46 protein-coding genes (1 of these 46 cut by a window edge) are annotated in these 57671 nt (G+C 34.9%); 20 read left to right on the top strand and 26 right to left on the bottom strand.

Features of this window, described 5'->3' with window-relative positions:
* Positions 1-321, bottom strand: partial view of a T9SS type B sorting domain-containing protein gene (locus tag ACN0QX_RS03090; protein ID WP_417195493.1) — the beginning only. 7665 nt of this gene lie to the left of the window's left edge; only the first 321 of its 7986 coding nucleotides appear in the window; its start codon is at positions 319-321; the stop codon falls past the left edge of the window.
* Positions 322-523: 202 nt separating this feature from the next.
* On the opposite strand from ACN0QX_RS03090, the gene folE reads away from it, so the two are divergent.
* From folE to ACN0QX_RS03055, 7 genes are all read left to right on the top strand, one after another.
* Entirely contained in the window at positions 524-1201 is a 678-nt protein-coding gene (gene folE / locus ACN0QX_RS03085; RefSeq protein ID WP_376861488.1) for a GTP cyclohydrolase I FolE, read from the top strand.
* A 133-nt stretch (positions 1202-1334) separates the two neighbouring features.
* Positions 1335-1697, top strand: a complete 363-nt coding sequence (locus tag ACN0QX_RS03080) for a four helix bundle protein (RefSeq protein WP_417195491.1) — start codon at positions 1335-1337, stop codon at positions 1695-1697.
* Between the two features lie 66 nt (positions 1698-1763).
* The gene (gene cysS / locus ACN0QX_RS03075; RefSeq protein ID WP_417195490.1) at positions 1764-3242 is read left to right on the top strand and encodes a cysteine--tRNA ligase; all 1479 of its coding nucleotides are present in this window, start codon (positions 1764-1766) and stop codon (positions 3240-3242) included.
* 43 nt (positions 3243-3285) lie between these two features.
* A complete protein-coding gene (gene yidD, locus ACN0QX_RS03070; protein ID WP_248398266.1) occupies positions 3286-3522 on the top strand; it encodes a membrane protein insertion efficiency factor YidD in 237 nt (78 codons plus the stop codon).
* On the top strand, positions 3419-3715 hold the full coding sequence (locus ACN0QX_RS03065) for a hypothetical protein (RefSeq protein WP_417195580.1): 297 nt from the start codon (positions 3419-3421) through the stop codon (positions 3713-3715). Before yidD ends, ACN0QX_RS03065 begins: the two co-directional genes overlap by 104 nt.
* 3 nt (positions 3716-3718) lie before the next feature.
* The gene (gene lgt, locus ACN0QX_RS03060) at positions 3719-4645 is read left to right on the top strand and encodes a prolipoprotein diacylglyceryl transferase (protein ID WP_248398263.1); all 927 of its coding nucleotides are present in this window, start codon (positions 3719-3721) and stop codon (positions 4643-4645) included.
* Positions 4646-4650: 5 nt separating this feature from the next.
* A complete protein-coding gene (locus ACN0QX_RS03055) occupies positions 4651-5148 on the top strand; it encodes a DUF192 domain-containing protein (protein ID WP_248398261.1) in 498 nt (165 codons plus the stop codon).
* A 343-nt stretch (positions 5149-5491) separates the two neighbouring features.
* Here the strand turns inward: ACN0QX_RS03055 and secDF are convergent, their stop codons facing one another.
* The 9 genes from secDF to asnB form a co-directional block, all read right to left on the bottom strand.
* A complete protein-coding gene (gene secDF, locus ACN0QX_RS03050) occupies positions 5492-8455 on the bottom strand; it encodes a protein translocase subunit SecDF (RefSeq protein WP_417195487.1) in 2964 nt (987 codons plus the stop codon).
* 161 nt (positions 8456-8616) lie between these two features.
* On the bottom strand, positions 8617-9279 hold the full coding sequence (locus tag ACN0QX_RS03045) for a hypothetical protein (RefSeq protein WP_248398257.1): 663 nt from the start codon (positions 9277-9279) through the stop codon (positions 8617-8619).
* 76 nt (positions 9280-9355) lie between these two features.
* Positions 9356-10282, bottom strand: a complete 927-nt coding sequence (gene mdh, locus ACN0QX_RS03040; protein WP_248398255.1) for a malate dehydrogenase — start codon at positions 10280-10282, stop codon at positions 9356-9358.
* Positions 10283-10512: 230 nt separating this feature from the next.
* Positions 10513-11502 carry a hypothetical protein gene (locus tag ACN0QX_RS03035; RefSeq protein WP_417195484.1) on the bottom strand — a complete coding sequence of 330 codons (990 nt, stop codon included), beginning with the start codon at positions 11500-11502 and terminating at the stop codon, positions 10513-10515.
* Between the two features lie 335 nt (positions 11503-11837).
* A complete protein-coding gene (locus tag ACN0QX_RS03030) occupies positions 11838-12848 on the bottom strand; it encodes a DUF6588 family protein (RefSeq protein ID WP_417195483.1) in 1011 nt (336 codons plus the stop codon).
* Positions 12849-12943: 95 nt separating this feature from the next.
* Positions 12944-14893, bottom strand: coding sequence for a DNA topoisomerase (ATP-hydrolyzing) subunit B (gene gyrB, locus ACN0QX_RS03025; RefSeq protein WP_248398248.1), 1950 nt, complete (start codon positions 14891-14893; stop codon positions 12944-12946).
* Between the two features lie 519 nt (positions 14894-15412).
* Entirely contained in the window at positions 15413-15655 is a 243-nt protein-coding gene (locus ACN0QX_RS03020) for a hypothetical protein (RefSeq protein ID WP_417195480.1), read from the bottom strand.
* Positions 15656-15901: 246 nt separating this feature from the next.
* Positions 15902-16126 (bottom strand): DUF6090 family protein, encoded by a 225-nt coding sequence (locus ACN0QX_RS03015; protein WP_371922402.1) that lies wholly within the window; start codon positions 16124-16126, stop codon positions 15902-15904.
* 219 nt (positions 16127-16345) lie between these two features.
* Positions 16346-18007 (bottom strand): asparagine synthase B, encoded by a 1662-nt coding sequence (gene asnB, locus ACN0QX_RS03010; protein WP_417195478.1) that lies wholly within the window; start codon positions 18005-18007, stop codon positions 16346-16348.
* A gap of 229 nt (positions 18008-18236) precedes the next feature.
* On the opposite strand from asnB, the gene ACN0QX_RS03005 reads away from it, so the two are divergent.
* Positions 18237-18776, top strand: a complete 540-nt coding sequence (locus ACN0QX_RS03005; protein WP_417195476.1) for a DUF2911 domain-containing protein — start codon at positions 18237-18239, stop codon at positions 18774-18776.
* Positions 18777-18828: 52 nt separating this feature from the next.
* Here the strand turns inward: ACN0QX_RS03005 and ACN0QX_RS03000 are convergent, their stop codons facing one another.
* The gene (locus ACN0QX_RS03000) at positions 18829-19461 is read right to left on the bottom strand and encodes a 7-carboxy-7-deazaguanine synthase QueE (RefSeq protein WP_248398238.1); all 633 of its coding nucleotides are present in this window, start codon (positions 19459-19461) and stop codon (positions 18829-18831) included.
* Between the two features lie 192 nt (positions 19462-19653).
* Here ACN0QX_RS03000 and ACN0QX_RS02995 point away from each other — a divergent pair, with 192 nt between their 5' ends.
* The 6 genes from ACN0QX_RS02995 to ACN0QX_RS02970 all read left to right on the top strand — a co-directional run bounded on the left by ACN0QX_RS02995 (position 19654) and on the right by ACN0QX_RS02970 (position 24243).
* A complete protein-coding gene (locus tag ACN0QX_RS02995) occupies positions 19654-21198 on the top strand; it encodes a helicase HerA-like domain-containing protein (protein WP_417195474.1) in 1545 nt (514 codons plus the stop codon).
* A gap of 32 nt (positions 21199-21230) precedes the next feature.
* Complete coding sequence (locus ACN0QX_RS02990; RefSeq protein WP_417195472.1) at positions 21231-21785, top strand: hypothetical protein; 555 nt, start codon at positions 21231-21233, stop codon at positions 21783-21785.
* A 61-nt stretch (positions 21786-21846) separates the two neighbouring features.
* Positions 21847-22212 carry a cupin domain-containing protein gene (locus ACN0QX_RS02985; RefSeq protein WP_248398230.1) on the top strand — a complete coding sequence of 122 codons (366 nt, stop codon included), beginning with the start codon at positions 21847-21849 and terminating at the stop codon, positions 22210-22212.
* Positions 22209-23033 (top strand): alpha/beta fold hydrolase, encoded by an 825-nt coding sequence (locus tag ACN0QX_RS02980; RefSeq protein WP_417195470.1) that lies wholly within the window; start codon positions 22209-22211, stop codon positions 23031-23033. Before ACN0QX_RS02985 ends, ACN0QX_RS02980 begins: the two co-directional genes overlap by 4 nt.
* Positions 23034-23050: 17 nt before the next feature.
* A complete protein-coding gene (locus tag ACN0QX_RS02975; protein WP_248400597.1) occupies positions 23051-23815 on the top strand; it encodes a pseudouridine synthase in 765 nt (254 codons plus the stop codon).
* A gap of 5 nt (positions 23816-23820) precedes the next feature.
* Positions 23821-24243 carry a VOC family protein gene (locus ACN0QX_RS02970; protein ID WP_248398224.1) on the top strand — a complete coding sequence of 141 codons (423 nt, stop codon included), beginning with the start codon at positions 23821-23823 and terminating at the stop codon, positions 24241-24243.
* A 31-nt stretch (positions 24244-24274) separates the two neighbouring features.
* Here the strand turns inward: ACN0QX_RS02970 and ACN0QX_RS02965 are convergent, their stop codons facing one another.
* From ACN0QX_RS02965 to ACN0QX_RS02945, 5 genes are all read right to left on the bottom strand, one after another.
* Positions 24275-24973 carry a TIGR02206 family membrane protein gene (locus ACN0QX_RS02965; protein WP_417195467.1) on the bottom strand — a complete coding sequence of 233 codons (699 nt, stop codon included), beginning with the start codon at positions 24971-24973 and terminating at the stop codon, positions 24275-24277.
* A gap of 50 nt (positions 24974-25023) precedes the next feature.
* On the bottom strand, positions 25024-25902 hold the full coding sequence (locus ACN0QX_RS02960) for a bifunctional 5,10-methylenetetrahydrofolate dehydrogenase/5,10-methenyltetrahydrofolate cyclohydrolase (protein ID WP_248398218.1): 879 nt from the start codon (positions 25900-25902) through the stop codon (positions 25024-25026).
* A 59-nt stretch (positions 25903-25961) separates the two neighbouring features.
* Positions 25962-26348, bottom strand: coding sequence for a four helix bundle protein (locus ACN0QX_RS02955; protein ID WP_417195465.1), 387 nt, complete (start codon positions 26346-26348; stop codon positions 25962-25964).
* Positions 26349-26420: 72 nt separating this feature from the next.
* Entirely contained in the window at positions 26421-27749 is a 1329-nt protein-coding gene (ffh, locus tag ACN0QX_RS02950; protein WP_376861529.1) for a signal recognition particle protein, read from the bottom strand.
* 147 nt (positions 27750-27896) lie between these two features.
* Entirely contained in the window at positions 27897-29942 is a 2046-nt protein-coding gene (locus ACN0QX_RS02945) for a hypothetical protein (RefSeq protein ID WP_417195463.1), read from the bottom strand.
* A 103-nt stretch (positions 29943-30045) separates the two neighbouring features.
* On the opposite strand from ACN0QX_RS02945, the gene ACN0QX_RS02940 reads away from it, so the two are divergent.
* From ACN0QX_RS02940 to ACN0QX_RS02930, 3 genes are all read left to right on the top strand, one after another.
* Positions 30046-30561: an RNA polymerase sigma factor gene (locus ACN0QX_RS02940; RefSeq protein WP_417195461.1), complete on the top strand. Its 516-nt coding sequence runs from the start codon at positions 30046-30048 to the stop codon at positions 30559-30561.
* A 66-nt stretch (positions 30562-30627) separates the two neighbouring features.
* Positions 30628-31524, top strand: a complete 897-nt coding sequence (locus tag ACN0QX_RS02935) for a FecR family protein (RefSeq protein WP_417195459.1) — start codon at positions 30628-30630, stop codon at positions 31522-31524.
* Positions 31514-33817 (top strand): TonB-dependent receptor plug domain-containing protein, encoded by a 2304-nt coding sequence (locus ACN0QX_RS02930; protein WP_417195457.1) that lies wholly within the window; start codon positions 31514-31516, stop codon positions 33815-33817. The genes ACN0QX_RS02935 and ACN0QX_RS02930 overlap by 11 nt, the downstream gene beginning before the upstream one ends.
* 71 nt (positions 33818-33888) lie before the next feature.
* Here the strand turns inward: ACN0QX_RS02930 and argS are convergent, their stop codons facing one another.
* The gene (gene argS, locus ACN0QX_RS02925; protein WP_417195455.1) at positions 33889-35667 is read right to left on the bottom strand and encodes an arginine--tRNA ligase; all 1779 of its coding nucleotides are present in this window, start codon (positions 35665-35667) and stop codon (positions 33889-33891) included.
* Between the two features lie 482 nt (positions 35668-36149).
* Between argS and ACN0QX_RS02920 the strand changes: the two genes are divergently transcribed.
* The gene (locus ACN0QX_RS02920; RefSeq protein ID WP_417195453.1) at positions 36150-38216 is read left to right on the top strand and encodes an ATP-binding protein; all 2067 of its coding nucleotides are present in this window, start codon (positions 36150-36152) and stop codon (positions 38214-38216) included.
* A 5-nt stretch (positions 38217-38221) separates the two neighbouring features.
* Here the strand turns inward: ACN0QX_RS02920 and ctlX are convergent, their stop codons facing one another.
* The 9 genes from ctlX to porU all read right to left on the bottom strand — a co-directional run bounded on the left by ctlX (position 38222) and on the right by porU (position 53971).
* The gene (gene ctlX / locus ACN0QX_RS02915; RefSeq protein ID WP_417195577.1) at positions 38222-39154 is read right to left on the bottom strand and encodes a citrulline utilization hydrolase CtlX; all 933 of its coding nucleotides are present in this window, start codon (positions 39152-39154) and stop codon (positions 38222-38224) included.
* A 147-nt stretch (positions 39155-39301) separates the two neighbouring features.
* The gene (locus tag ACN0QX_RS02910) at positions 39302-43372 is read right to left on the bottom strand and encodes an FG-GAP-like repeat-containing protein (protein WP_417195452.1); all 4071 of its coding nucleotides are present in this window, start codon (positions 43370-43372) and stop codon (positions 39302-39304) included.
* Positions 43373-43526: 154 nt separating this feature from the next.
* Complete coding sequence (locus ACN0QX_RS02905) at positions 43527-44210, bottom strand: SDR family NAD(P)-dependent oxidoreductase (RefSeq protein WP_417195450.1); 684 nt, start codon at positions 44208-44210, stop codon at positions 43527-43529.
* Positions 44203-45168, bottom strand: a complete 966-nt coding sequence (locus tag ACN0QX_RS02900) for a M28 family peptidase (protein WP_417195449.1) — start codon at positions 45166-45168, stop codon at positions 44203-44205. The genes ACN0QX_RS02905 and ACN0QX_RS02900 overlap by 8 nt, the downstream gene beginning before the upstream one ends.
* Before the next feature lie 245 nt (positions 45169-45413).
* Positions 45414-47120, bottom strand: a complete 1707-nt coding sequence (locus tag ACN0QX_RS02895) for a pyruvate dehydrogenase complex dihydrolipoamide acetyltransferase (RefSeq protein WP_417195447.1) — start codon at positions 47118-47120, stop codon at positions 45414-45416.
* Positions 47121-47123: 3 nt separating this feature from the next.
* A complete protein-coding gene (gene pdhA, locus ACN0QX_RS02890; protein WP_417195445.1) occupies positions 47124-48122 on the bottom strand; it encodes a pyruvate dehydrogenase (acetyl-transferring) E1 component subunit alpha in 999 nt (332 codons plus the stop codon).
* Positions 48123-48233: 111 nt separating this feature from the next.
* The gene (cdd, locus tag ACN0QX_RS02885) at positions 48234-48716 is read right to left on the bottom strand and encodes a cytidine deaminase (protein ID WP_248398176.1); all 483 of its coding nucleotides are present in this window, start codon (positions 48714-48716) and stop codon (positions 48234-48236) included.
* A gap of 92 nt (positions 48717-48808) precedes the next feature.
* A complete protein-coding gene (porV, locus tag ACN0QX_RS02880; protein ID WP_417195443.1) occupies positions 48809-50068 on the bottom strand; it encodes a type IX secretion system outer membrane channel protein PorV in 1260 nt (419 codons plus the stop codon).
* A 33-nt stretch (positions 50069-50101) separates the two neighbouring features.
* Complete coding sequence (gene porU, locus ACN0QX_RS02875; RefSeq protein WP_417195441.1) at positions 50102-53971, bottom strand: type IX secretion system sortase PorU; 3870 nt, start codon at positions 53969-53971, stop codon at positions 50102-50104.
* A gap of 264 nt (positions 53972-54235) precedes the next feature.
* Between porU and gldJ the strand changes: the two genes are divergently transcribed.
* Both gldJ and ACN0QX_RS02865 read left to right on the top strand, forming a co-directional pair.
* Complete coding sequence (gldJ, locus tag ACN0QX_RS02870; RefSeq protein WP_376861560.1) at positions 54236-55921, top strand: gliding motility lipoprotein GldJ; 1686 nt, start codon at positions 54236-54238, stop codon at positions 55919-55921.
* Positions 55922-55988: 67 nt separating this feature from the next.
* Positions 55989-57275 carry a UDP-N-acetylmuramoyl-tripeptide--D-alanyl-D-alanine ligase gene (locus ACN0QX_RS02865; protein WP_417195439.1) on the top strand — a complete coding sequence of 429 codons (1287 nt, stop codon included), beginning with the start codon at positions 55989-55991 and terminating at the stop codon, positions 57273-57275.
* Positions 57276-57671 lie beyond the last annotated feature (396 nt).

Here is a 57671-nt window from a genome sequence, read left to right as displayed (position 1 = left end):
ATTGGCATTTTCACAAATCTGGTAGGTAATATAATAAATACCTTGCGGTGTGTTTGGTGCAATTTGAACGAATTGTTGGGCACCATCAAACGTCGTGAAACCCGTAGGATCTGGTGTAACTTCTGTAAAAGTAAAGTTATTACGCGTTCCAAAATTCAGGGCTACACCATTAAAGTAATCGTTTAAAAACATACGATTACCCGTGGCTGTAGCCAAAGTAGGGTTGTCAGACCGGCCTGTTACTACATCATCAATAGCAATAAGTTGCGCATAAGCTGTACCAATAAACAGAAAACAAACTAAAGTAATTATCTTTTTCATGAGATTTTAACTAAATCCTTGACCATAGAGGGGAGATCTAAAAGATTAGGATTATTATACATTTAAATTTTGTGGTGTAAATTAAGAAAAATTTAAGGAAACATTACCAATTTTTGTATGAAATTAATTGTTTGTTAATTCAGTTATCAAAAAAATGGAATTCCTTATCTTTGCAGATTAAAAACCTATTTATTTCGAAATAATGAAAATTAATGATAATACAGCTGATTTTGATGCCATTGGAGATGACCATGTAGGAACATCGGCTGACACACCATTACGAAGCGATGCTTTTGTTTTAAATTCAGAAGAAAAAATAAAAATTATTAAAGAAGATGTGCGCCATATTATGGAAACACTCGGTCTTGATTTAACAGACGACAGCCTTCAAGGCACGCCAAACCGCGTAGCCAAAATGTTTGTTAATGAAATTTTTGGCGGTTTAAATCCGAATAAAAAACCAAGTGCTTCAACCTTTGATAATAAATATAAGTATGGTGAAATGCTTGTTGAAAAAAACATTACGGTATACTCAACCTGCGAACATCATTTGTTACCAATAGTAGGTAAAGCCCATGTAGCATATATTTCTAACGGAACCGTTGTTGGGTTATCTAAAATGAACCGAATTGTTGATTATTTTGCAAAACGGCCACAAGTACAAGAACGCTTAACCATTCAGGTTGTTAAGGAACTACAAAACGTATTAAATACGGATGATGTTGCTTGCGTTATAGATGCGAAGCATTTATGTGTCAATTCACGAGGGATTCGCGATACGGAAAGTAGTACTGTTACTGCCGAATTTGGTGGAAAATTTAAAGAAGCAGGAACGCGACGTGAGTTTTTAGATTATATTAAATTGGATACTGCCTTTTAATGTTAGTTGTAAAGTTGTTTGTTGTGGAGTTGCCTGTTCAATGATATAAAAGTTAGTTAAAAAACCTCTAATTATCATTTTTTTTTCTCGAAGCGCTAAACAAGAAAATAACTAAACGAAATACTTAAAAATCATGTATATATATTTTTTTAAAAAATTAGATGTTTGGAAAGAAGCGATTCAATTAGCGGTTAAAACTTATAAAATAACAGACTTATATCCTTCCGAAGAAAAATTTGGACTTATCTCCCAAATGGGACGCTGTTCTGTTTCGGTGCTATTGAATATTGCCGAAGGTACAACCAGATTAACTAATAAATATAAAGCATGTTTTACGACGATTGCTTATAGTTCTTCGCTTGAATTATTGAACCAAACTATAATTTCAAAAGAATTAGATTTCATTTCAGAAGACAATTATAATAATATGAGATTAGACTTAGAATCAATGACCCATAAAATTAATGCATTAAGAAATCATTTTTTGAATTCTTAAAATATACTTTTCTAGCCGAAAATAAAGTAACTTAACAACTCTACGACAAACACCAAACACCAAAACATGCAATTATACAACCAACAAACCATTAAAATTTACAACACATTAAGTGGTGAAAAAGAAACGTTTAAATCCATCACCGATGGCTATGTTGGCATGTACGTTTGTGGCCCAACGGTTTATAGCAATGTCCATTTAGGAAATGTACGAACGTTTATGTCTTTCGATATGATTTTTCGATATTTCCAACATTTGGGCTATAAAGTGCGTTATGTTCGTAATATTACGGATGCTGGTCATTTAGAAAATGATGCCGATGTTGGTGAGGATAAAATCACTAAAAAAGCGCGATTAGAAGCTATTGAACCTATGGAAATTGTACAGCGGTACACGGTTGATTTTCATAATGTATTAAATAGGTTTAACTTTTTACCGCCTAGTATTGAACCAACTGCAACGGGTCATATTATTGAGCAGATAGAGCTCATTCAGACCATTATAGATAATGGGTTTGCTTATGTGGTAAATGGTTCGGTATATTTTGATGTTCATAAATACAATGAATCCAATGAATACGGGATTTTAAGCAAACGAAAATTAGAAGATTTAATTCATAATACACGAGCGCTTGATGGCCAAAGTGATAAGAAAAATCCGCAAGATTTTGCGCTTTGGAAAAAAGCAGAGCCTGCTCATATTATGCGTTGGCCATCACCTTGGAGCGATGGTTTTCCAGGATGGCATTTAGAGTGTACAGCTATGAGCACCAAATACTTGGGTGATTATTTTGATATTCATGGTGGCGGAATGGATTTAAAGTTCCCGCATCACGAATGTGAAATTGCACAAAATCAAGCGGCTAAAGGTCAGACGCCCGTAAAATATTGGATGCATGCTAATATGCTTGAATTGAATGGTGCAAGAATGAGCAAATCAACGGGTAACTATATCAATCCAGCTGAATTGCTTTCTGGTGATAATGATATTATGTCCAAAGCCTACAGCCCTAGTGTTATTCGATTTTTTATGATGCAAGCATCTTATAGAAGTGTTTTAGATTTAACGGATGCCGGGCTTGATTCCAGTGAAAAAGGGTTTAAGCGATTGATGGATGCCGTTAATTTAGTGGAATTGCTAAAAACGTCCAGCACATCTACTCATAATATTTCCAAATGGAAACAGTCGTGTTATGATGCTATGAATGACGATTTTAACACACCAATTCTTATTGCTCATTTATTTGAAGCGGTGAAATTTATTAACCAAATTCATGATGGTTCGGCAACGATTACTGCTACGGATTTAGACATGCTTAAAACAACCATGTACGCTTTTATTTTTGATATTTTAGGATTAGAAAACACGAAGCAAACTGATAATTCATCTGATAAATTATCAGGTGCTGTGGAATTACTCATTAAGTTACGCCAAGAAGCACGTGCGAATAAGGATTTTGCATTATCAGATCAAATTCGTGATGAGCTAGCTGAAGCTGGAATTCAATTGAATGATAGTCGTGAAGGAACCACCTTTTCATATTAAGCCTCTCCTAAATCCTCTCCAAAGGACCGGACTTTTATGCTTTATGAAAAAAATACTCACATATCCATTTCTTTTAATAATTAAGATTTATCAAATCTTCATTTCCCCGTTGACACCTGCTACATGCCGGTTTCAACCTACCTGCTCCCATTATGCAAAAGAGGCATTGGAAAAACATGGTTTTTTTAAAGGTGGAAAATTGGCGGTTATTAGGATTTTTAGTTGTCATCCATGGGGAAGAAGCGGTTATGATCCGGTTCCGGAAAAGGATGATCTATAAGATTGAAGTTGAAAAGGAAATTGTCATTCAGAACGCCATGATGAACCTTCATAAATTATACGCAGTTAGGAAAGGAGATTCTTCAGTCATCTCTCCTTCTGAACGACAAACTAAATTAAAAATAACATTTCATTATAAGTTGTTGCTTTCGTATCCATTTCCAATTGCATATATTTACGCACACAAACGATGACATATGTTTATACTACAATTTGATTGGAATCCAATTACGGGATTAGATCTTTTCGGAATTTTCGAATTACACTTTTATAGTGTTATGTGGATTGTTGCCTTCCTTTTAGGTTTTCAAATCATGAAACGAATTTTTCTAAAAGAAAACGTAAATCTAGATTATTTAGACCCTCTATTTATTTATACCGTTTTGGCTACTATGCTTGGTGCCAGATTGGGTCATGTACTTTTTTACCAATCCGAATTGATTTCAGAAGATTTCTTTAGCATCTTTTTACCATTTAGTTTTAAAGGTGGCTTTCAATTTACCGGCTTCCAAGGATTAGCTAGTCATGGTGCAGCCATTGGAATTATAATAGGCATGTATTTATATCGAAGAAAATACAAATATAAATCACTAATGTGGATTTTAGATCGCGTGGTGATATCCGTTGCTTCTGGTGCTGTTTTTATCAGAATTGGTAACTTTATTAATTCTGAAATTATAGGAAAAATAACCGATTCACCTTTAGGTGTTCGTTTTGTTCAAGATTATTACAGTAAAAGACAGATTGTAGCTGAAACAGGTATTGAAAACTATAAAGAAGCCTATGCGGCTGTGACTAACAATCCGCAGTTTCAACATTTATTAGATGCGGTTCCTGTTCGTCATCCTGCACAATTATATGAATCGTTTTGTTATATATTCGTTTTTCTTATCCTTTGGTTTATTTATCAGAAAACCAATAAAGGACAACAAAGCGGCTACTTATTTGGACTATTTTTAGTGTTATTATGGACCATTCGTTTCTTTGTAGAGTTTGTAAAAGAACCACAAGGCGATGAATACATTACGTTTCTTGGTTTAAATACAGGTCAAATGTTAAGTGTGCCATTTATAATAATTGGACTCTATTTTATGTTTCTGTATAAACCCAAAACCAGTAGCTAGTTTCTATGATACGTTCGTATTTTAAAATTGTTTGTTTATCTGCAACCTTATTTGTTTTGGCCTTCACATCGTGCAAAGATGAACCGAAAAAACCGAAGCAAGCTCAAGTCACTTTTAAGAAAGAAGGCACCTTACAACTTATAAAAACAGCCAACGATTCGGTTGTTTCTACATTAGATATTGAAATTGCTGATAACGAGTTTGAAACCCAAACGGGACTAATGTATCGGGAATCCATGAAGGCGAATCGTGGGATGTTATTTATTTTTCCAAACGAACAACCGCGTTCATTCTACATGAAAAATACGCGTTTTGCTTTGGATATTATTTATTTAGATACCAATAAAACCATCGTTAGCTTTCAGGAAAATGCACAACCATTTAATGAAGGCTCCTTACCTTCCAATGCAGCAGCAAAATATGTATTAGAGGTTAATGCTGGCTTGGTTAAAACATGGAATTTAGAGGTTGGAGATAAGATGACGTTTTCCAAAACGAACTAATATTAATATTTAATATAACTTCAAATTATACTTTTTGTTGAGCCACTATTTTAATGCTTTTTATATAGACTTAACCCTATTGTAAATTAAAAATAGCTATATGGTTTAGTCTGTTTTAAGGGTTGCTATTTAATGACTTCTATTAGACCTAACAGGTTTTAAAAACCTGTTAGGTCTTTTTATATATAAAATCTTTGGGTTACTCTCATATTACCCATTCTTGTTGCCATGAATCAATAAACTAGTGTTTCCAGTACCCACTAGAACACAAGCATACGAACCATAAAAAAAAGCCTTTTTAAACTGAATCAAAAAGGCTTTTTAATATATTTAAATTTATAGATTAAGCAATTTCCGCTTCTTCTACTTTCTCTTTTTCTTTTAATGCATTGGCAGCATCGCTTTTTTTAACAGCATCATACATTAAAGGTGTTGCAATAAATAAGGACGAGTAAGTACCTACTATAACACCAACAATTAATGCAAACATAAAGCCTCTAATAGAATCACCACCAAAAATGAAGATGGATAATAATACCACTAATGTTGTTAAAGAGGTATTTAATGTTCTACTTAATGTACTACTTAATGACACATTAATTACTTTATTAAATGGCCAGCTTGTGTGTTCATTAAAGAATTCACGAATTCTATCAAATACAACTACCGTATCATTTAATGAGTAACCAATAACCGTAAGGATAGCTGCAATAAATGCTTGATCTATTTCCATACTAAATGGCATATACTTATACGTTAAAGAGAAAACACCTAATAAAATTAATACATCATGGAATACAGCCGCAACCGCACCCAATGAGAATTGCCATCTTTTAAATCGGATTAAGATATATAAGAATACGACTACTAATGATCCGAAAATTGCCCATATAGATGATTTTTTAATATCATCAGCAATGGTTGGACTCACTTTGTAATATTTCATTAAACCAACTGTTTTACCTTGGTCATCACTAATAAACTCGTCATAAGTAAGACCTGGCATATAAGGCTGCAACTCTGTGTATAATGTATTTCTGATTTCCTCATCAATAGCATTATCTGTTTCGTTCACCTTATATTTCGTGGTAATTTTAAGCTGATTAGCATTACCAAAGGTTTTCGCTTCAGCACTACCAAAGGCATCTGCTAAAGTTTCAGAAATTTCGTTAGCACTAACAGGTTCTGCAAAACGCACTTGGTAGGTTCTACCACCAACAAAATCTACACCTTGATCCAGACCGTTTGTAAACAAAGACCCTAAACTTACAAGAATAGCAACCGTTGAAATGATATAAGCAACTTTACGTTTCTTTAAGAAATTGATGTTGATATTTCTGAAAAGATTTTTAGTAATTGCTGTTGAGAAATCTAAATTTCCGTTTTTATTAGCATACCAGTCCACAAATAATCTTGTAATAAAGATTGCCGTGAATAACGAGGTTGCTATACCAATTAATAAAGTTGTAGCAAATCCTTTAATAGGACCTGTACCAAATATGAATAAAATTAAAGCTGTTAAACCTGTTGTAATGTTGGCATCTAAAATAGAAGACAATGCATTGCTAAAACCATCATTGATAGATTCTTTCAAGCCTTTACCTTTAGCAATTTCTTCTCGAATACGCTCAAAGATAAGTACGTTAGCATCCACAGACATACCAATAGTTAATACAATACCAGCAATACCAGGTAATGTTAATACGGCTCCTAATCCAGATAATACACCAAAGATTAATACAATATTAAATATCATGGCAATATCAGCAAATAAACCTGCTTTACCGTAGTAAAGGAACATCCAAACTAACACTAAAGCTAATGCAATAAGGAATGAATTTTGACCACTTTCAATAGCTTCTTGACCTAAGGATGGACCAACAACTTCACCTTGAATAATATCGGCTGAAGCTGGTAATTTACCAGCACGTAAAACGTTAGCTAAATCCGTTGCTTCATTTAGCGTAAAGTTACCAGAAATGGATGAATTACCTCCAGAAATGGCACCTGTAGAAACGCCAGGTGCAGAATACACCACGTTATCTAAAACAATAGCAATGTTTGAACCTTCTGTAAATGCTTTACCAGTCATTTCTTCCCAGATTTTAGCACCTTTAGAGTTCATAACCATTGAAACCGTTGGTTTACCCATTGGATCGTATTCTTGACGTGCATCTGTAACAACGGCACCACTTAATTGAGGTACGTTGTCTCGGTTGCCATCTAAAGCATATAATTCAACAACTTCACTATCTTTTGCAGGCTTCCCAAAGGCAAACTTTGTAAAACGTTGTTCGCCTGGTAATAATGATCTTACTTGAGGCATGTTTAAATAGCCTAATACTTTTTCTCTATCCCTAAGGTTTACCATAGCAATGGTAGCTGGGTTTTGAGATTGGAATAATAAATCACGTAATGGATTAATTTCTGTAGCCGTAGAATCTGGATCTGCTCCTAATAAATCTTCAATAGCCGTATCTTCAGAATCTTGAGACTCTGTTTCAGCAACTTCTTCTGTTTTTGGCGCTTCTAATTCTTTAAGAAGGTTGTTAGCATCAAATAAGAATTGTCCAAACAAATCACGTTTAGATACTTCCCAGAACTCTAATTGGGCTGTACTTTGTAATAATTTAAGAGCACGCTCTTTGTCTTTAACTCCTGGAAGTTCTACTAAAATACGACCTGTATTACCCAAACGCTGAATACTTGGTGATGTTACACCAAACTCATCAATACGTTTACGCAATACTTCGAAAGCAGAAACGATAGATTCGTCAATTTTACGTTCTATAATTGGTTTTACTTCAGAATCTGTCATGCTACCTTCTATTTCGCCATCAAGTGCGCGAGTATAGAAAATATCTGGTGAGGCTAATTTAGTATCGCCTTTAATTTTATCAAATTCTAGGAAAAAGTCTTCAACAAATGTATTCTGACTGTTCTTTTGTACTTCGGCTGCATTTTCTAAAGCTTGATTAAAAACTGGATCTTTACTGTAGTTTGCCAATCCTTTTAAAATATCTTTTACCGATATTTGAAGAATAACACTAACACCACCTTTTAAATCCAAACCAAGGTTCATGGCGTTTTCTTTAACCTCTGAATAGTTATAGCTAGCTACACCCAAGTTATAAACCTCCTCATTATCAAGAGAATCCAGATATTTGCGCTCTTTTACCTCATCGCCATTTGCATACGCCGCAGCTTGGTCGTCAATACTATTTGCCTTAAAAGTGAAAGACAACTGGTAAATACTTACCAGTCCAAACAAAATTGCAAACAGTTTTACTAATCCTTTATTTTGCATTATGTGTTAAATTATAATTTATTGTTGATATTTTTAAAAACGAGCAAATATATATCTTCTATAATGATTTAACAAAAGGTTTGCATAGTTTCTGTTCGATTTTAAACAAAAAAAAAACAGCTTATTCAGCTGTTTTTTCATTATTATAAATTAAATAAAAATTACATTCCCATTAATTTATCTGTTTCTTTGTAACCTTCTGGCGGTGTCATATCAAATTTATCAGCAGAAACCGTTTCTTTATTAATTTCTGTAACTTCACTTGTAATAGTTAATGCCATTCCCATTTGACTTACATCCATTTTCATATATAATGGAAATCCATCAATTTGAGCACCCATTTGTGCCACTTGCGGATTCATAGCTTGAATTTTATCAGTTACATAGATATCCATTGCTATATTTGCTCCTTCTTTTTCAAGGGTTACATTGTATTCTTGACACACGTAACCTAAGATAGTTTTGGTTTCATCACCCTTTACAACTTTCATACCTGCCGTATCTTCTTCACTTGGCTTCATGTCCGAAATTGTATAACTTTTTCCAGTCATTTGGTTGTCCATATACGTTAACATTTTGTTGGTTTCACCATTCAAAATAGTTGTTGTGTTTCCAGACATTAAGTTAAATGTTTCAGAACGTGTTTTATCGGATTTAAAATAGGTGGTTGTAAGAATATCTCCTACCATAGCTAATTGCGCTTGCATTTGCTCATTATCACTAGACATGGTTTGTTTAGATTTTACAACACCTTCAGTCATTGCTTCTTGCGCAAAACCTGTCAGGCTCATTGCGAATACTAAAACAAAAATTAGTTTTTTCATTTGATTTTTTTTTTAAATTATTTATTGATTAATAGTTGCTTTAGTCATCTAGAACAACGGATTTCAGTTTATACAATTATAATGCCAAAAGGCCATTTGTTTTTCTTACACCTTCGGCACTTTCTTGCATATGTGCTTTTTCAGCATCCGATAAATTGATTTCAACAATTTTTTCAATACCGTTACGACCTAAAATTACTGGTGCTCCAATACAAATATCATTTAAACCATATTCACCTTCCAATAATACAGAGCATGGAAACATTTTTTTCTGATTGCATGCAATAGCCTGAACCAAACCACTTACTGCAGCTCCTGGTGCATACCAAGCCGATGTTCCTAATAATTTTGTTAAGGTTGCGCCTCCAACTTTAGTATCTTCTAAAACTTGGTTTAAACGATCTTCTGATAAAAATTCAGAAACCAACACCGAGTTACGGGTTGCTAAACGCGTTAATGGCACCATTCCTGTATCACTATGACCTCCAATTACCATTCCGTCCACATCACTAATAGGTGCTCCTAAAGCTTCTGCTAAGCGGTATTTAAAACGTGCCGAATCTAATGCGCCACCCATTCCAATAATACGGTGTTTTGGCAAACCTGTTGTTTTATGTACTAAATACGCCATGGTATCCATTGGGTTACTTACCACAATGATAATCGTTTCTGGAGAATGCTCTATTAAACTAGAAGAAACCGACTTTACAATACCAGCGTTAATTCCGATTAATTCCTCACGTGTCATACCTGGTTTTCTAGGAATACCAGAAGTAATTACACAAATATCACTATTGGCAGTTGCCGAATAATCATTAGTAATACCAGTTATTTTTGTATCGAATCCATTTAATGAGGCTGTTTGCATTAAATCCATAGCTTTACCTTCAGCAAAACCTTCTTTAATATCCAACAGAACAACTTCCGATGCGAAATTTTTAATGGCTATGTATTCTGCACAACTGGCTCCTACTGCTCCAGCTCCTACTACTGTTACTTTCATGTATATATGATTTTTTTATTTGTGAAACATTAATTTTTACAAATTTAATATTTTTATACCATATATGTTTGAAGATTTCATAAAATCTATTCTACTAAAGTCTTAATGAGAAATCAGAAAGAACATATAGACGCTTTTATATTTTGAAATGACGTATTAAAAGTAAAAGCGCAAGGTTAACACTTGCGCTTTTAAAACTTACTATATCCAATTTAATTAGAGTTATTTTACTAACTACCAATATTTATATCAATTGGACCAACCCATTCCGTTCTTGAACCATCTAAACATACTGCTCGTACATAAAAGTCATAATTGGTATTTTGAGCTAAATTATAAAAAGGCCATCCCGCATTATCCGAAACATTAACAGAGCCAGAACTTGCAGGCTGATTATTTCCTACTACAACATGTTCAAAATTACGCTCTCCATTGTATGACCATCTAAAAACAGCTCCAACTGCCTGACCTGAACCGTTACGTTCTATTTCAGTGGTAATATTGGATGGTGGATTGCATAAATTCTGATCATATTCCGCGAAATAGCTTAAAGGACCTACCCAATTACTAAAACCCAAATTAATATTGCAATAGGAACGAACATAAAAATCGTAGGTGTTTCCTGAAACTAATGACGCATCGGAAAAACTTTCGCTATTTGTTGTTGCTAATTCACCACTTCCTATTTGAAACCCTTGATTTCCATATTCTATTTGAAAGTAAGATGCGTCTGTATCATTGTAATAGGTGTTCCAATAGGCTGTTCCGGATTGCACTGCAAAATCATACGGCTCTTGGCAATATTCTTCGATGCTCAAAACTATAGGACCTTGCCATTTTGTTAAATTACCATTGCTACATTGTGCTCTAATGAAAAAGCTTAAAGTTTGATTATTTTCTGCATAAAAGTACAAACTCTCGTCTATTATTGTTGCTTGAGATACATTGGTTGTAGTAAAACCCTCATTCAAAAAGAAAAAATCGCTGTTTACGTCCTGATTACTAATATTCGTCGTTTGGTCGTAACCTATTTCAAAATAGTTAAAAGAGTTTTGTGTTTGGTAATTAAAAACTAACTCATTTCCATTTTGAACAACACTCGACAAACTTACAACGCCACATTCATTAGCACTTCCATCATCATTAGACTCGTCTGAATCCTTGGAACAGCCTTGTGTCAAAATAAAAACACAACTTAATAAGAATAATCCTTTTTTCATTTTTTATAATTATTGGTAAAATTTTTGGTAAAATATTATTAAACGCGCGAAAATAACAATATTTTGATATTTAAATCACAAATTAAGTACAAAAAGAGTCATTTTAATGTAAATACACATCTCCTATTTACAGAACACCTGTGGACTAAAAATATTATTATAGCTTCTAAAATGTTATTTTGAAAGCTATTAAGTCGCGAAATTTTTAATGGCTATGTATTCTGCACTACTGGCTCCTACTGCTGTTACTTTCATGTATATATGATTCTTTTATTTGTGAAACATTAGTTTTTACAAATTTAATAGTTTTTATATGTTTGAAGATTTCATAAAATCTAAAAGGACAGCTGTAATCCTAATGTGGCACTATTAAATTCCGCAAAGGTATAATCCGCATTTATAGCAAAAACACCTAGTTTTAAATGAGCACCTAAAGTTGTTCGCATACCTGTTACTTTTTCTTCTATGGAAAAGGGATTTGTAATAGATTCTGAAAACAATATCCCATCGGAAACTACATAGGTTCCTAATAAATCGGTTTCAGATTTCCCACTAACATAGCCCAAAGCTCCGTAAACATTTAACACTTTGAATTTAGTAGACGCAATTAACTCATACAACATGGTATTAACTTTGGTCTGAATTTGTTGGTTTTGTCCTTGTACAATTCCTTCGTCGGTAAAATCATAACTACCATCTAAATGCGTAAAAGCTATTAAACCTGAGATAGCTACAGGAAATAACTCTGCTTTTGGCAACCAGGTTGTAAATTCCTGTTGCAATCCAATTCCATACAAGCCTGTCTTTACATCGTCCACCTCTATTTTAGGAAAATAACGTGCTTTTAATTGTGTTCCTTTAAAAGGCGAGAAACCAACTTGCAAAAAAGCAGTTGGGATTATATTAATATCCGACGATCCCAAACCTGTTGGCAAGGTAATTTCTGTTTCTTGATTTCCAAAAATAGGATCGTCATAGGTTAAAATAACAACCATATCTGGATCGTTATTTCCTAAAGCAGTGGCAACTATTTTAGAGGGACTATTGTCAGGAAACCGAATATTTTCATAATCGCTTACGCGCATTTCAAACGATTTTTTTTCTGAATTAATAAAGGAGGTATTGGCAACCAACCCTATTTCGAAACCAAATTGCTTTTGGCCTTTTCCATGATTAAACCATCCGTTATTAATGCCATAAACCAAACCTTCTGTGGCTGGCGCCAAGTAGTCTTTACTAAACCGCTTGGCGTCATTTACACCAGCTGCTAATAAGTCGTCTATATTTTGTTGCGCGTAGAGTCCAGATGACGTAAACAGCAACAGTAATACAAAAATATGTTTCATAATTATTTGAATTTTAAGAGCTTCTTTACAATATAAACGAAAAAACGCGCTTATTGGTTTATAGGCGCGTTAATTTTTATAATTTAAAGTTCTATTTAAGCATCAATATTTGCATAAATAGCATTCTTTTCAATAAAATCTCTTCGTGGTGGAACTTCGTCTCCCATTAACATTGAAAAGATTCTATCCGCTTCCAATCCGTTGTCTATTTGCACTTGTCTTAAGGTTCTAAATTCTGGATTCATGGTTGTATCCCATAATTGCTCCGCATTCATTTCCCCAAGACCTTTATAACGTTGAATTTTGGCATTTTCACCAAAATCTGCCATAATTCTAGATCGTTCTTCATCAGACCAAGCATATTGTTTTTTAGCACCTTTTTTAACTAAATATAAAGGCGGTGTTGCAATATAAATATGACCGTTTTCAATTAATTCTTTCATATATCTAAAGAAGAATGTCAGAATTAAAGTTTCAATGTGACTACCATCAATATCGGCATCACACATTATCACCACTTTATGATAACGCAGTTTAGAAAGGTTTAAAGCTTTACTATCCTCTTCAGTACCAATAGTTACACCAAGTGCAGTAAAGATATTCTTGATTTCCTCATTTTCAAAAACCTTGTGAGTCATGGCTTTTTCCACATTTAAAATCTTACCACGTAATGGCAAAATAGCCTGAAAAGCACGATCACGACCTTGTTTGGCCGTTCCACCTGCCGAATCTCCCTCAACTAAAAACACTTCACATTTAGCTGGATCTTGTTCTGAACAGTCGGATAATTTTCCTGGCAAACCACCAATACTCATTACCGTTTTACGTTGAACCATTTCACGCGCTTTTTGAGCCGCATGACGTGCTTGAGCCGCTAAAATTACTTTTTGAACAATAACTTTAGCATCCTCTGGATGTTCCTCTAAATAGTCGGTTAACATTTCAGAAACCGCCTGACTTACCGAAGCAGACACCTCACGGTTTCCTAATTTGGTTTTAGTTTGTCCTTCAAATTGTGGCTCTTGAACTTTTACAGAAATAATAGCTGTTAATCCTTCACGGAAATCATCACCAGCAATATCAAATTTTAATTTATCAAGCATACCAGATTCATCGGCATACTTTTTAAGGGTATGTGTTAATCCACGACGGAAACCAGATAAATGGGTTCCACCTTCATGTGTATTAATGTTGTTTACGTAGGAGTGTAAATTTTCAGCGTATGATGTATTATAAATCATAGCAACCTCTACTGGAACACCATTTTTTTCACCTTCAAAAGCAATAACTTCTTTGGTTAATGGCTCACGGTTTCCATCTAAAAACTTAATAAATTCTTTTAAACCTTCTTTAGAATGAAATGTTTCGCCTTCAAATTCACCATTATCTTTTTTATGACGCTTGTCAATTAAGTGAATCGTGATACCTTTATTTAAATATGCCAATTCACGCAAACGACTTGCCAAAGTATCGTAACTATACTCTAAAGTTTGTGTAAAAATTGTTGGATCTGGTTTAAAGGTAACAATAGTTCCACGCTTATCAGTTTCACCTACCTTTTTAACAGGATACATGGCTTTACCTTTTTCGTATTCTTGCTCCCAGATTTCACCTTTTCTGTAAACGGTTGCTTTTAAATGGTCTGATAATGCGTTCACACAACTCACACCTACACCATGCAAACCACCAGAAACCTTATAGGAATCTTTATCAAACTTACCACCTGCACCAATTTTAGTCATAACCACTTGTAATGCGGAAACGCCTTCTTTTTTGTGCATATCTACAGGAATACCACGACCGTCATCTTCGGTTGTTATGGAGTTATCCTCATTTATGGTAACACTAATATTATCACAATGACCAGCTAAAGCTTCATCAATAGAGTTATCCACCACCTCATACACTAAATGGTGCAAACCACGCGTACCCGTATCTCCAATATACATGGAAGGTCGCATGCGCACGTGCTCCATGCCTTCTAATGCCTGAATACTATCTGCTGAATAGTTATCTTTGTTAAATTCTTCTCTTTTTTCGCTCATGTTTTAAATAATTTTAAGCCTTTCCTGACGCCTTTCTAAAAAGAAAGAACACTGTTATGGCTTACTGTTAGGTTTTATATTCTTAAAAATGAATGTTATTAGCACAAAAAAAGACGCCTTGAAAGCATCCTTTTGAATACAACCAAAGATACAACTTTTTGATGCCTTTTAAAAGCTTTTTATGGATTGAAGTTGAAAATTATCAACATTTGTTAATTACTTAAAAGTGTCTTAAATCGACTAAAAAGCACCTTAAAACGAATTTTTGATGTATTATCATTATCCGGGAAATTAGATTTTCTCGAAATGGCTTTAAAACTAAAATTTGCGATTTTTATTTTGTTTCAATTAGATTAAAAATGACATGAATTCTGCTTATTTCTGATTTATAAACGCCACTTGTTTTTAGCTCTTAACGGATTCTATTTATACCTGGATTTCATATTCCAATTGCTATAAGTCCTTGCTTATTTTTTCTTTTACTAGCATAATGGCAGCGTGTTTTTAAGGAGATTATAATCATGGCAATTGTTTTAACAACTGATGGACGTCTACTTCGGTTTCATTTAATAATTTATTGTACCCATGTAATTGAATATAATGAAAGTGGAAGTCATCTAACATATCACTATAAACAGCATTATTAACTCTATTAAACGAAGACGTTCTTCGGCTATAAATATATTTTTCACCTAAATTACTACATCTTGCATCAACAATTTTCCCATTATCAATTAGTCTATCATAGTTGGAGCCATACAACTATATAATACTTTGGATGACCTTTTTATGGGTATACGTATTAATTTCATTTCCCGCTATGGATGATTTAAAAGCTCCCGAAACAGGATAAAAAGTACGTTGCCCAGCAAAAAGATAAACAGCCATTAAAGAGTCTATTGTAGTTTTGTGGCTATCATAATTTTCCGAATATTTATTTCTTAATAGGTTATAGGCAGAAATTTTTGGTTTGGAATAGGATTGACCATAATTTATAAAATCTAGATCTTATTTTAGATCATTTTTTATACTCTTAAAAAACTCTTGTTCGGTACTGGCATGTTTTCGGTTTTCGTTCCAATTATTAATTGAAAGTGCAATAAGAATTCCAATAACCATCAAAATAATTTCGCTAATGGCGTATTTAAAATATCTAGCGGTTTTCCCTCCCTGTCCGGAGAACGAGCCTTTGCTAAAAAGGTCTTGACGAACAGGTCTGAATAACTTTATCATGGGCTTACTTTTAGTCTGTAAGCAGGAATTATACTGTAGAGATGGTTTGTTTCTGTTTTTAAATGTAGTGAAACATTAGACATAAAACCATAAAAAAGCCAGCATTAAACTGGCTTTTAATCTTGTATTAGATTTGTTTTATTGCATATGGCTTAAAGGCAGGATTACGTTAGTTTTATGAATTTTCTGTAGCCAACCTCCTAAACCTTCTAAACCTCATTAATACGCATCGGCATGCACATGAGCAACGGCTCTTCCGCTTGGGTCGTTCATGTTTTTAAAACTCTCATCCCATTCCAAGGCAATTTTGGTGCTACAAGCTACGCTAGCTTCTTGCGGTACACATAAAGCGGCAGCATCACTTGGAAAGTGTTCAGCAAAAATAGACCGGTAATAAAACTCCTCTTTACTAGTTGGTGTTTGCAATGGAAATTTATACTTCGCGTTTGCTAGTTGCTCATCACTTACTGCTGTAGCAACAACCTCTTTTAAGGAATCTATCCAACTATAACCCACGCCATCACTAAACTGTTCTTTTTGGCGCCAAGCTACAGATTCAGGAATTATATCTTCAAAGGCTTTTCTAACAACCCATTTTTCCATACGCTCGCCATTAATCATTTTATCTTGTGGATTGATACGCATAGCCACATCCATAAATTCTTTATCTAAAAATGGCACACGGCCTTCAATTCCCCAAGCCGCCAGACTTTTGTTAGCTCGTAAACAGTCGTACTGATGTAATTTGCTCAATTTTCGAACGGTTTCTTCATGAAATTCTTGCGCATTTGGCGCTTTATGAAAATATAAATAGCCACCAAATAATTCATCAGCTCCTTCACCAGATAATACCATTTTTACACCCATAGACTTTATAACGCGCGCCATTAAATACATTGGTGTACTAGCTCGAATAGTTGTTACATCATAGGTTTCTAACTGGTAAATAACATCTTTTAGCGCATCTAACCCTTCTTGAATTGTAAATTTTATTTCATGATGAACCGTTCCAATATGGTCCGCAACCTTTCTGGCTGCTGCTAAATCTGGCGAACCTTCTAATCCCACTGAAAAACTATGCAGTTGCGGATACCAGGCATCTGTTGTATCATCGCTTTCAATGCGTTTTTGTGCGTATTTTTTAGCGATGGCTGACGTTACAGACGAATCTAATCCACCTGACAATAAAACACCGTAAGGCACATCGCTCATAAGCTGTCTATGAACAGCTGCTTCCAAGGCGTCTTTAATTTCCGCAATATGGGTTTCGTTTTCCTTTACAGCATCATATTCCATCCAATCGCGTTTGTAACATTGCACAAATTCACCATCTTTGCTAGACAAATAATGTCCGGGAGGAAATAATTCAATTTTGGTGCAATAACCTTCTAACGCTTTTAATTCTGAAGCTACATAAAAGGTTCCATGTTCATCCCAGCCTATATATAACGGAATGATTCCCATGTGGTCCCGCGCTACGAAATATTCATCTTTCTCGACATCATAAATTGCAAACCCAAAAATACCATTCATCTCATCTATAAAATGAACACCCTTTTCTTGATACAGTGCTAAAATGACTTCGCAATCACTTTCTGTTTGAAACTTGTAATCGGGAAACTGCTTCCGCAACTCTCGGTGGTTATAGATTTCCCCATTGGCGGCTAACACTAATTTTTTATCAGCACTAATTAGCGGCTGCTTTCCTGAAGCTGGATCCACAATAGCCAAACGTTCATGCGCCATAATAGCCTTTTCATTATCATAAACCCCACTCCAATCTGGGCCACGATGCCTGATTTTTTTCGCCATTTCTAATACTTGAGGTCTTAATTCCGTTGCTTTCTGTTTCAATTCGAATGCACATACAATTCCACACATAATTTTTTGTATAATTTATTTATTGAAGCAAATATGGATACAATAACAGTATTTAAAAACAATAAATTATGTTTTGGTTATAATATGAAACAATAAATACTTAATTTACATAAATATGAAACAAATTGAATTTGATTTTATTGTATTCCTAATAATTTGTAAAGTTTCAAGAAAATTTGCGACTGTTTAAAAATTATTAAATATTTTTAACGAAACAAAAATTATAAATATGAAGAAATCAACATTTATTACATCCGTAGCGTTTGCTTTGGTTATGGTATTCACAACAAGCTTATCTGCTCAAGAGTTTTCTAATTTAGATAAAAGCCCAATGGATGCCGCCGCGTTTCCTTCAGATTACAAGGATGCCAACAAATCTATAAAAGTCGTTTACAGCAGACCACAACTTAACAATCGTTCATTAGATAAATTAGCACCTAATGATAAGGTTTGGCGTACTGGAGCAAATGAAGCTGTTGAAATTACATTTTATAAAGACACCAATTTTGGTGGCAAAATGATAAAAAAAGGAACCTATTCCTTATTCACCATTCCTGGAGACAAAGCGTGGACAATTATTATTAATAAAGATTTGAATACTTGGGGGTCATATTTCTACAAAGAAGAAAATGATGTTGCTCGAGTTACGGCTCCTGTAAACATAGCGGATGAATCTTTAGAAGCATTTTCTATAAGTTTTGATGTTGATGCTAACATGCACATGGGATGGGGAAAGGTTAGAGTATCGGTACCTACCTCTTCAAAATAAAAAACATTTCGATTATAATAAAAAACGCCTTGACTATTCAAGGCGTTTTTTTTTAGGGTATATTTAAGTATTTGTGGGTTTGTAATGACACTTTCCATTTCGGGTTTGCCATAACGTAATCTACAATGTCGGGCACCATTTTATCGCGTTTACTCCATTCAGGCTGTAAATACAAAATACAATCTTTATTTACTTTAGCCGCTTGTTCCTCCGCAAATTTAAAGTCGTCTTTATTATAAACAATCACCTTTAATTCATTTGCATTATCATAAACCCGTTGGGTTGGTAATTTTAATTTTTTAGGCGAAAGGCAAATCCAATCCCAAGTACCTGTTAACTCATAAGCACCAGAGGTTTCAATATGGGTTTGCATACCTTTTGCTTTTAATTGGTTGGTTAAAACCGTCATATCCCACATTAAAGGTTCACCACCGGTTACCACTATAGTCTTGCTGTACTTTTCAGCATTGGCAACAATTTTTGCTGTTTCAGTTGGTGGATGTAGTTCGGCCAACCAGCTTTCCTTCACATCACACCAATGACAACCTACATCACAACCACCAATTCGTATAAAATAGGCAGCCGTTCCTTTATGGAAACCCTCACCTTGTATGGTATAAAACTCCTCCATTAAGGGCAATAAAAGCCCTTTATCTAACAACTCTTGTCTTTCACTTCTTGTCATAGCGTGCAAAGATATAAAACAGGATTTAGTAAGTGCTATGATGTCTCCGATATTTCATAACGCAACCTTACTAAAAAGTTTGTTTTATATATTTAAACACATGGTTACCGCGCCATTTCAATCACCTGATATTGTTTGAAAAAAATTCCGATGATTAATTTAAGAATTGTACTTTTATGCAAATTATTATTCATGGATAGAAACGAGACGTTTTTCAAGCATATATTAGAAGGAAACACTAATAAAGGTGAGTTTATAACCTTGGGTTCCGCCATGCTTGATGGAAAAACTGTTACCAATGCTTTCGTAAATGTACCTTTAAAAACCATGAACAGACATGGCTTAATTGCGGGTGCAACAGGAACAGGTAAAACAAAGACACTTCAGGTATTAGCTGAAAATTTAAGCGAAAAAGGTATTCCGGTATTATTAATGGACATCAAAGGCGATTTAAGTGGATTGGCACAACCCAGTCCTGGTCATGCAAAAATTGATGAACGCCATGCGCAAATTGGACTTCCTTTTAACCCAAAGGCCTTTCCTGTTGAAATTTTAACCCTTTCGGAACAACATGGTGTGCGACTTCGGGCAACGATTAGTGAATTTGGACCCGTTTTAATTTCACGAATATTAGATGTTACGGAAACACAAGCCGGAATTATATCGGTAATATTTAAATATTGCGATGATAACAAACTACCACTTTTAGATTTAAAAGATTTCAAAAAAATTCTACAATATGCCACAGATGAAGGTCGCGAGGAATTTGAAGATGCTTATGGCCGGATTTCCACCGCTTCCACTGGTGCTATTTTACGTAAGATAGTTGAGATTGAACAACAAGGAGGTGATTTATTTTTTGGTGAAAAATCATTTGAAGTTGATGATTTATTGCGTGTTGATGAAAATGGTCGCGGTTATATAAATATTATTCGTTTAACAGATATTCAGGATAAGCCCAAATTGTTTTCAACCTTTATGTTGAGTTTATTGGCTGAAATTTACGCCACCTTTCCTGAACAAGGCGATTCTGGGCGACCAGAATTAATTTTGTTTATAGATGAAGCACATTTAATCTTCAATGAAGCTTCCAAAGCCTTATTAAATCAAATAGAAAGTATTGTAAAACTCATAAGAAGCAAAGGTGTTGGGTTATATTTTGTAACCCAAAACCCAACTGATGTTCCGGAAGCGGTTTTAAGTCAACTCGGTTTAAAAGTACAGCATGCCTTACGTGCATTTACTGCTAAAGATAGAAAAGCCATAAAGTTGGCAGCACAAAACTACCCAGATACTGAATATTATGATACGGCTAGTATATTAACATCGTTAGGAACTGGAGAAGCTTTAGTGTCAGCTTTAGATGAAAAGGGACGACCTACGCCACTGGCAGCCACCATGATGCGCGCACCAATGAGTCGCATGGATATTTTAACAGACAATGAACTTGAAGCACTTTTATCGGATTCTAAATTAGTGAAGAAATACAATGATGAAATTGATAGGGAAAGTGCCTATGAATTGCTCAATAAAAAAATTGAAGAAGCGGAAGCTGATGAATTAAAAGAAAAAGCTCAAAAAGAAAAGGAAGCCCTAAAAAAAGCGGAATCTAAAAAAAGCACGCGTCGTTCAAGTTCCCGAATGAACCCGATAGTAAAAGTCCTGACAAGCGCCACTTTTATTAGAAGCGTTTTTGGGATCTTAAGCAAAGCGATGAGCAGTTCTAAAAAATCATAAACTAAAAACACAATTAAAAAAATAACACCCAAATGAAAAAAATCATTTTAAGCCTAATTATAGTAACAGCTTTATTCACTAGCTGCACGAAAGAACAAGATCCATTTTTAATTGGCAACCAAAATATTGGCATGCTAACAGACTCCACCAAAGTAGCGGATTTGGAAATGATCTTCCCGAACGATTCTATCGTGAAATTATCGAATACCGAAGCTTATATGAAAGACTATTCGGACATACAAATTTATGATGAAGCTGGAAACACCTTACTAGTATTAAGTCCTGTAACAACTACAGATCCGAAAGCCACTATTAGCACTGTTAAAGTGATAGATCCGCGTTACAAAACAGAAAAAGGCATTACAACAAAAAGTACATTTGGTGATATTCAAAAGCAGTATAAAATTTCAAGCATTCAAAATACCATTAAAAATGTGGTTGTTTTCGTGAATGAAATCAATGCCTTTTTTACCATCGATAAGAAAGAGTTACCCGCAAGTTTACAGTTTGATTCTAACGCTAAAATTGAAGCTATTCAAATTCCTGAAACCGCTAAAATTAAATACTTCATGATTGGCTGGGATTAATTTCCTAGACGTATTTGATCGTTAAGTACTAAAAAAACGCAAAACCTTTAAAATAACACGTATGAAAACATACCAAGTTCAAGATAATCCATTCGTATTCCCAACAACAGATGGTAAACTAATTAAAGAACATTTCGGATTGGCAACCGATGGCAATCCTGACATTAGCATTGCTCACATGGTTGCACCTGCGGGCTGGAGTGAACCATTTCAAACACCTAAATTTGACGAATACACCTTTATCATTAAAGGAAAAAAACAATTTATAATTGATGGCGAAGAAATTGTTTTAGAAGCCGGACAATCCATCAAAATAACTAAAAATACGCGTGTACAGTATTCCAATCCGTTTACGGAACCTTGCGTTTATTTGGCTATCTGTAAACCTGCATTTTCTATGGATTTAGTTAATCGCGAAACCCCATGAAGATCCTTCAAAAATTCATTGGTTTCCTTATAAATGTTATTGGATTATTTTCTAAAAAATCTGCAGCACGTTTGGCATTGTATTTATTTACAACACCAAGACGTGGTAGACTAACAGAAAAACAATATGATTTTTTAGGCACCTCCTTCCGAGAAGAACTCACGGTGAATTCCATCCCTGTTATGACTTACAGATGGCTAGGGAAAGGAAAAACTATTCTATTAGCACATGGCTGGGAAAGTAATGCGGCGAGGTGGCAGTATTTAATTGAGCCTTTGCGAAAATTAGATTACAACATAATTGCATTAGATGCACCAGCTCATGGTAAATCTGGAAGCAAACGATTTAACGCCGTGTTATATGCCGATTTTATAAAAGCGGTTTCAAAAAAGTTTAAACCCGATTTTATTATTGGTCATTCCGTTGGTGGTATGGCTTCCGTTTTTTCGCAAACAAACAGCGATTATAAGGCGTTAAAAAAGATGATTTTATTAGGCACACCTTCTGAATTCACGGATGTTTTAAATCGGTATTACACAATGATGGGCTTCAGTAAACGTACAATAAGTGCTATTAACCAACTAGCAAAGGATAGATTTAATGAAGCGCCTGAGAGTTTTTCAACCGCTAAATATTTAGAAACATTAAGTTTAGAAGGGCTCATTATTCACGATGAAAAAGACACCATCATTCCGTATCAAGATGCACTATCCATTAATAATAGTCTAAAAAACAGCAAACTAATAACCACAACAGGATTTGGACATTCGTTAATAGACGACAGTATATCCAATTACATTTATGAGTTTTTAAAAAGCTAAATTAATATCTTTGCATGATGGAAGAAAAATTAACAAGACTCAATAAATATTTAAGCGAAGTTGGTTATTGCTCACGTCGAGCTGCCGACAAACTTATTGATGCTGGACGTGTAACCATTAATGGTGTGGTTCCAGAAATGGGAACCAAAGTATCAGAATCCGATGTGGTGGAAGTAGATGGCAAAGAAATTAAAGGCAACGATAACCCATTTGTTTATTTGGCCTTTAACAAGCCTGTTGGCATTGTTTGTACAACAGATACACGTGTGGAAAAAGATAATATTATTGATTATATAAAATATCCGAAACGTATTTTTCCTATTGGTCGTTTAGACAAACCTAGTGAGGGTTTAATTTTCTTGACAGATGATGGTGATATTGTAAATAAAATATTACGTGCGAGTAATAATCATGATAAAGAATATATTGTAACTGTTGACAAACCCATCTCACAAACGTTTATTCAACACATGTCTCGTGGAATTTATTTAGAAGAATTAGATAAAACTACAAAAAAATGTGAGGTTGAAAAACTAGGTACGCACGAGTTTAGAATTATATTAACCCAAGGCTTAAACAGGCAAATTCGTCGTATGTGTGAGTATCTAACCTATGAGGTTGTCACACTAAAACGTATTCGGATAATGAATATTAAACTAGATATTCCTGTTGGAACGTATAGAGAATTTACCAAATCAGAATTCGCAGAATTAAATCGTTTGTTAGCAGATTCAGATAAAACGTTTACCAATAAAAGCATCGCGAAACAATCTAGAAGATAAATTATATGTCCACTATTTCACCTTTTCATATAGCTATTCCAGTTCACAATTTGGAGGCTTGTCGTGTTTTTTATCGCGATGTATTAAACTGTGAGGAAGGCCGAAGCAGTGACCATTGGGTCGATTTTAATTTTTTCGGCCACCAACTAGTTATTCACTATAAACCAAAATCTGACGCCGTATTACACACCAATTCAGTGGATGGGAAATCGGTTCCAGTTCCTCACTATGGCGTGGTTTTACCTTGGGCTGATTTTCAAGAATTTTCGGAACATTTACAGGCGGCAGATATCAAATTTGTTATTGAACCTTATATTCGATTTGAAGGACAAGTGGGCGAACAAGCTACCATGTTTTTTTACGATCCCGCCGGAAATGCTTTGGAGTTTAAAGCGTTTAAAGATAGGAGTCAATTGTTTGCGAAATAAGTTTGAGGCAAATTTTATAAACGCACCGTTACTATTTGGATGTCCGTTTCTTTTTATTACCGATTAAATAAAACGGTAAATAAATTAATAAGAAAAACGGGATTAATATTAATTCTACAACAAGTAAATAATACGGATAATCACCTAAATAATCCAGTGCCGAAGCAGATTCTGGCTTTCTATTTAAATAGAAATAATTAGAATTTAATACATAATTAACAGCCATTATGGTTGCCACATAAACTTGCAATGCTAAAAAGGACTTGATTACACTTTTAAATTTTGGTCGCATATGTAACACGAAGGTGGCATAAAAAATAATGGTAAGTAAACCCAGATGCACAATCCAATACCTGAAATAGTCTAAACTAGGAAAGCCTACAGCAATATCTGGTGTTATAACACCTTGCAAGGTTCCGGCAATTATCCAAAACAATAAAATTTCATACATCCAATATTTTCTAGAAGTAGTAAATATGGGAATAATTAAGGCTAAAAAACTACATAGAAATAAAGGTAAATCTTTAGAAATAGTATAAGCGCCTAAACTAATTTTGTGTACATGAAACAATACAATAGTCAGCGAAACACAAATACCAAGCCACTTAAAAACTAAATATTTTTGGTTAACATGTAATTTTTTACGCGCAAAATGAATAAGACCAATACAAAATAGAATGGCTAGACCAATTGGTAGTATATGCTCTATACTACCAAATTGTACTCTCATAGACTGAATAATTAGGGTTTGTAAAAAATTCACGTTGCAATATAAGGTCTTTATTGCATGTGTCGTTCTCTAGCCAATAAGGTATTTTTAAGCAGCATGGCAATTGTCATCGGACCAACTCCTCCTGGAACAGGTGTAATATAACTTGCTTTCTTGCTTACATTTTCAAAATCTACATCGCCTGTAATAATATAGCCTTTTGGCGAATTATCATCTGGTACACGTGTAATTCCAACATCAATAATGACAGCATCATCTTTAACCATTTCCGCCTTTAGGTAATTTGGATGACCTAAAGCTGTGATAATAATATCGGCTTGACTGGTTATTTGGGTTATATTTTTTGTGTGACTATGCGTTAATGTTACCGTAGAGTTTCCTGGAAATCCTTTTCTTCCCATTAAAATACTCATTGGACGACCAACAATATGACTACGTCCAATAACAACGGTATGTTTTCCTTTGGTCTCCACATTATACCTATCTAATAGTTCCAAAATCCCAAAAGGTGTTGCAGGAATAAACGTTGACATATCCAAGGCCATTTTACCAAAATTCATGGGGTGGAAACCATCCACATCTTTATCTGGATTTACAGCCATTAAAACTTTTTGCGTATTAATTTGAGGCGGAAGTGGTAATTGAATAATGAAACCATCAATATCTGGGTTTTCATTTAAATCTTGAATTTTATCCAGCAATTCAATCTCACTAGTTGTATTGGATAAACGTACCATGGTGGATTCAAAACCAACACGCTCGCAAGCTCGTACTTTACTTGCAACGTAGGTTAAACTAGCGCCATCGTTTCCGACAATAATAGCCGCCAAATGAGGAACCTTCTCCCCTTTTGCCTTCATTTTTTTAACCTCATCAGCAATTTCATTTTTAATGTCGTTGCTTACTTTTTTTCCGTCTAGTATGACCATATATAATAGTTTTCAGTCGCAGTCGCAATTTCCAGTTCTTACTCTTGCGGTTTTAGTTTTCAATTCACTAAATAATCATTCTGGATTGACTCCGAATTTCCAGGATTATTAATCATATAATTTATTAATTTACCAACTTCAATTCCTTCATTTGATAAATCTATGTGCTGCTCTTTTGAAATATAATTACAAGCTAAAGCAAAATCTAACCATGTATTTGTTTCTGAATTCTCTGCATCAGCATCAGTTAGCTTGCTATTGTAATGTTTTGGGTAAACTCTCTTTCTATAAGCTTCTGCCAAATTAGCATTCACAGAACGTGAACTTCTTCTAATTTGATCTGTCAATGTGTATGTTTCTTCTTTTGGAAAATTTTTCGAGATTTCAAAAATATCCATAGCTAAATCAAATGCTTTTTGATATGCGAAAAGTTTTTTGAAATCCATTTTATTACTATTTAATAAGATATTATTGAAATTCCCGACTGCAAACTGGTACTGCAAACTGGTAACTGAACATTACCTCATCCCTTTCATGGCTTGCATCATGGCTTTTCCTTTTCCACCTTGCATCATTTTCATCATTTTACCCATTTGGTCAAACTGCTTTAAAAGCTGATTCACCTCCTGAACAGATGTTCCCGAACCTTTTCCAATGCGCTTTTTTCTACTGGCATTTATAACTGATGGGTTTGTTCTTTCTAAAGGTGTCATGGAATGAATCATAGCCTCAATACCTTTAAACGCATCATCATCTATATCAATATCTTTCATCATTTTTCCTGCACCAGGAATCATGCCGATAAGATCTTTCATATTACCCATTTTCTTGATTTGCTGAATCTGTTTTAAGAAATCATCAAAACCAAATTGGTTTTTGGCAATTTTTTTCTGAAGCTTTCTAGCTTCAACTTCATCATATTGTTCTTGGGCTCTTTCAACAAGAGACACCACATCTCCCATTCCTAAAATACGATCGGCCATACGCGATGGATAGAAAACATCAATCGCTTCCATTTTTTCGCCAGTACCAATAAACTTAATAGGTTTATTTACAACCGACTTAATAGAAATAGCAGCACCACCACGTGTATCACCATCTAATTTAGTTAGGATAACACCATCAAAATTTAAGACATCATTAAAGGCTTTTGCTGTATTCACCGCATCTTGACCTGTCATAGAATCCACAACAAATAAGGTTTCTTGTGGTTGGATGGCTTTATGAATGTTGGAGATTTCGGTCATCATGGCTTCATCAACTGCCAAACGACCAGCTGTATCAATAATAACCACATTAAAACCATTGGCTTTGGCATGTGCAATACCTGCTTGAGCAATGGCAACTGGATCTGTATTACCTTTATCACTATAAACCTCAACACCAATTTGATCACCTACAACGTGCAATTGATCTACGGCAGCCGGACGATACACATCACAAGCTACTAATAACGGCTTCTTGGTTTTTTTAGTTTTTAGAAAATTGGCCAGTTTACCAGAAAAGGTTGTTTTACCAGAACCTTGCAAACCAGACATTAAAATAATACTTGGTGTTCCTGATAAATTAAGACCTTCTGCATCGCCACCCATTAATTCGGTTAATTCATCTTTAACGATTTTTACCATTAATTGGCCTGGCTGAAGTGTTGTTAATACATTTTGCCCAAGTGCTTTTTCCTTTACACGAACGGTAAAATCTTTAGCAATTTTAAAGTTAACATCGGCATCTAAAAGGGCTCTACGTACTTCTTTTAAGGTCTCGGCAACGTTTACTTCCGTAATACTACCATGACCTTTTAATACGTGTAACGCTTTATCTAACTTTTCACTTAAATTATTAAACATAGTCTTTCTTCAATTTTAGGAGGCACAAAAATAGCAATTTCAAGCGTATTTACGAATTTTCGAATACAATAAATTACAGAAAAAAGGCTGCAGTATTTTGCAGCCTTTTAAAGGTAATTAAACTATCAACTAACTAAAAATTAAACTTTAATTACAATCTTTATCTAAAACCAATTCGTTGTTACTGTTCGTTATATCATGGAGAATTAATTGTTCACTAGTACATTCAACAACCGTATAGGTACCATTAATAATTTGCACATTACCACCAGAAACATTGGATATAACAACCTCTACACCATTATTTCCTTGAGATACCGTCCAATTAGCTGTATAAACTTCGGTTCCATTTGGCATAAATATAACGGCTTCGTTATTAGCATTGAAATTAATGTTAAACATACTGAAATCACTTCCTGCATAGCTGGTAACCGTCCATTCACAATCCAAGAGCATACCTTCCACATCTCCTGGTGTACACATGCCTGCATTGTTACAATCACGCTCCATAACCATGGTGTTGTTATTATTTAGGGCCTCAAACTGTAAACGATCTTCTTGGCAATCTACTATTAACCATTCTCCTGAAATAGCTTGAATATTTGCTGCTGACACATTTATAAACTCCACTATAACACCATTTGCTGATTGTGACGTGCTATATGAAGCTGTTATGGTAACACCATTTCCTGAAATAATCACTTCACTAGTAGAAACGAAATCCAAAGTGTACATGATTAAATGGTCATCACCATTAAAATTAACCACATTCCAAATACATTCCTGTAAAAAGGCATCCACATCTGTCTCTGAACATTCTGAAGGATTACAGTTTTCCACAAACAAATCTATCGTGAACACATCAAAATTTGAAGTGTTGCTTATAAGCTCTACTCTTACATAAATCATTTCTGCCGGAACAGATGCGTTTAAATAAGCTCCTGGATTTGCAATAGCATTTACATTGGCCTGCGCATTCGTTTCACTTATGTGATAGCTTACATTAAATTGATTTGGGCTCTCGCAATTGTTATAAACTGTTGTTAAATCAAACAATCCTACACCATTATTCGGGATATTGTCTGTGCTATCGCAAACAGTTAATATAATGTTGGCATTAATCTCCTGAACTTCTTCAAAACAGGCAAATGGATTTGGATTTACAGAACAATCTTGTTCTAGAACCATTTCCACGGTTTGATTTCCAGCCTCTTGAATTAGCACATAACGATCATCATCGCAATCTTCAACTATCCAATCACCTTCTAATTCTGTAAAGTCGGTTAAAGCACTAATTGTTACTACAACACTTCCATTTACAACAGAAGTAAACCATTCTCCTCCAACAGTCACAGGACCTGTACCAAATATAATTTGCAATAAATTATTTTCGTTAAAATATAGATGATAACCAAGATAATCGTTATTTGCATTATAGGCAGCAATTACCCAATGACATTCCTGTAAATTTTCTGAAACATCCTCTAATTCGCAATCATCTTCACAATTATCCACAGCAGCATTAATAGCTTCCTCTAAAGCTTGATTATTAGCAACTTCAACCGTGGTACCATTTGTATATTGAATAGACACCGGAAAATTTAAACTTGTTAAAACTGCTCCATTATTACCATCTTCCAGTCCTTCTAAAAATATATATAATTCGTAATCATTATCTATAACCACGGTATCAATAATTTGAAAACTGGTGTTATAAATTGAAAAGGAAATTGGGTATACAAAATCTGCACATTCTATAAGGTCTTCATCTGCTATACAGGAGTCAATAAACGCTTCTAACGTGTCCACGGAATCGATATTAACTTCGGTATAATCGTTTAAAATTATAGATATTGGGAATAGGAAATCTAAATCATCCTCATCGGTATTGCTGGCATCAAAAATAGCTTCCAACAGACTTAAATCAGTTAGCGTTTCAATGGTTAAGGTAATACCATTTGCGACAATGGTTACCGGCAAATTAACTGTAAAGCAATCCGATCCATCTAGAATATCATCCACATTACCATTGTTGGCAGACGTGTTTCGCATTAAGTTGGCTAGATTGGAATCTGATTGAATAATTTCTTGGTCGTTTGGAGGTGTTTCTTCAATAACCTCATCTTGACATGAGGTAACTGTAAAAAACAGAATCCCGACAAGTAAGAAGATACATTTGATTGGTTGTTTCATGATATGTGTTTTAATTAGACTCATTTCTTATAAAACAGTTTAAATTTAAAAACTCCTACCATGCCATGACTTTTTTTATACATTTACAGACAGAATTTAAAAAATGTCTAAAGATTTAAATGATCATATTTGTAATGAACAGCTGTTTTCCAAGCTGTTTAAAACGCATGCCAAAAACTTGCACAACTTTTTATACTACAAATTTGGAAGCCATTTAAACCCACAAGATCAGGTTCAAGAGGCTTTTATAAAGTTATGGAAAAACTGTAAAGACATCAAACCATCTAAAGCAAAATCGTATTTATTTACGGTTGCCAATAATTTGATGTTAAATGGCGTGGCGCATCAAAAAGTGGTGTTAAAATTTCAAGAAATAAAACCCAAGTCATCCACAAACGAAACGCCAGAATTCCTTTTAGAAGAACGTGAATACATGGAAAAACTCCAAAAAGCGATTTCTAATTTAACCGAAGCACAACGTGTGGCCTTTTTATTGAATCGGGTTGAAGGGAAAAAGCACAAAGAAATTGCCGACCTGCTAAACATTTCAACCAAAGCTGTAGAAAAACGTATTTATGGAGCTCTAAAACACTTACGAAAAGATATTGAAGGTATTTAAATAAATAATTTAAACCGAGGTAGGAAAAACAATAGCGAACTTGTTATATACTTGAGTAGGTACATTATGAATCGAGAAGAACTGATACAAAAATGGTTGCAAGACGACTTGAATCCGCAAGAACTAGCCGCATTTAAGGCACTTGATGATTATGAGCCGCTTATGAAATTATCAGAAAACTTGATGCATTTTAAAGCTCCCAAGTTTGATGAGTCGCTTGCTTTTGAAACCATTTCGGCAGAAATTTCCAAAAAGCAGAAATCGAAAACAAAATGGTTAAAACCTATTTTAAAAATTGCAGCATTAATTGCCATTTCCTTTAGTGTGTATTATTACACAACGACTTTAGATACACATATTACCACATTAACCGCTGAAAAAACAACATTTGAATTACCAGATTATTCAGAGGTAACTTTAAATGCACAATCCCAAATAACCTACAATAAAAAAAGCTGGAAAAACCAACGTGAATTGACGTTAGATGGCGAAGCCTATTTTAAAGTTGAAAAAGGTTCCAAATTTAATGTCCAAACAACTTCTGGAACTATTACTGTTTTAGGAACCCAATTTTTAGTAGAAAACAGAAATGATATTTTTGAAGTGGTTTGTTATGAAGGTTCTGTACAGGTTATAACTGACCATAAAAATATGGTATTAAAACCAGGCGATCAATTTTTAATACTACATGGGAAATTTATTGCACGAGAAAAAGAAAACATTCTAAATCCAGCTTGGTTATACAACCATAGTCAGTTTAAGAGCATGCCGTATAAATTTGTTTTAAACGAATTGGAACGTCAGTATGGGCTAAAAGTTGATGCACAAACGATAAACACATCCGTGCTGTTTACTGGGAAATTTGTTCATACGGATTTAGATTTAGCATTAAAAGCTATTACACTACCTTTAAATATTACCTATACAAAAGAAAATGGTTTGATTGTGTTGCATGAAAAATAAACCCTTTATTATATTTTTTTACTGCTTTTTTGGCCTGTTTGGATTGCTTCAAGCTCAAAATAACGCCGCCAAAACCAAACCCTTACAATCCGTTTTAGAACTTATTGAACGGGAATACCAATTGTCTTTTTCTTATGCTGATGCTACGGTTGCCAATAAAGAAATACCTCCTCCAATCCAATCACTTTCAAAAGCAAAACTCATTGCGTATTTAGAAACTGAAACGCGTTTAATTTTTGAAATGGTATCAGAAACTAGCTATGCCGTTAGACCTATTGAATTTTCAGATATCACCAAAACTCAATATCTAGACGAAGTAATTCTTAATAATTATTTAACAGAAGGTATTTCGACACAAGCGGATGGAACAACACATATTCATTTAAAAACCTTTGGAATTTTACCTGGCTTAATAGAACCTGACGTGTTGCAAACCATTCAAGCCTTGCCAGGGATTACAAGTGCTGATGAACGGGTTTCCACCTTAAATATTCGTGGAGGCACTAACGACCAAAATCTCATTCTCTGGGATGGTGTAAAAATGTATCAATCCGGCCATTTCTTCGGACTTATTTCAGCTTTTAATCCATCTTTAATTGATGATGTTTTAGTTTCTAAAAATGGATCCAGCGCACAATTTGGCGATGGGGTTTCTGGAATTATTGATATGCAAAGTTCCCATACCATTTCAAAAAAAACCGAAGCAGGAATAGGCGCCAATATGTTAGCTGCTGATGCCTTTGCTCGTATTCCTATTTCAGAAAAAACAGGCGTACAAGTTGCGGGAAGGCGTTCGCTTACCGATGTTTTTAACACGCCAACTTACAAGCAATATTTTAAACGTATTTTTCAAGATTCCGATTTAACAAATCCTACGGAAACCGTTTTAACAAACTCGGAAAAATTCTATTTTTATGATGTTTCTGCCAAACTGATTTATGATATTTCTGAAAAGGACAAATTGGAAGTCAGTTTTTTAAACATTGAAAACGCCTTGGATTACCAAGAAACGGCCACCATAAACAATAGCAAAACACGTTCAGATAGTCAACTTACGCAAGGTAGCCTGGCCATAAATAGCACGTTTTCTAGAAATTGGAATTCTAAATTACAAACAACATTTCAAGCCTATTTTTCTTCATATGATTTATATGCTAATCATGCTGATGTGAGCAATAACCAGAAGCTCATTCAAGAAAACGAAGTCACAGATGGTAGTTTTAAAGCACATATTCTTTACAACGTAGATGCACAATTAAATTATGAAGGTGGTTACCAATATTCTGAAGTTGGCATCAGTAACCTTGAAGACGTTTCCAACCCTATTTTTAGACGTTACATCAAAGAAGTATTACGAACTCATGGATTTTATAACGAATTAACCTATAAATCGAAATCCGGAAATACGCGAGCACGCTTTGGATTTCGGGCGAATTATATAGAGAAATTTTCAGATTTCTATTTTGAACCACGCGTGAGCTTCAATCAAATTATTGCTGAAAATTTTCGCATTGAAGTTTTAGCAGAATTGAAAAGCCAAACAACATCGCAAATTATTGATTTACAAAACGATTTTTTAGGTATTGAAAAGAGACGATGGATTTTAGCCAATAATAGCGATATTCCAGTCATAAAAAGTCAGCAACTTTCCACCGGAATTCATTACAATAAAAACCAATTATTAATTAGTTTGGAAGGTTACATCAAACAGGTTGATGGCATTACGTCTAGAAGTCAAGGTTTTCAAAATCAGTTTCAATACACCAATTCTATTGGCGCATATCGTGTAACAGGATTGGACTTTTTAATTAATAAACAATTTGAAAATTTTAGCACTTGGTTAAGTTACTCCTATAGTAAAAACGCCTATACCTTTCCAGAATTACATAATGGGGACCAGTTTCCAAATAATGTAGACATCAAACATCAATTGAATGTATCTGGCACCTACACCTTAAATCGTTTGAAATTAGCCTTAGGGATGAATTGGCATTCAGGAAAACCCAACACATTAATAGATAGTGGTCAAACCGAAGCTTCCAACACACTTATTTACGGCGAACCCAATGCCGAAAATTTACCCGATTATTGGCGAACGGACTTTTCAGCCATTTATAATTTTCAACTTTCAAAACAGACCAAAGCCCAAATTGGCGCTTCCGTTTGGAATATTTTTGACACAGAAAATATTATAAATAGGTACTATATCATGGATGCCAATAACCAAGTAATTCAGGTAGAAAACGTAGCATTAGGTATTACACCAAACCTATCGATTCGCGTTTTATTTTAAACGAAAAACCATCAAAAACATAATAGTCTGATTGCAACTCCACATTATAAAACATCTATATCTTAAATAAATTACATACGTTCTGGCACATGAATACCTAACAAACTAAAGCCATTTTTAATAATTTGCGCCACCGATTGTGAAAGTTGAACACGGAAAACCTTTTCCGAATCAGAATCAGCACCAAGAATAGACACATTTTGATAAAACGAATTAAAGCCTTTTACCAAATCGTAAATATAATTGGCAATTAAAGCAGGACTATGGTTGTTTGCGGCATTTTGAATAACTTCCGGAAACAGTTCTATTTGCTTAATAAGGTCGCGTTCTTTTTCATGTAATTTAATATCCGTAATGGCTTGCGAAATATTAAAATCCGCTTTACGTAAAATAGCTTGAATTCGCGCGTAGGTATATTGAATAAAAGGTCCTGTATTTCCTTGAAAATCTACAGACTCTTTTGGGTCAAATAAAATACGTTTTTTAGGGTCTACTTTTAGAATGTAATATTTTAACGCACCCATACCAATAGTTTGATACAGTTCTTGCTTATCGGTTTCTGAGTAACCATCCAGTTTTCCAAGTTCGCTTGAAATTTCTTCGGCTGTGTTTGTCATATCTTGCATTAAATCGTCTGCATCTACAACCGTTCCTTCTCGACTTTTCATTTTACCGCTTGGCAAATCTACCATTCCATAACTTAAATGGAAGAGGTTTTTAGCCCAATCAAATCCTAATTTTTTCAAAATTAAAAATAGGACTTGAAAGTGATAATCTTGCTCGTTACCAACCGTATAAACCATGCCTCCCACATCCGGATAATCTTTAGCACGTTGGATAGCTGTTCCAATATCTTGCGTCATATAAACGGCTGTACCATCGGCACGCAAAACAATTTTTTCATCCAGACCATCTTCGGTCAAATCACACCAAACAGAACCGTCTTCTTTTTTAAAGAAAACCCCTGTTTTTAATCCTTCGGCAACAAACTCTTTACCCAATAAATAGGTTTCACTTTCGTAGTACAATTTATCAAAATCTACACCTAGGTTTTTATATGTAACATCAAAGCCGCTATAAACCCATCCATTCATTTTTTTCCAAAGTGAAACCACGTGCTCATCACCCGCTTCCCATTTAAGAAGCATATTTTGTGCTTCCAAAATAATAGGTGCTTCCTGTTTTGCTTCCGCTTCGGTTTTCCCTTGATTAATAAGTTCTGCAATCTGTTTTTTATATTCTTGATCGAATTTCACATAGTAATTACCAACCAGTTTATCACCTTTTAAACCTGTTGATTCTGGTGTTTCACCATTTCCAAAACGTTCCCAAGCCAACATACTTTTACAAATATGAATTCCGCGGTCGTTAATAATTTGCGTTTTATAAACTTTTTTACCTGAAGCTTTTATAATTTCGGCTACACTGTAACCTAATAAGTTATTTCGAATATGCCCTAAGTGCAAAGGCTTGTTGGTGTTTGGCGACGAATATTCAACCAAAATAGCCTTGTCATCCTGTTTTGCCTCTACAAACCCAAAGTCGGTTTTTTGAGAAATAGCATTGAAAAATTTTAGATAATAGGCATCTTCAATTTCAATATTTAAAAACCCTTTAACCACATTGAAACCTATAACGACGTCCAGATTATCTTTTAAAAACTGACCAATTTGCTCACCAATTTGAACCGGGTTCCCTTTTATTTCTCGTAACATGGAAAAGACAACAACAGTTATATCGCCAGGAAATTCTTTACGTGTTGCTTGAAATTCTACGGAAGAAATGGCCACGTTATAAATGGATTTTACCGCTTGTTTTACAGATTCTGAAAGGGTTTCTTGAAGATTCATTTTTACATTTTTAAGAGTTCAAAGATACTATTTTAATACAAGTTATTCATGCAATTTTTAGTTAGAATTACGTGCACCATCTATTTCATTACTAGCCCATGAGGTGGGAATCATGAGATGGTTATTTTTGAAGATTAGAAATTACCCAATGTGTCATGCCATTAAAAACGTCTATATAAAAGGTAAATAAGCCCGTAAAACTTCATGTGCATTTCATCGACTAATGTGTCGTTATTCCAAGATAATTACCGTTAGTCGGAATCGGTTATTTTAAAGAAAAAGCCATTGGTCATTTCAACTAATTTATTGGTATTAAAACCTAAAAATTAGCATTTTATATCTCTTTTAACAATTTTTGTGAAGTAAATGCTATTGATCCCAAATTAATGGGCTTTTTAAACTAACACATTACCTGCTTTAACGTTGTATCTCAAGATTTTAAATAAGCTTGATTATACGGCTCGTTGTAGCTTTATAATTGTATGAGGCAATTAATTACTTTGTTACTATTTCTTTCTGTTTTTATTTGTTTCTCCCAAACAAAGGAACAGGATAGTCTTACTATTCAATTAGCCTTTCAAAAATCCGATACGTCTAAAGTTGAAACCTCGCTTAAGCTTATAAAATCGCTTTATGACAGTAAAGAATATGCCAAATCTTTAAAGTTCATTTCTGAAAGCGAGAAATTATCAAACACTTTAAATTATCAAAAAGGCAATGCAGAAATCACCTATTATAAAGCTTTAATTTTTGCTGAAAAGGATGATTATATCAATGCTATTGATAACTATACCAAATCTAAAGACTTATTTATTGTTTTAAAAGACACTTTAAGTATTGCGAAAGTTAATAATAGCATTGGCCTAATTGAGATAGCGCGTGGTAATTATAACAAAGGGCTACAGTATTCCTTATCCGCTATTATTGAATTAGAAAAACGTGGCTTAAACAAGGAGTTATGTTCTGCCTACAAAAATTTAGCAGATGCTTATGAGCATATTAACAATCGTGCTAAAGCCATTGAATTCAATCTGAAGCGCTTGGAGATTGAAAAGAAACTAAATGATAAAATTGGTATAATTTCAACGCATAAAAAGCTTGCTGAACTGTATTCTCTTGAAAAGGAAAACCGAAAAGCAATTGATTATTACGAAAAAGTACTTCGTGACTTAAATGAAGAAAACGATTCTTTAAAAGGCGAAATCTTACCGCGTTTAGGTGGTGAATATCTTCAATTTAAGGATTATGATGTTGCCACAGGCTATTTGTTAGAAGGTCTGAAATTAAATAGGCAAACGGACAATCAATTAGGATTGTTAATTTCACTTAATAATTTAGGGAAACTTAATTTACAGCAAAACAAAACCACTATTGCCGAGATTCAATTAACAGAGGCGGGTAAAATTGCGGAGGCTTTAGAAAACGATCAGCAGTTATTAATGAATTATAGATTAATGACGGTTTTGGATTCCACGAACAGAAATTATGAACGTGCTTTTGAAAGACAACGTGATTATTATAATCTGAAAAGACGGATTGAATTGCAAAATCGGTTACCTAAAGTAGAACCCACTTCCAATGTACCATCATTATCAGATATTAATGCTATTAGCAAATCGGTGGAGTCCAATATTTTAGAACAGCATGAGCAAGAGAACACGGAAAACGAGAAAAAACTGAATAACTTGCGGTTTGTGTTCTATATTTTATTAGCTGTATTTGCCATTCTACTTATCTTTTTTGTGTTGATCTATTCCAAGCGAAACAGCCGCTTAAAATACACGCGCGATTTAGAAGAAAAAAATCAGAAAATAGAATTACAAAATGCTGCTATTTTAGAGCAAACCAAGCATTTAGAAGACATTAATAAGGTGAAGGACCGTTTGTTTTCCATTGTTTCTCATGATTTGAAGGATTCGTTAACATCTATTAAAGGATTTATTGATTTATTAAATGATGGCTCGTTAACACAGTCTGAATTTAATTCGCTAATTCCTGAATTAAGTGAAAATGCTAACAATGCATCCTTGTTGCTTTTCAATTTATTAAACTGGTCTAAATCCCAAATGCAATCCTTGGAATCCAATCCAAGTTTATTTGATATTCAAGAAGTATTTGAAGAAAAGACACACTTATTAGAACAGAAATTAGAGAAAAAGGGCATTACATTAATCAACCAAACCTTACACGATTTTGTTTATGCAGATCGAAGTATGATTGAAATTGTTGTTCAAAACTTATTAACCAATGCCATAAAATTTAGTAAATCTGGAGACACCATTACGGTAGCAAACCGGATAAGTAATGGACGCTCAATAATCAGCATTTCAGATACAGGTGTTGGAATTGCACCAGAAAATATTGAGAAACTATTTAAAAATAGCACATTCACAACCGTTGGTACTAGTAATGAAAAAGGCACTGGTTTAGGACTAACAATTTGTAAAGAATTAGTAGACCTTAATATGGGGAAAATTTGGGTAGAAAGCAGCCTAAATCGAGGAACAACCTTTTATATAGAGTTACCTAAATCCAATCCTGTAGTATAAAATTTTTAAGCTTTAGGCAAGAACACTTCGGCCATCATACAACGCGCACTTCCACCTCCACACGTTTCAATAGTTTCTAACGAGCTTGATAAAATAGGACAATGCTTTTCAATGTCGTTTATTTGAGCAACGGTTAAACTATCATGAGCTGCTTTGCTCATAACTAAATACCGCTGATTTAAATGTCCTTGAACTTGGAGCATGTTTCCAGCAAACTGATGCATTTGCGCTTCTGTAATGGCAATAATACTTTTTCCGTCTTCTTTTAAGCTCTTTACAATGGATTTACGCTCTTTTTTATCGTCTATGCTATCTAAACAAATTACTGCAAATTTTTCGGCAAGACACATCATTACATTTGTGTGGTAAATTGGCAAACGTTTGCCTTCTACCGTTTGGAACGCTGTAAATAACATTGGCGCATAATCAAAATCCTCACAAAACTCGATAAATAAATCCTCGTCCGCTCTAGCAGATAATGCACAATAGGCTTTTTTATTTATTCTATCCAACAATAGGCTTCCAGTCCCTTCAAGAAATACACCTTCGTTTTCCGCTTCTGTGTAGTCAATAATGTTTTCAATTTTAAAACCAGCCTCTTCCAAACGCAAAAGAATATCTTCACGTCTCTCCACACGTCTGTTTTCAGCAAACATAGGGTAAAGTGCTACATCGCCATTTTCGTGGAAGCTCACCCAGTTATTTGGGAATATGGAATCTGGTGCATTTAATGCCTTGATATCGTTTTCTACAATTACCGAAACACCAACAGCACGTAATTTACCAACAAAAGCATCAAACTCTTCTTGCGCTTTGGCATTAATTTCAGCATTTTTAAGATCTAAATCTTCCTGAAAATAATTATTTACCGCTGTTTGTTCATTCATTCTAAAATGAACTGGGCGAATCATCAATATGGTATTTGTTGTTTGTGACATCATGCTGTATTTGGATTGCAAAATTATGCTTTTTTATAGAATCCCACGCATGTTTAACAATAAAAAGTAAGGGCTTTTTAGAACCTGCTTAAAAACAAAGAAGGCTGCAAAATGCAGCCTTCTTTGTTTAATTATAAAATCAATTTATTAGTTTCCACTAATAATGATTTTCTGTGAAAAATTATTTCCAGACAGGATATATACTCCAGTGGCTGTTGTAGGAGGAATGGTTACTCTAGTATTCCCACTAAATCCATCATACTGTGTATTTGATAGTGTAATGGAACGACCACTAACATCATATAATTTATAGTTATCATCTGGGTTTGCATGGGTAATATTAATCGTCCCACCAGAAGTTACTGGATTTGGATAAATAGTTGATGTATTCAAAGCAAAACTATCAACTCCTAATGTAGAACCATTAAAGTAAGGTATTGCAAAATTGTATGCTTCAACACCAATAGTTTCACCAATTATACGGCCTGGGATATCATCAGCTGGTGGATGAATTCCGCCCCAGATTCTTGATAAACTACATTGATCTGATGCATCACGATATGTTGCCCATTGCAAGGTAATATCCACAGATGGACCTTCTTCAAAAACTAAAAAATCATTTTTATAGGCTACAAACTCACCCATTCCTCCAGGGAAATATTCATCTCCTGTAATGAGGGTCATAACTTCAGCAGCCGCTCTTGAGTACGTAGAATGTCCTGAAATAAAACCAGCAAAAGGTGGTGTTACAAACGATGGTCTTTGGTAAGGCCACCAGTTTTCAGATAAAATCCAACCTACTCCAGCCGTATCGGTGTCCGTATTACTAACAAAGTCAGGACCTTTCCAAGAGTATAATTTAATTTTACCAACATTTTGGTCGAAACCACCAGCAAGTGGATCGCCAGATTCTACCAATTCAACAAAACCAGGTTCTAGCTTAATTCCTTGTGGGTGATAGCTAGCTAATTGGTCATCTGAACTTTGACCTAAATCGGCCATATAACGAATAGCTGAAATTGGACGAATATAATCATACCATCCTTTAATACTCCAAGCTGTAATGGCCGCATCATGCATGGCACCACCTAAAATAAAATACGATTTCACATCCCATTCTACAGGTTCCAATACGTCTCCTGTTCCATTCAGTTTTTTCTCCAATAATGGATTATCAGACACATGATTTAACAATGTAAACCAGTGACCTGGAGGCGTTTCAGAATCTGGACCATCTGCCCAGAATTCTGCTAAAACACGCGTATAATCACCACGAGGCACAACTTGTGGCTGGTAAGGCTGATTAGTTACAGGGTTTAAATTACGTCCAGTTCCTGGATCGCCTCCAACCACACGATTATAAAACGTTGGGTATTGTGTATAATCGGTTGGAAATGAAGAAATAGGCGTATTTCCAATAGCGCCGGGTGAAATGTCCCACATAACACCATCAGCTGGATCTAAATGAGAACCCCAAACGGACACCATAGAAAAATTCCATTTATAGGCCTCGCTTGAAACACTTGTATTGGTGTTATCTATATATGGTGGATTTGCAGGATTGTGGTATACACTATAATCATCACCATCTCTTTGAAAGATATCCTTATCACCACTTGACATAGCAAAAGGTGTTACATCTCCCCATTCAGGGCTTAAAAAGTTAATAACATCACCATCAATTAAATTTCCACTTTGGTCAATATATGTATCCAAACTTAATGATTGCCAGCGATTAGGATCGGTTAACGAAACGGCTTCATAAGCTGGTGCTAACGGTGGGTTAACCGGCTGATAATACGCATTATCATAACCTGTAGCTTCTCTTGCGCCATCCGAATTTCCGTAATCTATAAGTATTTGCCCAATATAGTTTCCAAGTTCAGCAGCATTACCAGAAGTATAATCCGTAGATGTTACTCCAGTGCTATAACCTAACTGATCCATTAAAAAATTAAAACGTTGTTGAGTTTGAAAAACACCAGGTGAATTTTGAAACCTATGGGTTAATAATCTATACATAGCGTAACTAACCGCTTTATTAACGGACGCTGTATTACCTTCTAATGGTGAAAAAGCTTGCAGTGTGCTCGTAAAACCATGCACTGTATTTCCTACTAAATATGGATCACCGTGTTGTCCATTTCCTGGGTTTTCAATTTTATCATAAATTGCCCATATATCATACATAGCAACACTGGAATGAAATAAATTTCTAGCGTGTACGGTTGGTCTAGCAAAATCTTTTCTAATGGCCTCAAGTAACGCCTCATTCCAAAGTCTAGCAATGGACACATTGTCTGGTGTTTCATAAATAACAATATCTACGTCCAATTCAACCACTGGACTTGAACATAAGGTGCTCGTTTCTTTTACGGTTATTTTTCCTGTGTCATTTATTCCCCATTTTACAGTAAGACTATTTGTTCCTTGACCACTAACTAATTCTCCTCCTGTAACCGTCCATGCAAGAGTTGAGCTAGGATCAGATAACGGATAGGTATATGTTTCTTCGTCTAAAAAACCTACTATTGTAGTACCTGAAATAACATCAGAAGCCAAATAGGTACATGAACCATCATCAACTGTTGCTGACGGATTGTAGGAACATGACGTAGGATCTGTACAACCAAATATTTTAACACTTGGTGAAATCATTAAATCCACCATACCTGCACCTTCAGTTGCTTTAAAGTGTGAATCAGCGGCAATATTTTGATACGACTCTACAGTCCCTGACGGCCACTTAATTGTAACATCACTAATTTGCGTATCTGTATTTAAACCAAAATGAACGGGTTTGATGCTCTGACCTAAAAATCCAACACCATTAAAGTAACGTTTAAAAGTCCCAGAAGCGGTAGTAATTGTTACTTCTGTACCGATAGCACTTTTGTTAGAAGTTGTTCCTTCCAAAGACAATTTAAAGAAATGTACGGGATTTGGATCACCCACATTTAATAACGTATTTTCATATAAAAAGGAGTTTATATCACTATTGGTCAGGTATAAATCTAAATCACCATCATTGTCATAATCAAAATCAACGGCTTCAATACTAATTGTTAAATCATGAAGGTTTGATGCTATGGTTGCATTTTCAAAATTATTATCTCCTTCAACATATTTGTTTTTATAGTATACATTATATTCTGCATTTCTATTTTCGAACGTATATCCATTTGCAATAAACAAATCTTCATCACCGTCTAAATCGAAATCGGCAAACTTGGTACCCCAAGCCCATCCGTTACCAGCAATATTATTGGCTAAACTATTCTCTGTAAATGTATTGGTTCCTGTATTGGTAAATAAAGCGGTTTCATCTATTCCTGTTATAAAAAAATCAAAAAAACCATCATTATTATAATCGCCCATGGCAATACCCATGTCATCAAAATTATTATTTAAACCAACGGCGCTAGCTTGCTCTGTAAAACTGGTGCCACCATTATTGATATACAAATAATTAATTTCATCAAAATCATTACTTACGTATAAATCCATAAACCCATCTTGATTAAAATCAAAAGGCATGGCTGTAAAGCTCTCTCTAGGCGTTACTTCAGCAATTCCAGTAGAAGCGGTTACATCTGTAAAAGTACCATCTGCATTATTACGATATAAAAGGTTTGAAGAACATCCACCCCAATCATTAATATAGATATCTAAAAACCCATCGTTATTATAATCAAACCAAGTGGCTCCCATATACTGACAGGTTGTGGCTAAATTAAATCCCGCACTTGCTGTGATATTAGAAAATGTACCATCGCCGTTATTTTGATATAATAACACATTAAAGGTGTTGGTTATAAACAAATCTGGGAAACCATCATTATTATAATCCCCCCAAAAAGCACCTTGTTTAAATCCGTCAAAGCTATAAAACACACCATCTTGACTATAATCTGTAATTAGCATATTATTTAATCCAGCAGCTACCGTTACATCTGTAAAGGAACCGTCGTTATTATTTTTAAATAATTTACTGTGTGTTCGCTCAATACCGTTTACATCAATGGCTTCGGCTACTACAAAAATATCCATAACGTTATCACCATCATAATCTGCAACGGCAACACCACTATTTTGTTCAAGGTTTCCTAAACCAGAAACCGCATCAGCGCGTTGAAAAACTTGCGCTGTAGTTTGCAACGCACAAGCCATGAAAATAAGACTCATTAATAAGCCTTTGAATAGTTGATTTTCCCTCATAATAATTAATATTTAATCAAATGAAGCACTATTTATTCTTTCTTAAAAATTTATTCTACAAAGTGCCAAATAATTACTTTAAATGGTATGATAAGTAAGAAAAATTCTTAAGCAAACGTTAAACAAAACGTTCAATATTCTGATATAAAGAATTTTACGGCGTGGAATTGGACACTTGTAATAGTTTGCCGTTATAGTATTTTTGACCAGTTGTAGAAAAGTCAAAAATATAATTTGCCATAGATTTTGGTGTCATGGGCACTTCAAATCCTGGAAACGCCTCTTCAAGCATTTCCGTTTGAACAGCGCCCAATGCTAATACATTAAAACAGATACCCGTTTCTTTATATTCCTCTGCCCATAATTCTGTTAAGGTTATAACAGCTCCTTTACTGGAGCTATAAGCTGCAAGGCCAGGAAATTTCATACTACCTTGAACGCCACCCATTGAGCTAATAGTTAGCACATGACTTTGAGTTTTCATAAACGGCAATATAACACGTGTCATCTCTGCAACGCCAAACACATTGGTTTTATATACGAATTCAAAATCTTCCAATGTGGTTTCCGAAAAGGGTTTATTGAGAAGTGCACCGGCATTATTAATTAGAATATCGACGTGGCCCCATTCGTTTTTCACAAAGGTTTCCACTTTATGAAAGTCCGCTTTTTTTGATAAATCGAAAGGAAAAGCCGTTACATTAAGCAGCTTTAAGTCTAAAATGGGTTTTGCATTTCTTGACAATGCTAAAACTTGATAGCCTTTTTCTGAAAACTGTTTGACTAATTCAAACCCAATTCCTCTGCTTGTTCCCGTAATTATAACATTTTTACTCATCGTGCATTTTAATTTCTTGGGTTGCCGTATTACTCATTTTTTCAATACCTGGAATTAATTGATTAATTAAACTCGCCATGTGGTCATAATCCAATTTATCTATTTCGTCACCAACATGATGGTAGAAATCATAATTTGATAAATCGCAAGACGAAATGGTATGTGAAGGCATTTTAAACACGTCATAAAACGGATAATTATCGGATGCTTTAAATAAATTGTATTGTTTAGCCACTTCAGATTCTCCTAAAAAATTAGCCCCTACATAAGCGTTAATTTTTTCAGCCATATTGGACTTACCATAGCCCGTTAAAAAAGCTACATAGTCGCGATCTTTAAAAGGCACACCAATCATTTCCATATTTACTACGGTATATAAGTTAGCGTTTTCATCTTTGAGTCTATTAGCTAAATGTTTAGAGCCCAATAAGCCCATTTCTTCCGCCGAAAACAACACAAACATTAAACTACGTTTATTGGATTTTTTAGCTCCAAAATAGCGCGCCATGGCCAAAACGGATGATGTTCCCGCGGCATTATCATTGGCGCCATTAGCAATTGAATCGGATGCAACCATTTTAGCTTTCGTTCCAATATGATCATAATGAGCACCAATAATGATAATTTCATTTTTTAGCGTTGCATCGGTTCCCTCTAAAAACCCTACAACGTTATAGGCATCCATTTCTTGAACTTTAAAATGATCCCTATAGGTATCATAATAAGGTTTAACACCAAACTCTTTTAATTGCTTTTCAATATAATTTGCAGAAACGTCTATACCCACACTTCCCGTACCACGGCCCATTTGATCATCGGACGCCAGGAAAGAAACGGTTTCCTTGACCTCACTAGCTGTTATAGAAATATTTTCAACAGTTTTAACTTGATGATTTTCTTGTTTTGCCTTACAGCTAAAAATACTGATAGCAACAAATAATAAAATGAGCTTTTTCATGAGTAAATTTTTATTGTCTGTCTTTTGCAGACTCGTTTTTTGGTTGTGGTTCCAATACATCTCGGAACTGTTTCTATAAATTATTACCTTATTAAGAAATGCTTCAAACAAGCTTGCTTTCTTAAACTAAATGACCTGTTTGGTAATAAAATTATTGACCTTTGATTAAAGTTTAAATATAAAAAAATCCTGCTTGGTTTAGCAGGATTTTCTAAATATATAAGGTTATACTTTTTAATTATAAATTACACTAACATGGTTATTGGATTCTCAATATAACCTTTTAAAGTTAAAAGAAATTCCGATCCTGTAGCGCCATCAACCGTTCTGTGATCGCAAGCCATGGTTAACTTCATGGTATTTCCTACAACTACTTGGCCATTTTTTACAACCGGCTTTTCTAAAATAGCGCCAACAGATAAAATAGCAGAGTTTGGCTGATTGATAATAGATGTAAAACTTTCAATTCCAAACATACCCAAATTAGAAATGGTAAACGTACTGCCTTCCATTTCTTGAGGCGTTAATTTCTTGTTTTTCGCTTTTCCTGCATATTCCCTAACAGCAGCGCCAATTTGAGGTAAGGATTGCTCATTTGCAAAACGCACCACAGGTACCACTAATCCGTCTGGAACTGCAACCGCAACACCAATATGAACGTGATTATTTAGTTTCATTTTATCATCAAACCATTGTGAGTTTACTTGTGGATGCTTCTTTAAAGCCAAGGCACAAGCTTTTACAATAATATCGTTATATGAAATTTTTATATCTGGAATGGAATTGTATTGCTCACGGAACGCCATAGCATTTTCCATATCAAACTCCACATTTAAATAGTAATGTGGTGCCGTAAATTTAGATTCTGCTAAGCGCTTGGCAATTACTTTACGCATTTGCGAATGTTTCACCTCATCAAAATCCTCTTCACCTGTTGGTACAAATTTCCCAACAGCTGCTGCGGAGGTTGCGCTAGGCTTAAAGTTCTCGACATCGCGTTTTACAATACGTCCATTTTCGGCAGATCCTGTTATTTGTGAAATATCTATTCCGCGTTCTTCGGCCATTTTTTTAGCTAATGGCGAAATGAATACGCGTCCGCTTGAATTTGACGTAGAAGATGAACTTGATGATTCTCCGCTTTCGCTCTGAATGACCGTTTCTTTTTTAGGCTCTATTTTATCTTCTTTTTTTGGTTCTGATTTTTCTGATTTCGGCTGATCTTCTTGTTTATCTGAAGTTCCTTCCGCTTTAAAGTTTTTAGCAACAGCTGAAACATCTGTTCCTTCTGGACCAATAATAGCTAAAAGGGCATCTACCTTTGCCGTTTCGCCTTCCTCTAAACCGATATGTAATAAAGTACCAGATTGAAAAGATTCGAATTCCATAGTGGCTTTGTCAGTTTCAATTTCTGCTAAAATTTCACCTTCTTCAACCGTATCACCAATTTTTTTCAACCAGGTAGCAACCGTCCCTTCTTCCATAGTGTCACTTAATCGTGGCATGGTAACTACGGTTACACCTTCTGGTAATTCAGTTTCCTTGTCTGTATCGTCTTTAGAAGAATCTTCAGCGTCTTTACCTTCAGATTTATCTTCTGACTCTTTTTTAGACTCATTTTCAGAATCGTCCTCGTCTGCATCCGCAGATTCAGATGCATCTTCTTCTTTTTTGGTTGTTGAATCTCCTTTTATCAAATCTGAAATATCTTCACCTTCCTCGCCAATAATAGCCAAAAGCTCATCTACTTTAGTTGTTTCTCCTTCTTGAACACCAATATGTAATAAGGTGCCTTCGTGAAACGATTCAAATTCCATCGTGGCTTTATCAGTTTCAATTTCAGCAAGGATATCACCTTCTTCTATCTTATCTCCAACTTGCTTCAACCACGTGGCAACGGTACCTTCTTCCATGGTATCGCTTAAACGCGGCATATTTATAATTTCAGCCATTGTTTATAGTTTATGTTGTATGAATGGGTAATCTTCTTGATCGTAAACAGCGTCGTACATCACGTTCTTTTCTGGATACGGCGAATCTTCGGCAAACTTTTCACATTCGTCCACTAAAGCTCTCACACGTTTATCAATTACTTTAATTTCTGCTTCGGTTGCGTATTCCTTTTCAAGAATAATTTCTTTTACTTGGGTAATTGGATCAATTTTCTTGTATTCGGCAACCTCATCTTTGGTTCTATAATGCTGCGCATCACTCATGGAATGTCCTCTATAACGGTAGGTTTTAAGCTCTAAAAATGTAGGGCCATCTCCACGTCTAGCGCGTTGAATAGCTTCATCAAACGCTTCCGCTACTTTTATTGGATTCATACCATCTACAGGGCCGCAAGGCATTTCGTAGCCTAAACCAAGCTTCCAAATATCGGTATGGTTGGCTGTACGTTCAACAGAGGTTCCCATGGCGTAGCCATTATTTTCACAAACAAAAACAACTGGCAATTTCCAAAGCATAGCCATGTTGAAGGTTTCGTGAAGTGAACCTTGTCTAGCAGCACCATCACCAAAACAACATAGTGTAACGGCATCACGATCATGATACTTATCTCCAAATGCAATACCGGCACCTAATGGAATTTGACCACCAACAATACCGTGACCACCATAAAAACGGTGTTCTTTTGAAAAAATATGCATGGAGCCACCTAGTCCTTGAGAGGTACCTGTTGCTTTACCATATAGTTCCGCCATAACACGTTTAGGGTCCACACCCATACCAATTGGCTGAACGTGATTTCTATACGCAGTTATCATTTTATCTTTGGTTAAATCCATAGCATGCAAAGCGCCTGCTAATATGGCCTCTTGACCATTATATAAATGAAGAAATCCTCTTACTTTTTGTTGAATGTAAACGGCTGCTAGTTTGTCTTCAAACTTTCTCCAGAAATACATGTCCTCATACCACTTTAGGTATACTTCTTTGGTTATCTTTTGCATTGGTTACGTTAATTTGATAAACGAATAAACAAAAGTAACACTTTACTTATTAACGAAAAAACCGAAAATCGTAAAAATTACGATAAACCTCACTTTATGAAGTTAAAAGCTTTAAAGAAAGGTTTTATCGAAAATTAAGGGTAATAGATTGGCAAGCGATTCTGATTTTACCACCTTTCCTGTTTCACCCATAAAATAGATTTCAATAGGTGCGTTTTGTTTCACTTCATATTCGGCAATTGCTTGACGGCATGCTCCACACGGTGGAATTGGCGCCATAGTATGCTTAATATTAGAACCTGCAATAATCGCCATTCTAACTACTTTAGCATCGGGAAATTGGGAGCCTGCATAATAAATAGCTGTACGTTCGGCACATAATCCAGACGGATACGATGCATTTTCCTGATTATTACCTGTAATAATTTCATCATTGTCTAGCAATAAGGCTGCCCCAACACTAAAGTTAGAGTACGGGGAATAGGCTCTACTTCTAGCTTCAGAAGCTTGTGTCATTAAAGATGCTACCGCTTCTGGCAACTCATCAAAATCATCATAAACCTGAAGAATGGATTCAATTTTTATTTCTTTCATAATCTATTTATATCTACGAAATTAAGAAACTATATGAGACAAAAAAACTATTGCGGTTTGCAATAGTTTTTTGTTTTATTCCTATACATATTTTAATACTCTCTATATGTTCCAGGTCCTAAATTAAACGTTAATGAAAAACGCAACGTATTTTCTAAAGGACTCTTTACTTGTGACGCCGAGAATAAGTATGATAAATCGATACCAATTACATTATACTTAAAGCCGGCACCAATGGCGAAAAATTGTCTCGCTCCTTTTGTTGAACTTTCATGGAAATATCCCGCTCTAAAACCAAAGGAATCTTGATACATATATTCCGCTCCTAAAGCCCATGTCCATTCTTGCATTTCTTCACTAAATCCGCCTGGTGCATCACCAAAGGACTGAAACATACCTTTAAAAAAGCCTACGTTTGGATCTTTACCTTCTATGATAACATTGGGTGTAACAACACTTCCTAAAGCATCAGTATCAGTATTATCTGTTCCGTTTTCTGGATCATATACTCCATTCCCATTATTATCGGTATAATTAAATTCCGTTCCATAAATAGGTGGTGTTGGCACCAACAATTTGGTAACTTCACCTGTTATAGATACTTTATTAAAATCATCTAATATAAAATCGAAGCCACCACCTAAACGCAAGGTTGTAGGTTGAAAGTTTTCTTGACCTCCTTCATCATATTTAAATTTTGGCCCAATATTTTGAATAGCGAATCCCAAACGAGTACGACCATTAAAGGTTGCATAGGCTTGCTCTTCACTTTGGTAATACCCCGAAATATCCACACCAAATGTACTTGCTGGAATGGCATCTGCATCAATTGCTCCAATTTTTAAATCAGACCGTAAATAACGCATAGCAACAGACATAGCAAACTGCTCACTTAATTTTAAGGAGTAGGATGCATCAATGGTCATTTCGTTTGGTTTTTCAATAAGTGCTTGAGAAAATTCATCTTGAACTAACTCAATTTCACCTAAAGAGAAATATCTAAAACTAGCAGCAAAAGCACTACGTTCGTTTATTCTGTTGAAGTAGGTTAAATTACCTAAAAATATATCTTTTACTAAACTACTTAAGTAGGGTGTATAACTAACACCAATACCTTGTTTTGTTTCTGAAAACGCATATTTGGACGGGTTCCATTGTTGTGAAAACACATCGACGCCAGTAGCAACTCCCATATCTCCCATGGATGCTGCGCGCGCATCGGCAGCAATTAACACAAATGGTAAACCTGTGGTAATTACACGCGAATCATTTGTATTTGGTAAAACAACTGTTTGCGCATATATCTGGTGTGCAAAAACAAGAGTAAATAGTATTAAAATTTGATTTTTCATGTATTGATTTTATTTAGCAAATATAAAGTATTATTAAAGTATTACAAGTTTCTCAATTTTTTCAACGGATTTATTTAATAGTGGCGATCTTACGGTTAGTTTATAGATATAAACACCTTTTCCAATTTTATCTCCAAAATCGTCACGACCATCCCAAACAATATCTCTTGATAAAGCGGACGTACCTTTCCCACAACATTCGGAAGAATTGGTTTGTCCATTGATTGTTTTCACCAATTTACCCGAAACGGTGAATATCTGTACTGAAACGTCTAAAGCATCCGAACTATTGTGATTAAACCAAAACTCGGTGTAATTAACAAAAGGATTTGGGTAATTTAAAACATTTTCGATAACAAGGCTCTGATTCTCGTCATGTACCACAAATTGAATTTCTGAAACAGATGAGTTATTATACACATCCCACGCTTTCACTGTTAGTGTGTGTAGTCCTGGGGCTATATCGCGCAGTGGAAAATTGGCAGTACCACGCTGATAATCATCAATTTCAGTTTGATAATAATCATTTAACACAAACGGATTCGTTTCGTCTCCATCTAAAATAGCCACAATGTCATGACCAATTCCGCTAGCGGTGTTAATTCCGTTTTCATCTTCCAATTTGACTAATAAACTAGGCGACTTATTGGTAATTCCACCAGACACGAAGTTTTCATCATTCATATACAACTGAATAACGGGCCCGATGGCATCTTCCGGAGCATCTTGATTTAGCCCCCCTATTATTACAGAGCTACTATTAGCGCCCGATTGATCATCAAACGCATTGGTTTTTTTCGCATAAAAACTAACACGACCATTACCTTCTGGAATACCTATATCTCTTGGCACTATAAATTCAAATTCAAATTGCCCATTGGTAATAGAAGCTTGACCTCTAAAGATTGTGGCGCCCAGCGTTTCAAAATCCATTTTAATAAGCTGACCACCTTCTTGAACATTATCATTTGCTAAAGTAGTACGCTGTATCTTTTTGTCATATATATTAACCGAAAGCACACCACTGTAATTTGAAAGCACATTACCCGTTAAATCCGTTACTTCTCCAGCTAATTTAGCACGACTTAATGCCTTTAATGTTGGTGTTGGTTGACTAACAGGAACATCATCAACAGCTGTTAATCGCACATTTGGTTTTGGGAATGTTAATTTCATAGCTGGATCACCTATAAAGAACACCAAGCGTCTTTGACCAATTCCTGAAATGCCCGAACTAACCTTGGTTAACCTTAAGGCTTCGGCCATACTTGGGTACTCATCATCTGCATAATCATCATCTGGATTATAGGAAAATAAGTACTCCGTTAGGGCAATATTAAAGGAAATACCAACGCTCACAAAAATTTGACGTGTGGTTGTAATCAGTCCAATGGCACCACCATCTTTATTCCAATAGGTGTATTCACCTGCTGTAGGACGGAATGGGTTATCAAAACGTGTATATTCACAGGTTACCGTTACAAAGCAATTAAGCTTACATACATTATTTAAGTTCTGCGCATCGGGTTTTTCAAAAATTCGTTCTTTAGTCAGACCATCTTCACCGCCATGTCCAAAATAATTCACCACTAAAACACCGCTTTCTATAGCATTGACCATGGCCGTTTTTACCGCGGGATAAGTATTTCCACCAGCTGAAGATTGCTGAACAAAGGCATCCGAATGAATTTTAGTTACATTTATAAAGCTTTTTTCTGCTGTAATATTATCGCCAATGGTATTGGTTGTTAATTGAATATCTTTTTCCCAAGATTCATCCACATCATCAGAAATTACAACCACATTATTACGCCAATTTCCATACGAGGCTTCCACGTAATACGACGCCACTTTATCTACCATTTCTGATGCTTGTTGAGGCGAATCTGCTAAAATACGACCAACAGCAATGTCTAATTTATCGGATGTTTGCATTTCACCTTCATTGGGATCCATCATGCCATAAAAATCATCTGAAACAAACGAGCTCGTTAAATTAAAACTATTATAGGCATGCCATGAAGGAATTATGTTGGTGTTATTTGGTATTCTGTCTTTATAATCAAAAGACCCATCACCAAATAAACACAAATATTTTAAGCGCCTTTCCGGTGAACTAGCATTATCATAAACATATTTCACAAAATTCCGAATAGCTCCTATATCTTGAGCGCCTGGTCCAAATTCTAAATAAATATTACTTAAGTTAACCACTTTAACATTCAATCCATACTGCGCTCTATTAATTTGAGCTAAACGTTCGGCTTGGCCAACCATGTCACCACGCGCAATAATTATATAATCTATATCTTCAAAAACGCCTTGTGCATTATTAAAAATAGACCCTTTTAAATTTTGATTGCTTACATAAGGATTTGAAACCATGATGGGTTCATGAAAACTAGGTGCAGCTACTACAGCATATTTCTTTAAGGAACCTAAATTGGATGTAAAGGAAATAGTTGAGTTTGAACCTGTATTACTATAATTCCTAATATTATAAATATCCGTTATGTCCCATACCTCATTCACTTGTGTGGCGTTTGTAAGATTATACTGCCCAATACCAGATGCTCCTGCAACGGCACGGTTATAGAACACAAACTGACCACCTGCAAATTTTAATTCGCGTGTCGCTTCCAAGGAGATATAATCTAAATAACCCAAGGCGGAAGGGTTACCACCATTATTATAATCTAGTGTAATAGCAATATTTGCATTCGACACATTTACATTACCATTAAATACGGATTCACTTACTAACGTTGTTTCTGTAACAGCCGGAATGGTTAAATTAGCTACAGATGTGGCATTTACCTTCAAATCCATAGTTGTAGGAATTTCAGATGTAGATGCTACATACGTTGTAAGTCTTACAGGAATTGAAGGTACAATATTTGGAAATGAAAAATCGAAGGTTTGCGAGGTTTCAATATCAAATCTGTTTCCAAACCAACGTCTACCCACACTTGCTAAATTGTATTCATCTACTTCGTGATATTGATAGTCCTGAAACGTATCAATCATCATATCTACAGAACCAGAAGGTTGAATCATGGGTTGGATGCGCTTCCCGTTTCCTTGACTTATATTTATATAGTAATAGGTTACAGAATTATAGGCGTTAATATTGGTATTTCTTTTTACATCATATCCATTTGGCCCTTGCGCATAGAACATAATATAATCTCCATCATGAAAATACCCATCCGATTCACCTATAATACGAATGGCATTTTCAGCTAAATCATATGGATAAGGTTCTGCATTGGAATAAGGAATCATGCGTCCACCATTACCATAAAGCTTTATAGTTCTAGGATCCACAGCGTCCATATTTATTCCTAATTGCTGTAAAAACTGTCTGGATATTTTAAAAACTCCCGACTTATCTACCTGAAAGCGATACCAAGAACCCGAGCTCAAAACAGAATTTACAATATTTGATCTATTGGATGCTCTATGACTATTTTGGGTATTATAATTAATCGTGAAGGCCGTTACTTTTTTATACACCCCATTTTCTCTTATAATTGGTGAAACTGTTAAAAAGGCGCCACTTTTATTCCGACTAATACTATTATTAAGACTATATTTTATGGCATTCGGAATTGTTTTTAAGTCAACATCTTTTAAGTCACTTTTTGAAATTGCCGCATAGCTCACATTAGAAATCTGCACGGAATTCTCGTTAATTAATTGCGGAATATCCCATTGTGCAATAAACTCCAAGCCATTGGATAAACCGTAACTAAAATGCTCCTCATTGAACGCAGGAACTTTTATAGAAAAGCTTTCGTTTGCTATGGTTTTAGTACCATTCCAAGTGATGTTGAATCGCTTCTGCTGGGAAAAAGCCATAACAGAAATGAGCAAGGCAAATAGTAATAATTTCTTTTTCATTACACAAATAACGCAATTTAGTGTCGCTTATTATTAAAAATCAAACAATTTTAAGAAAATGAATTCAAATTTCCATAATAAAAAATATAATCGGTCGTTATAGTGTAACAAAACAACGGAGAAACGCAAAAAAAGCATCGTTAAAATGCTTGATAAATAGGATGAACCGCATAATATTTTAAGTAAATATTAAATAATTACTTGTATTATTACGCATAATTCTTATATTGCGTCACCAAAAATATTTTTAGCTTACTTAAACGTATGGATATGAAAAATGTATTAACAATAAAATTATTGTTAGTTTTAGCAGTAGCTGTTACAGCTGTTGGTTGTAAACGATCAGGCTCAAACAGTTCTCGAGCAACCGGTTGGGATATTAATTCTAGAGATGGAGGATTCCAATACAATACTAGTTTTAAAGGACAAGAAGCAGGACCTGGACTTGTATTTGTAGAAGGAGGAACTTTTACTATGGGTAGAGTTCAAGACGATGTAATGCATGATTGGAATAATTCACCAAATCAGCAGCATGTTCAATCCTTTTATATGGATGAAACGGAAGTTACCAATTTGATGTATTTAGAGTATTTAGATTGGATTAAACGAATTTATCCGCCAGCAGAAGAAAACTTTAAAGCTATTTATGATGGTGTTCTTCCCGACACTCTTGTTTGGAGAAATCGTTTAGGTTTTAATGAAGTTATGACCGAAAACTACTTACGTCATCCAGGTTATGCAGAATATCCGGTTGTTGGAGTTAGTTGGATTCAAGCAGTTGAATTTGCAAACTGGCGTTCAGATCGTGTTAACGAAGCTAATTTAGAAGATGCAGGTTATATTCAAAGAGATGCTAAATTAAATGAAGTATCATCTGATGCTACATTTAACACGGATACTTATATTAATGCACCTTCGCAAGTTTACGGTGGAAACACAGCGCTTACTGATCCAGAAAACACACGTCGTCGTGTACAAACTAATGCAGCAGGTGATCCAATAAATGTGAATGCAACAAGAGAAACAGGACTTATTTCTCCAAAATATAGACTACCAACAGAAACAGAATGGGAGTATGCCGCTTTAGGCTTAACATCTATTCGTAGTTACAATGTGTATAGAGGCCGTAAGAAATATCCATGGGATGGTCAGTATACACGTTCAGGAAAACGTAAAGTAAGAGGTGATCAATTAGCTAACTTTAAGCAAGGTAAAGGAGATTACGGCGGAATTGCTGGATGGTCTGATGATGGTGCTGATATTACAAATGCTGTAAAATCTTACGAGCCAAATGATTTTGGATTATATGATATGGCTGGAAACGTAGCCGAATGGGTTGCTGATGTTTACAGACCTATTGTTGATGATGAGATGAGTGATTTTAATTACTACCGTGGAAATGTGTATACCAAAAACGAATTAAATGAAGATGGTACCGTACGCATTGTAACGAGTGATGAGATTAAGTTTGATACTTTACCAAACGGAAAAGTAATTGCCAGAAACTTACCTGGTGAAATTCACCAAGTACCAGTTGATGAAAACGAAACCTATTTAAGAACAAACTTTGATACCAGCGATAACAGAAATTATAGAGATGGTGATCAGCGTTCATCTCGTGATTACCGTGATGGTTTTAATGAAATGGAAGACGGTTCTAGTGAAACAACGCATACGAGAAAAATGTACAACTCACCAAATCACAATGTTGAAACAGATTCAACAGGTGCTTTAATTCGTGAGTATGACCGTTCTGATAAGCGTACATCTTTAATTAACGATGAAGTTCGTGTTTATAAAGGTGGTTCATGGAAAGACAGAGAGTATTGGTTAGATCCGGCTCAACGTCGTTATTTCCCACAAAATATGGCAACTGATTATATTGGATTTAGATGTGCCATGTCTCGTGTAGGTTCTAAATCAGAAAACAAAAACAAAAGGAAAAACTAATTAATTTAGTTATAAAAATTTCAAAAAGTCCTGACCGTAGTCAGGACTTTTTTTATACTTTTATTTTATGGAACTACATACCCTTCATAAACATTTTTTAGAATGCAAAAGCGTTTGTACAGATACGCGAAAAATCACTCAAGAATGCCTATTTTTTGCGCTCAAAGGCGATAATTTTGATGGTAATAGCTTTGCCAAACAAGCCCTTGAAAATGGGGCTAAATACGTTGTTATTGATAATCCTAAATTTTTCCAAAACCATCAAACCATTCTCGTACAGGATGTATTAGAAACCTTACAAAAACTTGCCACTTTCCATCGGGACTATTTAGGGATTCCTATTATTTCACTCACCGGTAGTAACGGAAAAACAACGACAAAAGAGTTGATTCATGCTGTGCTTTCCAAAAAATTTAGAACAACGGCTACTATCGGTAATTTAAATAATCATATTGGCGTGCCATTAACACTTTTGTCCATGACCAAAGCGACTGAAATAGGTGTGGTTGAAATGGGTGCAAATCACCAAAAGGAAATTGCCTTTTTATGCCATATTGCAAAACCAGATTACGGCTATATCACCAATTTTGGAAAAGCGCATTTAGAGGGGTTTGGAGGCGTTGAAGGTGTTATAATCGGTAAAAGTGAATTGTATAAGTATTTGATATCACATAATAAACCAATATTTATAAACTCAGCAGATACGATTCAAGTAGATAAAACCAAAAATGCTAAAACAATCCCTTTTGGCCCTTCCGATAACAAAAATCAATTATACATTCAGTTTTTAGATGCTAAACCTTTTGTTAGTTTATCGTATCATGACAAAACTATTACTAGTAACTTAATTGGAGCTTATAATTTTAATAATATAGCTGCCGCTATTACTATAGGAAATTATTTTGAAGTCGATGATTCTGATATTCAAAAAGCCATTGAGAATTATATTCCAACTAATAATCGTTCACAAATTATCACCAAAGGAACAACCCGCATAATTTTAGACGCTTACAATGCTAATCCTTCTAGTATGATGGTTGCATTGGAGCATTTTTCAAGACAAGAACATCCTCATAAAATTGCCATTTTGGGTGATATGTTTGAATTAGGACCAGACGCTGAAAAGGAACATCAAGCAATTGTCAATTTAGCCGGCACACTTCAAATTGATAAAGTCTTCTTTTTAGGTGAAAATTTCTACAAAGCTACAAGTACTGATTCAAAAATAACCTTTCACAAATCATTTCAAGCTTTTAAGGAGACTTTCAATGTAGAAACGCTAAACAATGCACTAGTAATAATAAAAGGCTCTAGAGGTATGGCTTTGGAGCGTGTGTTGGAATTACTAGATTAAGATCAGAATTGAATTTATTTTTAAACCAAATCCTAAACACCATTTACGATGTATAACCTAACAGGTTTTAAAAATTTGATAGGTTAAACCTTACTGCTCTTGGATTAATTCCATTGATCCAGAATAAACACACTCCTGCAAATATAAATCTGAATGCTCACGCATTCTAGCTTTTTTTATTTCACAAACCCCTTTAAAGCGAGCTTTATAAAAGACCTAAAAGGTTTTTAAAACCTGTTAAGTCTAACCTTAAGGCTCTTGGATTAATTCCATTGATCCAGAATAAACACACTCCTGCAAATGTAAATCTGAATGCTCTCGCATTCTAGCTTTTTTTATTTCACAAACCCCTTTAAGGCGAACTTTATAAAAGACCTAAAAGGTTTTTAAAACCTG

Origin of the sequence: Bizionia sp., assembly GCF_048259285.1 — a bacterium.
GTDB lineage: Bacteria > Bacteroidota > Bacteroidia > Flavobacteriales > Flavobacteriaceae > Algorimicrobium > Algorimicrobium hallyeonense.
The sequence above is the reverse complement of the archived record's forward strand: the minus strand, read 5'-3'. Positions and strand labels throughout refer to the sequence as shown.

Excerpts from the sequence above, each read along its gene's own strand:
- folE (WP_376861488.1), top strand. The coding sequence starts at position 524 with ATGAAAATTAATGATAATACAGCTGATTTTGATGCCATTGGAGATGAC.
- ACN0QX_RS03080 (WP_417195491.1), top strand. The coding sequence starts at position 1,335 with ATGTATATATATTTTTTTAAAAAATTAGATGTTTGGAAAGAAGCGATT.
- cysS (WP_417195490.1), top strand. The coding sequence starts at position 1,764 with ATGCAATTATACAACCAACAAACCATTAAAATTTACAACACATTAAGT.
- yidD (WP_248398266.1), top strand. The coding sequence starts at position 3,286 with ATGAAAAAAATACTCACATATCCATTTCTTTTAATAATTAAGATTTAT.
- ACN0QX_RS03065 (WP_417195580.1), top strand. The coding sequence starts at position 3,419 with ATGGTTTTTTTAAAGGTGGAAAATTGGCGGTTATTAGGATTTTTAGTT.
- lgt (WP_248398263.1), top strand. The coding sequence starts at position 3,719 with ATGTTTATACTACAATTTGATTGGAATCCAATTACGGGATTAGATCTT.
- ACN0QX_RS03055 (WP_248398261.1), top strand. The coding sequence starts at position 4,651 with ATGATACGTTCGTATTTTAAAATTGTTTGTTTATCTGCAACCTTATTT.
- secDF (WP_417195487.1), bottom strand. The coding sequence starts at position 8,455 with ATGCAAAATAAAGGATTAGTAAAACTGTTTGCAATTTTGTTTGGACTG.
- ACN0QX_RS03045 (WP_248398257.1), bottom strand. The coding sequence starts at position 9,279 with ATGAAAAAACTAATTTTTGTTTTAGTATTCGCAATGAGCCTGACAGGT.
- mdh (WP_248398255.1), bottom strand. The coding sequence starts at position 10,282 with ATGAAAGTAACAGTAGTAGGAGCTGGAGCAGTAGGAGCCAGTTGTGCA.
- ACN0QX_RS03035 (WP_417195484.1), bottom strand. The coding sequence starts at position 11,502 with ATGAAAAAAGGATTATTCTTATTAAGTTGTGTTTTTATTTTGACACAA.
- ACN0QX_RS03030 (WP_417195483.1), bottom strand. The coding sequence starts at position 12,848 with ATGAAACATATTTTTGTATTACTGTTGCTGTTTACGTCATCTGGACTC.
- gyrB (WP_248398248.1), bottom strand. The coding sequence starts at position 14,893 with ATGAGCGAAAAAAGAGAAGAATTTAACAAAGATAACTATTCAGCAGAT.
- ACN0QX_RS03015 (WP_371922402.1), bottom strand. The coding sequence starts at position 16,126 with ATGATAAAGTTATTCAGACCTGTTCGTCAAGACCTTTTTAGCAAAGGC.
- asnB (WP_417195478.1), bottom strand. The coding sequence starts at position 18,007 with ATGTGTGGAATTGTATGTGCATTCGAATTGAAACAGAAAGCAACGGAA.
- ACN0QX_RS03005 (WP_417195476.1), top strand. The coding sequence starts at position 18,237 with ATGAAGAAATCAACATTTATTACATCCGTAGCGTTTGCTTTGGTTATG.
- ACN0QX_RS03000 (WP_248398238.1), bottom strand. The coding sequence starts at position 19,461 with ATGACAAGAAGTGAAAGACAAGAGTTGTTAGATAAAGGGCTTTTATTG.
- ACN0QX_RS02995 (WP_417195474.1), top strand. The coding sequence starts at position 19,654 with ATGGATAGAAACGAGACGTTTTTCAAGCATATATTAGAAGGAAACACT.
- ACN0QX_RS02990 (WP_417195472.1), top strand. The coding sequence starts at position 21,231 with ATGAAAAAAATCATTTTAAGCCTAATTATAGTAACAGCTTTATTCACT.
- ACN0QX_RS02985 (WP_248398230.1), top strand. The coding sequence starts at position 21,847 with ATGAAAACATACCAAGTTCAAGATAATCCATTCGTATTCCCAACAACA.
- ACN0QX_RS02980 (WP_417195470.1), top strand. The coding sequence starts at position 22,209 with ATGAAGATCCTTCAAAAATTCATTGGTTTCCTTATAAATGTTATTGGA.
- ACN0QX_RS02975 (WP_248400597.1), top strand. The coding sequence starts at position 23,051 with ATGGAAGAAAAATTAACAAGACTCAATAAATATTTAAGCGAAGTTGGT.
- ACN0QX_RS02970 (WP_248398224.1), top strand. The coding sequence starts at position 23,821 with ATGTCCACTATTTCACCTTTTCATATAGCTATTCCAGTTCACAATTTG.
- ACN0QX_RS02965 (WP_417195467.1), bottom strand. The coding sequence starts at position 24,973 with ATGAGAGTACAATTTGGTAGTATAGAGCATATACTACCAATTGGTCTA.
- ACN0QX_RS02960 (WP_248398218.1), bottom strand. The coding sequence starts at position 25,902 with ATGGTCATACTAGACGGAAAAAAAGTAAGCAACGACATTAAAAATGAA.
- ACN0QX_RS02955 (WP_417195465.1), bottom strand. The coding sequence starts at position 26,348 with ATGGATTTCAAAAAACTTTTCGCATATCAAAAAGCATTTGATTTAGCT.
- ffh (WP_376861529.1), bottom strand. The coding sequence starts at position 27,749 with ATGTTTAATAATTTAAGTGAAAAGTTAGATAAAGCGTTACACGTATTA.
- ACN0QX_RS02945 (WP_417195463.1), bottom strand. The coding sequence starts at position 29,942 with ATGAAACAACCAATCAAATGTATCTTCTTACTTGTCGGGATTCTGTTT.
- ACN0QX_RS02940 (WP_417195461.1), top strand. The coding sequence starts at position 30,046 with ATGTCTAAAGATTTAAATGATCATATTTGTAATGAACAGCTGTTTTCC.
- ACN0QX_RS02935 (WP_417195459.1), top strand. The coding sequence starts at position 30,628 with ATGAATCGAGAAGAACTGATACAAAAATGGTTGCAAGACGACTTGAAT.
- ACN0QX_RS02930 (WP_417195457.1), top strand. The coding sequence starts at position 31,514 with ATGAAAAATAAACCCTTTATTATATTTTTTTACTGCTTTTTTGGCCTG.
- argS (WP_417195455.1), bottom strand. The coding sequence starts at position 35,667 with ATGAATCTTCAAGAAACCCTTTCAGAATCTGTAAAACAAGCGGTAAAA.
- ACN0QX_RS02920 (WP_417195453.1), top strand. The coding sequence starts at position 36,150 with ATGAGGCAATTAATTACTTTGTTACTATTTCTTTCTGTTTTTATTTGT.
- ctlX (WP_417195577.1), bottom strand. The coding sequence starts at position 39,154 with ATGTCACAAACAACAAATACCATATTGATGATTCGCCCAGTTCATTTT.
- ACN0QX_RS02910 (WP_417195452.1), bottom strand. The coding sequence starts at position 43,372 with ATGAGGGAAAATCAACTATTCAAAGGCTTATTAATGAGTCTTATTTTC.
- ACN0QX_RS02905 (WP_417195450.1), bottom strand. The coding sequence starts at position 44,210 with ATGAGTAAAAATGTTATAATTACGGGAACAAGCAGAGGAATTGGGTTT.
- ACN0QX_RS02900 (WP_417195449.1), bottom strand. The coding sequence starts at position 45,168 with ATGAAAAAGCTCATTTTATTATTTGTTGCTATCAGTATTTTTAGCTGT.
- ACN0QX_RS02895 (WP_417195447.1), bottom strand. The coding sequence starts at position 47,120 with ATGGCTGAAATTATAAATATGCCGCGTTTAAGCGATACCATGGAAGAA.
- pdhA (WP_417195445.1), bottom strand. The coding sequence starts at position 48,122 with ATGCAAAAGATAACCAAAGAAGTATACCTAAAGTGGTATGAGGACATG.
- cdd (WP_248398176.1), bottom strand. The coding sequence starts at position 48,716 with ATGAAAGAAATAAAAATTGAATCCATTCTTCAGGTTTATGATGATTTT.
- porV (WP_417195443.1), bottom strand. The coding sequence starts at position 50,068 with ATGAAAAATCAAATTTTAATACTATTTACTCTTGTTTTTGCACACCAG.
- porU (WP_417195441.1), bottom strand. The coding sequence starts at position 53,971 with ATGAAAAAGAAATTATTACTATTTGCCTTGCTCATTTCTGTTATGGCT.
- gldJ (WP_376861560.1), top strand. The coding sequence starts at position 54,236 with ATGGATATGAAAAATGTATTAACAATAAAATTATTGTTAGTTTTAGCA.
- ACN0QX_RS02865 (WP_417195439.1), top strand. The coding sequence starts at position 55,989 with ATGGAACTACATACCCTTCATAAACATTTTTTAGAATGCAAAAGCGTT.